The sequence below is a fragment of the Sulfurisphaera sp. genome (assembly GCF_059755235.1).
On record NZ_DBPRYF010000049.1, the window covers coordinates 57,672 to 113,249 of the forward strand.

41 protein-coding genes, 3 pseudogenes and 2 CRISPR repeat arrays (1 of these 46 cut by a window edge) are annotated in these 55,578 nt (G+C 36.7%); of the genes and pseudogenes, 31 read left to right on the forward strand and 13 right to left on the reverse strand.

All coding sequences use genetic code 11. The annotated features are described in order from the left end of the window. Window positions 1-79, reverse strand: the 5' portion of a protein-coding gene (locus AC3OCB_RS10560; RefSeq protein ID WP_498342452.1) for an RNA-guided endonuclease TnpB family protein. The gene continues 1,166 nt to the left of window position 1, outside the view; 79 of the gene's 1,245 nt are visible here — the first part of the coding sequence; it begins with the start codon at window positions 77-79; its stop codon lies off the left edge, out of view. A 45-nt stretch (window positions 80-124) separates the two neighbouring features. Then, a complete protein-coding gene (locus AC3OCB_RS10565) occupies window positions 125-604 on the reverse strand; it encodes a hypothetical protein (protein ID WP_498342453.1) in 480 nt (159 codons plus the stop codon). 209 nt (window positions 605-813) lie between these two features. Here AC3OCB_RS10565 and AC3OCB_RS10570 point away from each other — a divergent pair, with 209 nt between their 5' ends. Continuing rightward, window positions 814-1,743 carry an AAA family ATPase gene (locus AC3OCB_RS10570; protein WP_498342454.1) on the forward strand — a complete coding sequence of 310 codons (930 nt, stop codon included), beginning with the start codon at window positions 814-816 and terminating at the stop codon, window positions 1,741-1,743. 2 nt (window positions 1,744-1,745) lie between these two features. Then, window positions 1,746-2,375: a hypothetical protein gene (locus AC3OCB_RS10575; protein WP_498342455.1), complete on the forward strand. Its 630-nt coding sequence runs from the start codon at window positions 1,746-1,748 to the stop codon at window positions 2,373-2,375. Here AC3OCB_RS10575 and AC3OCB_RS10580 read toward each other — a convergent pair. After that, on the reverse strand, window positions 2,368-2,925 hold the full coding sequence (locus AC3OCB_RS10580; protein ID WP_498342456.1) for an ADP-ribose-binding protein: 558 nt from the start codon (window positions 2,923-2,925) through the stop codon (window positions 2,368-2,370). The genes AC3OCB_RS10575 and AC3OCB_RS10580 overlap by 8 nt on opposite strands. A gap of 467 nt (window positions 2,926-3,392) precedes the next feature. Between AC3OCB_RS10580 and AC3OCB_RS10585 the strand changes: the two genes are divergently transcribed. The 9 genes from AC3OCB_RS10585 (at window position 3,393) to AC3OCB_RS10625 (ending at window position 13,728) form a co-directional block, all read left to right on the forward strand. Then, window positions 3,393-4,319 carry a DUF973 family protein gene (locus tag AC3OCB_RS10585; RefSeq protein ID WP_498342457.1) on the forward strand — a complete coding sequence of 309 codons (927 nt, stop codon included), beginning with the start codon at window positions 3,393-3,395 and terminating at the stop codon, window positions 4,317-4,319. Window positions 4,320-4,695: 376 nt separating this feature from the next. Then, on the forward strand, window positions 4,696-4,866 hold the full coding sequence (locus AC3OCB_RS10590) for a hypothetical protein (RefSeq protein WP_498342458.1): 171 nt from the start codon (window positions 4,696-4,698) through the stop codon (window positions 4,864-4,866). A 692-nt stretch (window positions 4,867-5,558) separates the two neighbouring features. Then, window positions 5,559-6,263 (forward strand): ABC transporter ATP-binding protein, encoded by a 705-nt coding sequence (locus AC3OCB_RS10595; RefSeq protein WP_498342459.1) that lies wholly within the window; start codon window positions 5,559-5,561, stop codon window positions 6,261-6,263. Window position 6,264: 1 nt separating this feature from the next. After that, window positions 6,265-7,620: a hypothetical protein gene (locus AC3OCB_RS10600; RefSeq protein WP_498342460.1), complete on the forward strand. Its 1,356-nt coding sequence runs from the start codon at window positions 6,265-6,267 to the stop codon at window positions 7,618-7,620. Window positions 7,621-7,873: 253 nt separating this feature from the next. After that, on the forward strand, window positions 7,874-9,535 hold the full coding sequence (locus tag AC3OCB_RS10605; RefSeq protein ID WP_498342461.1) for a hypothetical protein: 1,662 nt from the start codon (window positions 7,874-7,876) through the stop codon (window positions 9,533-9,535). A 75-nt stretch (window positions 9,536-9,610) separates the two neighbouring features. Continuing rightward, the gene (locus tag AC3OCB_RS10610) at window positions 9,611-9,838 is read left to right on the forward strand and encodes a hypothetical protein (RefSeq protein ID WP_498342462.1); all 228 of its coding nucleotides are present in this window, start codon (window positions 9,611-9,613) and stop codon (window positions 9,836-9,838) included. Beyond that, window positions 9,819-11,153: a hypothetical protein gene (locus AC3OCB_RS10615; protein ID WP_498342463.1), complete on the forward strand. Its 1,335-nt coding sequence runs from the start codon at window positions 9,819-9,821 to the stop codon at window positions 11,151-11,153. Before AC3OCB_RS10610 ends, AC3OCB_RS10615 begins: the two co-directional genes overlap by 20 nt. Before the next feature lie 226 nt (window positions 11,154-11,379). Then, the gene (locus AC3OCB_RS10620; RefSeq protein ID WP_498342464.1) at window positions 11,380-12,084 is read left to right on the forward strand and encodes a DUF973 family protein; all 705 of its coding nucleotides are present in this window, start codon (window positions 11,380-11,382) and stop codon (window positions 12,082-12,084) included. Window positions 12,085-12,681: 597 nt separating this feature from the next. Continuing rightward, the gene (locus AC3OCB_RS10625) at window positions 12,682-13,728 is read left to right on the forward strand and encodes a hypothetical protein (protein WP_498342465.1); all 1,047 of its coding nucleotides are present in this window, start codon (window positions 12,682-12,684) and stop codon (window positions 13,726-13,728) included. Here the strand turns inward: AC3OCB_RS10625 and AC3OCB_RS10630 are convergent. Continuing rightward, complete coding sequence (locus AC3OCB_RS10630) at window positions 13,725-15,095, reverse strand: RNA-guided endonuclease InsQ/TnpB family protein (protein WP_498342466.1); 1,371 nt, start codon at window positions 15,093-15,095, stop codon at window positions 13,725-13,727. The genes AC3OCB_RS10625 and AC3OCB_RS10630 overlap by 4 nt on opposite strands. Before the next feature lie 143 nt (window positions 15,096-15,238). Between AC3OCB_RS10630 and AC3OCB_RS10635 the strand changes: the two genes are divergently transcribed. The 3 genes from AC3OCB_RS10635 to AC3OCB_RS10645 all read left to right on the forward strand — a co-directional run bounded on the left by AC3OCB_RS10635 (window position 15,239) and on the right by AC3OCB_RS10645 (window position 16,572). Continuing rightward, window positions 15,239-15,799, forward strand: coding sequence for a hypothetical protein (locus AC3OCB_RS10635; protein ID WP_498342467.1), 561 nt, complete (start codon window positions 15,239-15,241; stop codon window positions 15,797-15,799). A 145-nt stretch (window positions 15,800-15,944) separates the two neighbouring features. Continuing rightward, a complete protein-coding gene (locus tag AC3OCB_RS10640) occupies window positions 15,945-16,178 on the forward strand; it encodes an AF_0619 family ribbon-helix-helix protein (protein WP_498342468.1) in 234 nt (77 codons plus the stop codon). Continuing rightward, window positions 16,165-16,572 carry a type II toxin-antitoxin system VapC family toxin gene (locus AC3OCB_RS10645; protein ID WP_498342469.1) on the forward strand — a complete coding sequence of 136 codons (408 nt, stop codon included), beginning with the start codon at window positions 16,165-16,167 and terminating at the stop codon, window positions 16,570-16,572. Before AC3OCB_RS10640 ends, AC3OCB_RS10645 begins: the two co-directional genes overlap by 14 nt. A gap of 369 nt (window positions 16,573-16,941) precedes the next feature. Here AC3OCB_RS10645 and AC3OCB_RS10650 read toward each other — a convergent pair whose 3' ends face one another. Continuing rightward, on the reverse strand, window positions 16,942-21,009 hold the full coding sequence (locus tag AC3OCB_RS10650) for a thermopsin (protein WP_498342470.1): 4,068 nt from the start codon (window positions 21,007-21,009) through the stop codon (window positions 16,942-16,944). Between the two features lie 342 nt (window positions 21,010-21,351). Here AC3OCB_RS10650 and AC3OCB_RS10655 point away from each other — a divergent pair. Continuing rightward, window positions 21,352-22,167 (forward strand): annotated as a pseudogene (locus tag AC3OCB_RS10655) (IS5 family transposase); the annotation flags it as partial. A 50-nt stretch (window positions 22,168-22,217) separates the two neighbouring features. Beyond that, window positions 22,218-22,889 carry an SAM-dependent methyltransferase gene (locus AC3OCB_RS10660; protein WP_498342472.1) on the forward strand — a complete coding sequence of 224 codons (672 nt, stop codon included), beginning with the start codon at window positions 22,218-22,220 and terminating at the stop codon, window positions 22,887-22,889. Window positions 22,890-23,492: 603 nt separating this feature from the next. Here the strand turns inward: AC3OCB_RS10660 and AC3OCB_RS10665 are convergent. Beyond that, window positions 23,493-24,371 (reverse strand): hypothetical protein, encoded by an 879-nt coding sequence (locus AC3OCB_RS10665; protein ID WP_498342473.1) that lies wholly within the window; start codon window positions 24,369-24,371, stop codon window positions 23,493-23,495. Between the two features lie 725 nt (window positions 24,372-25,096). Here AC3OCB_RS10665 and AC3OCB_RS10670 point away from each other — a divergent pair. Continuing rightward, the gene (locus AC3OCB_RS10670) at window positions 25,097-25,570 is read left to right on the forward strand and encodes a hypothetical protein (protein WP_498342474.1); all 474 of its coding nucleotides are present in this window, start codon (window positions 25,097-25,099) and stop codon (window positions 25,568-25,570) included. Here the strand turns inward: AC3OCB_RS10670 and AC3OCB_RS10675 are convergent. Together AC3OCB_RS10675 and tnpA are read right to left on the reverse strand one after the other, a co-directional pair. After that, window positions 25,567-26,832, reverse strand: a complete 1,266-nt coding sequence (locus tag AC3OCB_RS10675; RefSeq protein ID WP_498342475.1) for an RNA-guided endonuclease InsQ/TnpB family protein — start codon at window positions 26,830-26,832, stop codon at window positions 25,567-25,569. The two genes, AC3OCB_RS10670 and AC3OCB_RS10675, sit on opposite strands and share 4 nt — an antisense overlap. Window positions 26,833-26,842: 10 nt before the next feature. Then, the gene (gene tnpA / locus AC3OCB_RS10680; RefSeq protein ID WP_498342491.1) at window positions 26,843-27,229 is read right to left on the reverse strand and encodes an IS200/IS605 family transposase; all 387 of its coding nucleotides are present in this window, start codon (window positions 27,227-27,229) and stop codon (window positions 26,843-26,845) included. A 126-nt stretch (window positions 27,230-27,355) separates the two neighbouring features. Here tnpA and AC3OCB_RS10685 point away from each other — a divergent pair. Beyond that, a pseudogene (locus tag AC3OCB_RS10685) lies at window positions 27,356-28,249 on the forward strand (transposase); the annotation flags it as partial. Here AC3OCB_RS10685 and AC3OCB_RS10690 read toward each other — a convergent pair. Both AC3OCB_RS10690 and AC3OCB_RS10695 read right to left on the reverse strand, forming a co-directional pair. Beyond that, window positions 28,220-28,633, reverse strand: coding sequence for a hypothetical protein (locus AC3OCB_RS10690; protein ID WP_498342476.1), 414 nt, complete (start codon window positions 28,631-28,633; stop codon window positions 28,220-28,222). The pseudogene AC3OCB_RS10685 and the gene AC3OCB_RS10690 overlap by 30 nt on opposite strands. A gap of 125 nt (window positions 28,634-28,758) precedes the next feature. Next, entirely contained in the window at window positions 28,759-30,036 is a 1,278-nt protein-coding gene (locus AC3OCB_RS10695) for a DUF973 family protein (RefSeq protein WP_498342477.1), read from the reverse strand. Window positions 30,037-30,903: 867 nt separating this feature from the next. Here AC3OCB_RS10695 and AC3OCB_RS10700 point away from each other — a divergent pair. After that, a complete protein-coding gene (locus AC3OCB_RS10700) occupies window positions 30,904-31,203 on the forward strand; it encodes a hypothetical protein (RefSeq protein ID WP_498342478.1) in 300 nt (99 codons plus the stop codon). 438 nt (window positions 31,204-31,641) lie between these two features. Here AC3OCB_RS10700 and purE read toward each other — a convergent pair. Both purE and AC3OCB_RS10710 read right to left on the reverse strand, forming a co-directional pair. Next, window positions 31,642-32,088 (reverse strand): annotated as a pseudogene (purE, locus tag AC3OCB_RS10705) (5-(carboxyamino)imidazole ribonucleotide mutase). Between the two features lie 386 nt (window positions 32,089-32,474). Further along, window positions 32,475-33,989 (reverse strand): B12-binding domain-containing radical SAM protein, encoded by a 1,515-nt coding sequence (locus AC3OCB_RS10710; RefSeq protein WP_498342479.1) that lies wholly within the window; start codon window positions 33,987-33,989, stop codon window positions 32,475-32,477. 1,698 nt (window positions 33,990-35,687) lie between these two features. Here AC3OCB_RS10710 and AC3OCB_RS10715 point away from each other — a divergent pair. Genes AC3OCB_RS10715 through AC3OCB_RS10770 form a run of 12 tightly spaced genes read left to right on the forward strand, consistent with a single transcriptional unit; the run spans window position 35,688 to window position 45,689 of the window. After that, a complete protein-coding gene (locus AC3OCB_RS10715) occupies window positions 35,688-36,311 on the forward strand; it encodes a hypothetical protein (protein WP_498342480.1) in 624 nt (207 codons plus the stop codon). A 31-nt stretch (window positions 36,312-36,342) separates the two neighbouring features. Continuing rightward, the gene (locus tag AC3OCB_RS10720) at window positions 36,343-37,062 is read left to right on the forward strand and encodes a CRISPR-associated endoribonuclease Cas6 (RefSeq protein WP_498342481.1); all 720 of its coding nucleotides are present in this window, start codon (window positions 36,343-36,345) and stop codon (window positions 37,060-37,062) included. Beyond that, window positions 37,056-37,688: a hypothetical protein gene (locus AC3OCB_RS10725; RefSeq protein ID WP_498342482.1), complete on the forward strand. Its 633-nt coding sequence runs from the start codon at window positions 37,056-37,058 to the stop codon at window positions 37,686-37,688. The genes AC3OCB_RS10720 and AC3OCB_RS10725 overlap by 7 nt, the downstream gene beginning before the upstream one ends. A gap of 4 nt (window positions 37,689-37,692) precedes the next feature. After that, on the forward strand, window positions 37,693-38,112 hold the full coding sequence (locus AC3OCB_RS10730; protein WP_498342484.1) for a hypothetical protein: 420 nt from the start codon (window positions 37,693-37,695) through the stop codon (window positions 38,110-38,112). A gap of 14 nt (window positions 38,113-38,126) precedes the next feature. Further along, window positions 38,127-38,843 carry a type III CRISPR-associated RAMP protein Csx7 gene (gene csx7 / locus AC3OCB_RS10735; protein ID WP_498342485.1) on the forward strand — a complete coding sequence of 239 codons (717 nt, stop codon included), beginning with the start codon at window positions 38,127-38,129 and terminating at the stop codon, window positions 38,841-38,843. Continuing rightward, on the forward strand, window positions 38,836-39,678 hold the full coding sequence (csx7, locus tag AC3OCB_RS10740; protein ID WP_498342492.1) for a type III CRISPR-associated RAMP protein Csx7: 843 nt from the start codon (window positions 38,836-38,838) through the stop codon (window positions 39,676-39,678). The genes csx7 (AC3OCB_RS10735) and csx7 (AC3OCB_RS10740) overlap by 8 nt, the downstream gene beginning before the upstream one ends. Then, window positions 39,644-40,465 (forward strand): RAMP superfamily CRISPR-associated protein, encoded by an 822-nt coding sequence (locus AC3OCB_RS10745; RefSeq protein WP_498342486.1) that lies wholly within the window; start codon window positions 39,644-39,646, stop codon window positions 40,463-40,465. Before csx7 (AC3OCB_RS10740) ends, AC3OCB_RS10745 begins: the two co-directional genes overlap by 35 nt. 2 nt (window positions 40,466-40,467) lie before the next feature. Continuing rightward, entirely contained in the window at window positions 40,468-40,623 is a 156-nt protein-coding gene (locus tag AC3OCB_RS10750) for a hypothetical protein (RefSeq protein ID WP_498342487.1), read from the forward strand. After that, window positions 40,613-43,381 (forward strand): Cas10/Cmr2 second palm domain-containing protein, encoded by a 2,769-nt coding sequence (locus tag AC3OCB_RS10755; RefSeq protein ID WP_498342494.1) that lies wholly within the window; start codon window positions 40,613-40,615, stop codon window positions 43,379-43,381. Before AC3OCB_RS10750 ends, AC3OCB_RS10755 begins: the two co-directional genes overlap by 11 nt. Window positions 43,382-43,386: 5 nt before the next feature. After that, entirely contained in the window at window positions 43,387-44,016 is a 630-nt protein-coding gene (locus tag AC3OCB_RS10760) for an RAMP superfamily CRISPR-associated protein (RefSeq protein WP_498342495.1), read from the forward strand. Window positions 44,017-44,019: 3 nt separating this feature from the next. Continuing rightward, window positions 44,020-44,940, forward strand: coding sequence for a hypothetical protein (locus AC3OCB_RS10765; RefSeq protein WP_498342488.1), 921 nt, complete (start codon window positions 44,020-44,022; stop codon window positions 44,938-44,940). Further along, the gene (locus AC3OCB_RS10770; RefSeq protein ID WP_498342489.1) at window positions 44,937-45,689 is read left to right on the forward strand and encodes an RAMP superfamily CRISPR-associated protein; all 753 of its coding nucleotides are present in this window, start codon (window positions 44,937-44,939) and stop codon (window positions 45,687-45,689) included. The genes AC3OCB_RS10765 and AC3OCB_RS10770 overlap by 4 nt, the downstream gene beginning before the upstream one ends. Window positions 45,690-46,343: 654 nt before the next feature. Here the strand turns inward: AC3OCB_RS10770 and AC3OCB_RS10775 are convergent. Then, a complete protein-coding gene (locus tag AC3OCB_RS10775) occupies window positions 46,344-47,531 on the reverse strand; it encodes an IS200/IS605 family accessory protein TnpB-related protein (protein WP_498342497.1) in 1,188 nt (395 codons plus the stop codon). Window positions 47,532-48,451: 920 nt separating this feature from the next. Next, a CRISPR array of direct repeats spans window positions 48,452-50,580; the repeat unit is 24 nt; unit sequence GTTAATCTACTATAGAATTGAAAG. Window positions 50,581-52,888: 2,308 nt separating this feature from the next. Then, window positions 52,889-55,462: a CRISPR direct-repeat array (repeat unit 24 nt; unit sequence CTTTCAATTCTATAAGAGATTAAC). The last annotated feature ends 116 nt before the right edge of the window (window positions 55,463-55,578 follow it).

Here is a 55,578-nt window from a genome sequence, read left to right on the forward strand (position 1 = left end):
CATACGCAAGGTGTTTAACCTCGTGACTAGGTGCAACCTTCATCTGAACTGAGACTTGAAATCCAGTTGACCTAGTCATAAGATAAGATCGTCTTGTTCGTATTTAAGCTTTTCATCCCCCGCCCTAAAGAGCGAGGCTTTCAGTTGTAAACGCGTCTAGTGTAGAAGGAGTCTTCTGTATCCCAGCTTTCGTTAATAACGAGTCAGTGTACTTGACTATGTTCTCTAAATAGCTTAAAGAAAGTATTTGCTCTTGCCTTTTGTTAATTCTTAACTCGGGGTAAGGGTCTTTGTCCGTCTTTAAAAGTGTTGATAGCTTTATTGGGTCTATGAAGTACCCAAATTCTAAGTATACCAGCTTAGCTAAACTGTTATCAGAGTAGCTACCGTCTTCCTTAATTCCTCCTAGAAAGAAAGGCAGCAAGTTTGGGTCTTTTACCTTTATTTCAGCCAATGAGAGGCCGACAAGTTTAGACAGATAATCACTAACTGCTAATACAGAGCTGGCATAGTAGTTTAATGGCTTTATACAATCCTCTACGTATTCCTTAACTGTTTGTGTTGTTATTTGAGAAAGCGGTGTAGTGTAATTATCGCAGTTCATATTATCTCTTTATACTGTTTTAGTATAAATGTGTTATAGTTAGAGAAAAGGGTCTTTAATAAGGTCTACTTCGATATATGCCCTAGATTATCGTTCTTTTTCTCTATGCTGATGAAGTTTTGAAGGATGTAAAACTAGAACTTACTCAAGGTCTATCCTTGCATTTAACTCTTGCAAAAACTTAATACCCACGCCGTTAAATATATCTTATGATTACTAAAGTTTCAATTAAGGGCTTTAGGGGATTGAACATTGAAGCTAATTTGAAGAAGATAAATGTTGTTATTGGAAAGAATGGCACCGGTAAGACTTCTTTTCTTGAGGCGATTTTTCTCTCGTCCCTTTTCTATTCTGAGTACACTGAAAATGAAATAAATGAACTCGTGGCTTATACCTTTAATAGTAGAGGTAATACTTTCTCCTCTTACCTAACGATAGAGGATACCGAAATTTTAATGTGGGACGGAAATGAAGAACTAAAACTTATTTTCAAGAGGAAAGACCCTTATACCTTAAACATTCTATACCCAGACTCTAAAAAGCCGGTTGCAAATATAATAGTGGAAAATTTAAAGATTCGATTCCCCGAAGGAGTAAATATACCCGCGAGTTGGCCTTTTGTTAGATTTAAGCAAAAGATTATAAAAAGAAAAGAGTTCCCGGTATACATTTCAACTCATTTTGACTCATATTCCATACCGGAAAAAATAGTGAGTTATGCGAGAAATAAAGGAATTAAATCAAACTTTGAAATATTACAAGATGCCTATGGATTTTATACTTTACATGAAATTAAAGATAATAAAGCAATACCTGCATATGTAATAGGAAGGGGATTATTAAAAGAAGAACTGATCAGAGATAGTCTCTCTTACGCCTCATTACTGTTGGCAGATGAAATTGAAGACTCCCTTCACCCTGATATGTTAATAAGAGTTCTTAAGAGCATAAAAGAGTCTAGTACACAAGTGATTTTTACAACTCATTCAAATGAAGTGATAAAGTTTATGACTGATATCTTTGAAGATAACGAGGTCAACATAATTTCTCTGTTTAAAGGTGGAGAATATAGAATATACCCTCAAATGTCTCTATTTAAAGATCTAGAGAAGCCATTAAGCTGGATAGGGTATTTGTAGCTATGATAGAGTGCACTAAAGTTTTTGCTGAAGGAAATACTGAAGTATTACTGCTAAAAAGAGTCTATAATATACAAGATAGATACAGTTCACCAGAAATAATAGCTTCTCTCAACGGAAAAGATAATGTGATATATCGTTTTAAAAACGAAGTATCTCTAGGATCTCCTATAGAAAAGGGCAATATATGTTATTTAGTTGATGGTAATGATGAAGGTTTCGATGCAATATACGATAAGATAAATAACATTACTAGCGGAATAAAGTTTGAAGTCAAGAAACCTTCCATCAAATTATGTGGAACTATGGGTTGCCACGTTTTAATAGTAATAGGTAAAAAGGATAATGACTACAAAGGTTGTATAGAAACGTTATTGAATGAGGTTTTAAATAGTAAAGTTACAAGTGAAATAGATGAAATAGTCGACAGAATATTGAACTTTAAGGGAAAAAGAAATAAGCTCTCAACTTGCGATGAAGAAAAGATAAAGTTTTATGAAAGAGTTCTTTTATTATCGAACGATCCGTCAGCGTTGTATATAAATAAAAATTTTGTAGATGAGTTCCTAAAACTTGTTGACCCTCAAGATATTAAACAGATTCTTAACATAGAAATAAAACCTCCTACTTAAGTTTAAGAGTTTTATAATTACTCTCAAATGTCCTTTCAAAAACGTTATAGGCTTCATCTCCGTAAAGGCAAACAATTACTTTCTTGACTGACCTCGCTTTTTCCGAGAACTTCATTATTTCATTAAACATTATTGAAGCACATCTATCATAAGGATAACCATATATCCCAGTTGAAATAGCAGGTAAAGCAATTGACTCCGCTCCAAGTTCTTCAGCCTTCTCTAAAGACGATCTTATTGCTGAAGCTAGTTTTTCGTCACCGTTTTCGTCACCATAAATCGGACCTACAGCGTGAATAACATATTTTGCCTTTAACTTGCCAGCTGTAGTTACTGCAACGCTTCCAGTTGGTACTACACCGTGTTCTCTGACATATCTGTCACTCTCCTCTTGTATTATTCTTCCTCCTTTCCTAACTATGGCTCCAGCAACACCTCCTCCATGTTTTAGATAAGAGTTAGCTGCGTTAACAATTGCATCAACCTTAAGCTCCGTTATATCCCCTTGAATCAGAAGAATAGTCAGATTCTTGAACTTATATTCCTTCACAAATTAGAGTAAGTTAAAGGAGAAATAAAATTATTGTGAAAAGTAAGAACCTTTCCTTCTACGTAACCTAAACATAAAACACTATGAAACACATAACCAAATAAAGGATTATGATAGTGGACATGAAGTCTACTGGAATATATATGAGATAAAATATAGTTAAATTAATTACGCTTATACAGAGGTTTAAGGGGTAAATATAGGTTTTGTTAAGGCTAGATAGAAATTAAAGGGAAGAAACTATAGCGGATAGAATAGACAATAGCATTTATTTTACTACGGTGTGTTAATAATTGTGGGGTTAACCCATTTTAAGTGTTGAAAATTACTAAAAATAAAACATATTACAATTTCCCCTTAAGAATTAAAAAGTTATAAAATATAAGCTATAGGTAAATCGACAAATAAACTCATTTTGCGGAGAAAGAGAACAATAAGGTTTTTATCTTAGTTTCTAATTTTCTATTATGCAGAGCGAATTTGAAGGAATTAATAAATTACGTAAAGGAACACTACTACTAATCTTGGTACCACTACTTATCGGATTTATAGCTTTAATACTAGGTGCCTCATTATTCTCAATAGCAACCCCTGGAGCAGTGTCAGCAGCACTAGGAGCTGTTGGAGCTTTAGTGGCAGTGATTGTTATTGGAGCTATACTAGGAATTATAGGATTACTTAACATTAGAGGAGGTTTTAGAATCCTCAATAGTTTAGGTAGAGACGTTGGAATAGGATATACTGGAACAACATTATATCTTGTATCTCTTATCTTGATCCTTATCGGTGCAATATTGACGATTGTCCTTGTTGGTGTATTTATAGTATATCTTGGAGAAGTTCTTTTAATCATAGCAGACATATTAATTGGGGTAGGATTTTACAAGGTTGGAGAAATATACAATGAAAGCACAACAAAGATAGGAGGGATTCTAGCAGCAATACCTATAGGCATTGTTTCATTTATTGGTCTTATTCTAGTTTATGTAGGTCTAGGTAAGATAAGACCTATGGGAACTGTAATCCCTCCAGCTCAACTTGGCTATCCCCCAAGTAACATAAATCCAATGGGTGCACCAATGCCTCAAACTCAACCCAATTACCCTTCTCAGATTTATCAAGTAGGACAAGGGATAATTAGAGGAAACGGTTATGCTCAAGTTTCACTTTATTCCTCTACACAAGCTACAGTCTTGTCAGCTAGAATTGAGGGGACTGGACTCTCTTCAGTTAATGTCAATCCAGTTGTCTTGCAACCTGGACAGAATGAGGTTACTATTTGGTTTAGCAATGTAAGTTTACTGACCCCTGGTTCAAACTATATCGTAACCTTAGTTGTAAGTATAGGGGGAAACATGAGTGAGGTAAAGGCTACAGCTGTTTATCAACCTTGAGGTTTTTTTATGGTTATGTGATGTAAGACTTTTATAGTTTAATAGTAAAACTTGAAGATGTCATACTCTAGCTATGTGAATTTTGGATAGTTTGTTTATATAATATAGATTTTTCTCGTTTAAAATAAGTTTCTTAAAAACTCAAAAACTATTATTTTTAACAAGAAATAGAACTTATTCTACTCTCGTATAAGAAAGGTGTTAGACTGTGCTATTCCTTTGTAAATTTCTATTTGAAAATCATTTCTTGCTTTTTTAAAGCTAACACGATAGAATATCATATGATTAAGATCTTTTATCATAACGAAATAATATCTAAAGTGATTATCATCATATTTTTTTAAGAGCGGAAAAGGTGAAATTATGTCTGAACTAGATGGAATTAGGTAAACTACGCTTAGGAATTATGTTACTTATATTTGAAGAGCTTTTGACAGACCTAGTCGTAGTAGAAGCTGTACTATCACTCTTACCTCCATTAGAAATCTTAATCCACAGTCCTTTATCCAACAATCAGTGTGCAAGAATTAGCAAGGCAACTAATTGAAAGTGATAAAGCTAGTGGTTTTCTTTTCACTTTACTTTTTGCTGGTTCTTTGCATTTATAGCACTTGTAATCCCTTATTGTGGTGCCAATTGAAGCTATAAAAGGATTTGATACCTAGAACAATTACGTTAAATGGTCTTACCTAGGTGTTTATGAGATTGTAATGCTCTTTATATCAGTTGCAGTTAATGTAATGGCAACGAACTCTGCTTTGCCACTTTAAATTTTCCAACTCACATAGCTAATTGTAAGAGCAATAGGTATAATTAACTACACTCTTATTGTTACAGCTCTTTACGATATATGAAAATTTTACAACCAAAGTCTCCTTAAGATAGGAGGTAATACTGATTATAATTCCTTTGAGCTTATAGGCGACTTAATTCCTCTGCTTATATCCTCGATTTCGCTATCTAATGCAGTTTACTCTTCCTTATCATTTACTCTAATTACGTTCATTTTGTCAGTGCTTTGTTATATAGGTTTAGAGTAATAAAGAGGAAGAGCGGGTCATTTGTCAGGTCAAGGATCCCGGAACTAGCTGAAAAGGAGATTGCGTTAAAGATAATAGCATACAATATAAGGAGAACAATAACTCTAAATAATTCTATATTTATTTTTGTTATTTATAGGTTTTCTACAGAGCTCAAACTTTGGAAAAAGTTTTTATCCTTATACTCTTCTCTCTCATTATGGAATGCATTGAAGTTAGAAACTTAGTCAAGCGTTATGGAAACATAGTCGCTCTCAATAATTTATCTTTCTCAGTCCCTTGTTTAGGTAGATACGCTTTGCTTGGTCCCAACGGTGCTGGTAAGTCCACGACTCTTAAGATTTTAGCTGGTTTGCTTAAACCTGATCAAGGCGAAGTCTACATCAAAGGTTTGCCACCTAACTCAAAAGAGGTTAAGAAAGTCCTAGGTTACTTGCCTGAGGATGCCATGCCTTACAGAACGTTGACGGTAAGAGAGAATCTAGAGTACTTTTCCTCATTCAGAGGAGTACCAAGGGAGAGGGTTTATGAGTTGATCAACCTTCTTGAGCTGGAGAGTTACGTGAACGTTGAGGCTGGGAAACTGTCAAGGGGGAATTTACAAAAGCTCTCTATTGCTTTAACAATTCTTCACAATCCAGAGATCGTCTTGTTAGATGAACCGCTAAATTACCTTGATATACCTACACAAGAGAGGGTTATAGGTGTTTTAAGGAGCATGAATTCAACGTTTTTAGTTTCTACCCACATTATGTCAATTGCAACTCGTCTAACAGACCACGTTATTATTATAAACAGAGGTGGAGTTGTATGGAGTGGAACAATTGAAGAGTTAAAAAGGCTAGGGAAAGAGGACGAGCCAATTGAAAGCATTGTTGCTAGGATAATGAGTACCGGCGTTTAAAATGTTATGGGAACTAGTTAAGTTCAAGGTAAGGACAACTTTTAGGAAGTCTGCAATGGCTGTTTATGCATTTGTCTTACTTGTGTTACTCTTAAATTCTTTCTCCCTCTCTCATGTCCATCTCCCTTCACCAGCATTATATGAGCTTACCGTTATAGGAATAGCTATCCTCTCCCTAATATTTTTGACTAACAGCATTTACACTTCTTTCTTTATTCAAAAATCCGACGTAGATTTTCTTTATATGTTACCAGTTAACGAAAGGGAGTTAGAAGTTGCTTACTCTATCTCAGCCTTCCTAATAAACTTAATATCAGCAGTGGTTATAGCCATAATCCTATTTCCAGTTATCTCTTTCCTTTCCGTGCCTGTGGCGTTAATGGTTGCCTTGATGAGTGCTTTTTCCTTCTTTGCCTTTAAGAGTTATAGAAAAATTATATCTCCCTTAATTGCAATTTGGATGCTGTCCTCACTCTTGGAGTTCCCGTTTTCGCCATTCTCAATGTTGTTTGGTTACGTTTACGGCTATTTTATTTTGGCTGTGTTAGACATTATAACCGTGTTTCTTGGCATAAAAAACGCAAGTGTCGAGGATTTAATAGATGAGTTCTATAGGAGGCAAGGACTTCTTACACAACCAGGCAAAATTACAACCTCAATCTCATTATACTCTTCATCACCTTTGGTCGCAATGTTAAAGAGGAACTTTAACTTTATCGAGATCGGAGGAAGGATAAATATGGGTACCGGAATACCATATATAATAAACAAGAGGGTGAAAATGTATAAAATACTGCCTATTACTATTGCAGTTGGAATATTAAATTACATAGGATTTTCATTAATAAAGGGTCATCTCCCTCACATTGCATTTCTTGTATTAGAGCTTAATATAGTTTTGTTAGCAGGGCTTTTCATCATCTTATTTACTACCCAATCAGCATTTGTAAATGAACCTTTATGGCTTAACTTATCAGTTATGACTCCAGTGGAGTTCGCCATGAGATATTTGTTAGCAAAGACTCTCTCAGTGTTTATACTTTTCTTACCAATCTCGATCTCTGTAATTCTCCTTAGCCCCTTAATGGGTGTTGGTAGCTTATTTATCCCACTCACTTATATTTATGGCGCATCTGTTAACGCTAGGTTCTACCCCGTGCTAATGTCACAGACACCTTCTTATGATGCAAGAGTCCTTACTGGAGGTCTATCAGTTGCCGGGGCTTTTATACCTAATATATTTAGATTCTTTCTTACCAATTTTTGGAGTTATACCGACTTTAGCTGGAGTTATAGTAACTTTGGCTTTTACTTTACCGTTCTTGCTCTCAAAGGGCTATTGGGAGAGGACTTTTGAAAAAACAATAACTAGTCTATGATCTCCTCCCTGCTAGTGAAGCTTTTTCATTCGCTTCTTAAAAACAATTCTTTTCTTATTACTATCTCTTTTTGTGTTAACGAGTAAGTAAGTTATTAAAAAGCTTTATCTTAACTCAATAATACCTTTCTCTAGTTATAACCTTGAAGTAAAAAAGACGAGGCAATATGCAATGGAGTCCCTTATCTTTGGGTAAATTATTTAAACTTTTATCATTATATTTTATCTCGACATGAAGAAAAGCCAATTAGCAAAAACATCTATCATCCTATTTTCTCTACTGCTCTTCGTCTCCTCATTGTCTTTATTAACTTTTTCACAAGTGACTGTAATATCTTTCAATGAAACGATAATATCTACAACCCCTCAAAGTATCTCCAACCACGTGTACTACTTGAGTTTAACTGTTAAAGGTTTTACTATTATAAATAAAACTTCAGTAAGTTCCAACATTACTTCAATGACTGGTTATATATCTGCATTAGGATTATTGTCTCCTCTACCTCTAAATGGAGTTCCGCTTACACCACCACAAGCTATTGGAGACAACATCTATTTCGTCTACGTACCTGGCGTTAGTTCAATTTCGAACTTGAATAACATCACAAAGACTTACTTAGCTTATGCGAACTACACCAACGGAAGTTGGCACGTTAAAAATGTAATAACAAGCGGCGTTGTGACTGGAATTTTTGCTTATAATAACTCAATCTATGCATTATGGAAGTCTTCTCATGGTGGAGAAACTTATCTACTTTCAATCTCTCAAAACAACGTAATTAAAAACATTTCAATCAACGTACCAAATGCCTCCTACATTGAAGTAGGTAAGGGTATAGCAGTCATTTCAAACTCTTCATCCTCACTCAACTTGCAGTCGTTATCAACTACTGGGTTAAATATACAATACTATGTCATCAACTTGTCCACGGGCAAAGTCATTTACAAAATACCAGATTATAATGGAAATCCCCCAATTCTGGTTTCAGTTAGCAATGACTTAGGATTAGTGAGCTACACATCTGTTACCGGGTCACCAACTGGGTTATCATACCTTGTCTTATACAACCTATCAACAAATAAAACCATATCAGAAAAGAGTTTTTACGGAACAGCCTTGGGCTACATAAACGGTAAGTTCATTTTAGCTTATGATGAACAAGTATTTGGAACTAGTGCCATTGAGACACTTTCAGTTTATAACTTAACTTGGGGACAGCTTTACAAAGAGAGTGAGACAATCTCTCCAACCTCACTAAATTCTCCTGACGGTCTGTTTGTAAACTCGTCTACAGTCTCTATATTGTTAACTCAAATCTCTCTTCGTCCGAATGTACAAACTGACCAAGTTACAGAAAACTCATCACTTAAAATTATAAATGTATTCCAAATACCTAAACCCTTCACAATTAACGTTTCTGAACAACACTACCCCGGATATACACTACTAAACATCTCATGGAATGAAAATCAGAGCGACACATACCTCGTTTACGTAAATAATACTCTATTTGCTCAAACAAAGAGCGAGTCCATACAATATAATGCAACTGAAAACGGTACGTACTTGGTAAAAGTTATTGCTGAGAACCCACTCGGAGAAATTCAAGAGAATATGACAGTTAGTGTCACGGTTTACCCAGTTCAAGTAACGTCCACCACTACGACCACTTCTACGACAATCAGTACAACAGCTACCACAACCAATACAACAACTAGTACAACAACCACATCCTCAGCTATAACTTCTTCGACATCATCTCCTCCTGCAACAACAAGCTCTACAACAACCTCTCAGAGTGCAACTAGTCTAAGCTTATCTCTCGTCATATCGATTGTTTTGATAGTAGTCATAGTCATAGCATTAACTGTCTTCTTAGCTAGAAGAAAGTGAAATTATTTTTTCTTTCCAAACCGGCTCAAATTAGTGCCAATAAATATTTTTATGTTTCCAATCAAAGGTGAATATATGAATAATGGACAAAAGTCAAGGGGGACAGAAAAAGTTAATTTTGTAGAGCGCTTTATCCCGTTTGGAATGAATCAATTACAGAGAGTTTATAAATCAATTAAATTTCTCGAAACAGAAAGTAACAGAAACGCCAATAAAATCAAGTCATCCATAGAAATAAAAAGTAAGATGAAACAAGTGAAAGCAGAAGGAGTACTGATTAGCAATGCTTTGGGACTTGATTAAGTTCAAAATAAGAACAACATTTAGGAAATCAATTATCTTCTCAGTCATATTAGTTCTTATCGTCTTTTCCTTTGAGTTTCCATCCTCTTCAGATGCTCGCCTCTCTCCATATACGTTATACGGTTATGCAATTGGTGGGATAGCTTATATCTCCTTTTACTTCCTCATGAGCAGTATTTACACCTCTATATTTATCCAGAAGTCTGACATTGATTTCCTCTACACGTTACCCTTTGAGGAGAGAGATATAGTGGTTGCACAGTCGATCTCTTCCTTTTTGCTGAGTTTATTCTCAACAATATTTGCTGCCTATCTTCTTTTCCCACTCCTTTCTTTCCTTTCCATCTTAGTAGTATTGATGGTCTCTATCATAAACACATTCTCTTATTTCGCTTTTAAGAAACACAGAAAGATCATATCTGCAATAATTACTGTTTGGATGCTATCTTCGATTTTGAAGTTCCCGTTCTCTCCATTTTCCATGATTTTTGGCTATGTTTACGGCTATTTCATTTTAGGTGCACTAGATGTTATAGTCTTAGTCCTAGGGATGAGGAATGCAAACATTGAGGATTTAATAAATGGGTTTTATAGGAGGCAAGGAATTCTCTCTCAAGGAGGTAAAGCAACAACTTCAATCTCTCTCTATTCTTCATCACCTTTAGTCGCAATGCTAAAGAGACACTTAAACTTTATTGAGATTGGTGGGAGGGTTAACCTAGGTGGTGTAGTGCAACAAATAAATAGGAGAGTGAAACTCTATAAAATGCTTATTGTCACTTCTGCACTTGCAGCAGTTTACTACGTAATCTTTGCGTTCCTATTTAGAGTTTCTTTCGGGGAGGAATTTGTAGTTGGGTTCACGGGCTTTTACTTTGTCATGTTCACTTCTCAATCTGCTTTCATAAATGAACCTTTATGGCTAAACTTATCAGTTATGACACCCATAGATTACGCTAGAAAATATGTTCTAACTAAGACCCTCTCGTTGTTCATAATTCTCTTACCATTTTCAGTTTCGCTTATCCTACTTAACCCGGTAGCAGGGCTAGGTAGTCTCTTGATCCCGTTTGTCTTCGTATATGTTTCCTCAATTTACGCCAGATTCTACCCAGTCTCACAGTCACAAATACCGCAGTTCAGTTTTAGAAATATGGTTGTAGGTTACTTGTCTTCTGCCTCTCTCATACCTATATTTTTGGACGTTTTCTTCCCAATTGGTGGAGCCATAGCTACCGCAATTTTCACTTTCCCGTTCTTGCTTTCAAAGAGTTATCGGGAGAGGACGTTTGAAAAGACAATAACTAGTCTCTGATTTTTTCACACAAATTTTTTAGCACGTAAGTTTAGTCAAATATAGCCATAAGATCCAAGCTTATCAGAAATCATGGAAGTTAGTGCTTTTGTTATAATCCCTATCATGTTCTAAATGTATTACAAGTTAAATTGAGCGTGGAAGAGAAAAGCGAATAGATATTATCGTAGTCTTAACGCCAAGTTTATAATGTAAAATTTTTATTTCTCCACAACTTACTTTTTATATGCAAAGTGAATTTGACGGACTTAAAAAGATACGTTCGGCACTTTCGTTTTTAGTAGTTTCTCAAGAATTATTGGAAGCTGGAGCTTTTCTTCTCTTACTTTTTGTATTCTTTACCTCCACTGAAGGGGCAACATATCCTTTACTCGGTCTCGTTATCGTATCAATAGGATTTGTCCTTTACGTTTTATCTATAGCGAAATTTAGATCTGGGTTTAAATTATTGAGGAACTTCTACAGACATTTGGGAATTGGTTATTTGGGAGCAAATCTAATTATCATAGGTTATGTCTTAATTCTCCTTATGATATTTTATGATGTACACATAGCTACCAGCTTCACTAGCAAGACCTATGCTGTGAACACTCTAAACCTTCAACCAGTTTTTCCTTTGAGTTTTTACTTAGCTAATGTATTAGTTGCACTAATTCCAGATTTAGGTAATATGTTACTGATGCTGGGGATTTACAGAATAGGCAATATATATGACGAAATTTATGTAAGAGTAGGAGGTTTGTTAGTAATTGTAGGTTTCATTTTATCTATTGCAGAGATATTTATTGAGATGTACGGCAATTTTATAGCCTCTAACATTATATTACCAATTACTATAATAGCTGTTTCACTCTTCGCAATAAATTCTATCCTCTTCTTCATTGGTGCATCTTTTGTATATCAAGGGTTGGGTAAGATATTACGAAAATAGAAGGATGTTTTTTACTAAAAAATTTAGAAAATTTAATTCTTCAATTAGAATAATTACCTCTTAATATTATATTTTCTTAGTAATTCTGATATAATATCTTGTGAGCTAGAAAAAAGACGTAGTTTGCTAAGCAGTAAATTAATTTTATCTTTATATCCGTATGTTACCTTAGATTATGTAGATCTTAACTAAATATAGAAGAGGCTGTAATTCGATCTCTTCAGCAGAGTATTGGTAATCATCTTAACGTTAGAATAATGATAAGCAAAATTTTGTTTATCAATTGCACGTGTTACTAGTCTATCACATGAATGTACTGAAATATGAATGGAAAACTAATATCTCAGACAACTCTTGCATATGTGCCGAGAAAGCATAAGTAAGTCGAAGTAAAGATAAGATTTGTTGAGATCGCTCTGCTTTTCAATATCCTTTGTTTAGACAAGTTTATTATCTGTTAGATATTAGCTATATCATTTCTTCTACTAGTTAAAACAATATAGATTGTAAAATGTAAAGACAGTCAGACAAAAATGAAGTCCGACTGTAACACTACTTTGGATAAAATTTTTTAAATCGTCAGTTTTATTTGCTCTTATGAAGAAGGCTCTCCTTTCGTTTTTCCTTATTCTTCCTTTTTTTCTCTCATCGATAACAACCTTTTCATTAGCTCTTGATTTGTCCTTAAGTGGAACAATAGTCGTTACAACCCCTCAGAGCATTTCTAATCACGTATATTACTTGAGTGAGAGTGTAAAAGGTCAAGTGACAGTAAATGGGGGATCAACTAACATCAACATAACTTCAGTTTCTACTTTTATATCTGGTCTAGGACTTCCTCCTTTACCTCTAAATGGTGTTCCTATTACACCGCCTAAAGCTGTTGGAGACAACATCTATTTTGTTTATGTTCCGGGTGTTTCTTCAATTCCAAACGGCTATTCATTGAATGAAACCTACTTAGCTTATGCTAACTACACAAACGGAAGCTGGCACGTTAAAAATGTGATAACAAACGGAGTAGTTTCTGATATTTTCGCTTATAACAACTCTATCTACGCTCTTTGGAAATCATCTCCAGCAGGGAAAACTTACCTACTTTCACTTTTTCATAACCAAGTGGTAAGAAACGTTTCTATAAACGTTGCAAATGCATCAACAATAGAAGTCAGCAACTGTTTAGGAGTTATTTCAAATGCCTCTTTGAACTTCACCCAAGAGTTAGTAGGTCTTCACACTAACACTGAGTATTTCGTTATAAACCTCTCAACAGGGAAAGTACTTTACCAAATACCAGACTACAATGACGTTAAGCCAAACTCAGTTTCAGTAAGCAACGGCATAGGTCTAGTTACTTATGTTCAGAGCGCTTCTTCCTCTTACCTTGTATTGCTCAATTTATCAACTGGTAAAATTATCTCGGTCAAAAGTTTCAATGAAGTCGCAGTAGGGTTTATCAACGACAAGTTTATCCTTGTGGAAGAGGAGCAAACGAACGGGAACAACGTAATTGAAACGTTTTCAATTTACAATATGAGCTGGGGACTGCTTTACCACGAAACCATGGTAGGTTCTGAGAGCTCACTATATGACGCAGACGGTCTTCTTGTCAATTCAACTGATCTGACCTCCTCCCCGCTCTAAAGAGCAAGGGTTCTCACTCTTGTTAGAGCGGAGAGGTTTAGGGCTACATCCTTACGTTCAGCCCTAGGCTGGGTGTTCCGCCAGTTACCCCTATCCCGTGAGGGACTCAAGGTTATGGATTTTTTCAAGATGTTGAAAGCACCGACTATGTCGGCGTTAAATACTTTGTTTAACTTAAGACACTTGAAGAGCCCTCTTACTATTCTCTTCCCGCAACTGTTTCCGTGAATTGGACATGTTGATGAGGTATAGGCTTCATCAACTTCTTCAACAGTCATCCCATACTCTTCTGCAACTTCTTTGAGTCTGTCTATTACTTGTTTGTAGCTCCAAACGTTGGTGACGTTGAAATTACCTTTCTGTTGTGCAATGTACTTAGGATGACCTACATAGATAATCGAGACTCCTTTCTCATATAACCACTCTACAACTCTCCTAACCTGTGTCTCTATATAATGCCAGACTCTTTTCTTCCACGTTTTGAACATGATATTGAGTTTATGTGTTGTCTTAACTCCATATTTGTTTATCAGACTCTGATACTCGGCAATCCTTTCTCTCCAATAATGAGACTCTGATTTTATTGGTCTTCCGTTCACCAAGACTGAGGAACCGTCTTCCGTGTACACAGCCATCAAATTGTTTACTCCTAGATCTATTCCTGCTCTTAAATTACCTTTAGGTGTTAGAGGGACTTTTCTCCAAACATCTCTAACAGCTTTTTCCGTCACGGTGTAGGTTATATGAGCATACCACGTCTTAGTATCTGGGTCGTAATGGATCTCCATTCTGCGTTGTTTGCCCTTTAAGTGAATCAGCCCCGAATATTCCACTTCTATCCATCCTACAGCACCCGTTCCTTTTATAAGAATTTTATTTTGCTTAACCTCGTATTGGTCATTTCTCAACACGACCCACAGTTCCCTTGATTTACCCCTCTTTTTATAACCTGGCGGGTTTACTTTCTTTATAAAACCAGGCAGACTATCGTCCTTCTTTTCCTTCAACTCTCTAAAGAAAGATCTCCACGCCTCATTATTCTTATTTAGAACTTGCTGTACTGTGGCAGAACCTATTAGTTTCTTGTATTTTTCTTGGAACTCTTTATATGTTGTTTTTAAATCCACTTTTTTCTTTCCGAAAAACTGCATCCTTCTAGCATAAGTGACTTCGTTCCACAACTTCGATGAGATGCTACATAACGACTTTAGTTTTGCTTCAGTACTTTTGTTTGGCAAAAGTTTAACTGTACTTGTTCTAACTATTTCTGGTTCATCTTCTTGGGGAGGGTTAGCCATGGGGAGCATAGAATAAGAGAGAAGAGGTGTGTCGCTTTCAAGGGCAGTCGCTAAAGGGTGGCTCCCCATGACTATCCCTACCAATAAAAACTTTATATTGAAAATTTATAAATTTTTCTTATCTAACATCCCCGCCTTAAAAAACGAGGCTTTCATTTTTAAATTTAACGATCTTGCTGACTCATGTCTCAACACAAGTGAATATATTTGGATTGCAAGTTACGGTAACTTCCTCATTAGAATTTTACAACGCTCTTCAATCACCTAAACCCTTCACTATTTACGTCACTGAACTTCATTATCCGGGATACACGATACTAAACATCTCATGGAATGAAAACCAGCAGGACACGTACCTTGTGTATGTAAATGACTCTCTTCTGGGGCAGACTAAGGGAGAGTCCATGGAGTACAATGTGACCGAAAACGGGACTTACTTGATAAAAATTATTGTAGAGAATCCCCTTGGGAAGCTGGAAGAAAATGCAACTATTAACGTTACAGTTTACCCTGTTCAGAAAACAACAAGTTCTTTATCGGCTACTAATAGCTCGAGTACAATGACAAAAAGCAGTTCAACAGTAACCCCTGTGACTACTATATATACCTTTACTTACTCAAATCAAAGTAGCTCTACTACGAGTTCGAACACGTCGATAACCATGGCGCTTTACACATCTCACACCATCATGAAATCTACATTTCCAATTATTGCGATAATAGTCATCATTATAACAGTAGCGTTACTCCTCTTACTAGTTAGAAGAAAGTAATTTTTCTCTTTAGCTAACTAGTTAATCATGATTATGAATATTTTTATGCGTTCACGTTATTAACCTGTTCACATGTTTTCTTTTTCTGTTGACAAAAGAGTAAACTTTATATCTTCGAAAATCAAATATTGTCATGTGAATAAACATGAGTGAAGTAATTTCCGTTAGGGTTAGTAAAAAGCTAAAACAAGAGCTTGAAGAACTTGGAATTGATTACCCTGAAAAAGTAAGACAATATCTAGAGGAGCTTGTAATGATGGAGAAGAGGAGAAGGGCTTTAAAAGATGCTGAAGAACTAAGGAAGAGATTAAAAAGCTCTAGACCAGGATGGATGGATATAAGAGAAGATAGGGACGCTGAGGATGATGATTATCGTTGATTCTTCTGCCATTATTTCTCTTTATTTCCCTGAAAAATATAGTGAAGAAGTGGTCAAGTTCCTTCAGAAAGAAAGTGACGTTCACACACTTGATTTAGCTTTTTATGAAGTTGCAAGTGCAATCAGAAAGAAAGTAATTAGAAAAGAAATATCAGCTGAAGACGCTAAAAATATATATGAAGAGATTAAGGCGGAGTTCTTCGGGTCTTTAAAAATTCATCGTGTTGATGAAGTTATAGATGATGCTCTTGAATTAGCGTTAAACTACAACATGTCAGTATATGACGCTTCCTTTGTTCAATTAGCAATAAAGTACAACGGGAAATTGTTAACTACTGACGAAAGATTAATGAATGTTCAAGGTTTGAAAAAGTATTTCATAGAGCTAACATAAGGCGTTAGCCCATAGGCAGAAAACGATCAAAGCTTTTAATGTATATCGTATGACTGAAATGAGAAGGGGAAGAGTATTGGATCTAGCTTTTTATTGTAGCGGTAAAAAATTTTCAAATAAGTTGATTCACTCTTTAAAAAGATAACAAGATATTTTAAAATTAACTCTGTGTTTTTCTTTTTAACTGTTTCTTTTAATGCCACAAATTTTATTCATTCTTTCATAACTACTCTAAATAGAGCGTTTAAAACAGTTGTTAAAACCTCAACTTCGTTAATGCGACTTTCAGTGCCCGGGTCATTTATCACTGCTTAAGCAACAATTTCCCAATAACTATTCCCTTAAAAAAGTCGTGCGGTTTAAAACAAATTACTTTCTTCTTCTTATGAAAGCGACTACAACTCCTACTATTACCAATATTATTCCTATGACAGTAGCATAGAAGACATAGTTTGGATGTAGCGCAAGCGTTTCAGTTATTGGCGAGGTGACAGTTATTGTAGTTCCCGGCGTAACATTGTAAGTCCCTACAAACTCTCCAACGTCATAGATTGGGACATTTGCAGTCAGAGTGATTTTCTCTCCCTGAGTAGTCCATTCTTGCTCACCATTTATAGTGACTAGGAACTGCTTTATCGTGCTTATATTTACTATTACTGGTGAATTAACCGTAAATGACTGTGGGGAAATTCCAGTCATAACATACCTTTCGTTATTGTTATAGTAAGTATAGTTGATCACATGAATTTCTGTCCCTTTATTTATCCATGAGGAATTCAAATACGTCTCAGTGCCATTAATTATAGCTTTTACTGGTATTGGTGAATTTATTTGGATGTAGTACTGCTTTATCACACTCACGTTTACTGTAATTGGGGAGGTCAAGTTTATAGTTTCTGATGGTGAAACTAACACAATCACATATCTTATGTCATTTGACATATAATATGATATGTTTTCAATTTTTATCTCTGAACTGACGTTATACCAGCCAGAATCTAAAGTTACGTTCTTTCCATTAACTAAGGCATATAATGGTATTTTAGAGTTTACATTGACGTAGTACTGCTTCACAGCAGTTATATTTATGGTGATTGGAGAATTAACTGTGACCTTTTGCGATGGCATAATACCGAGCATTAAATATCTAACGCCTTTTGTCGGGTAGTATGTTAGATTCTCGATGTACATTGTGGTGTTTGCATTATACCAACCACTCTTTAGAGTTTCGTTTGCGCTGTTTATGACTGCATATACTGGGATCTTGGAGTTGACAGTAACGTAGTACTGCACTGCCACCTTTATCTCTACTGTTATTGGAGAATTAACTGTGAAGTTCATTGATGGCTTAACAGTTAATATGAAAAACCTTACGCCCTCTGCCGGATAATTTGTAACGTTTTCAATGAAAATTGTGGTGTTAGCGTTATACCAACCACTTTTTAGAGTTCCGTTCACACCGTTAATCGAAGCATATACTGAATATGGTGAGACTAAAGTAACGTAAAATTGCTTCTGTACGTTTATCTGAATTGTCATTGGTGAATTAACAGTAACATTAGCAGAAGGCGAAACTGAGGAAATTACGTATCTCACTCCTTGTGCTGGGTAATATGATATGTTCTCGATTTGAATAGTTGCCCCTGCGTTATACCAATTGCTAGTTAGACTTTCATTCTTACCGTTAATCAAAGCATAGACTGGTATGGGTGAATTAACTGTAACGTAGTACTGCTTCACAGCAGTTATGTTTATTGTGATTGGAGAAGTGACCGTGATCCCTTGTGACGGCTTAATTGCAACTATTACATACCTTATATCCTTTGCTGAGTAATAAGTCAAGTTCTCAACTTGGATACTAGTATTAGCGTTATACCAGTTATTTACAAGGGTCTCGTTCTTGCCGTTAATCAGAGCATATACCGGTATTGACGAGTTTACTTGAACGTAAAACTGCTCTGCTGTTTTTATCTCTATTGTTACTGGCGAGTTTACAGTTATCTTCGTTGATGGCTCAACACTAACTATAGTAAACCTTACGTCCTTTGCTGGGTAGTAAGTGAAGTTCTCAACTTGAATAGTAGTACCAGAGTTATACCAACCGCTCTTTAGTGTTTCATTTACTCCGTTTATGATAGCATAGATTGTGGTCTGTGAATTGACTGTCACTGTAACGTAAAACTGCTCAACAGTGCTTATCGTTATTGTTGTTGGTGAATTTACAGTAACAGTTGCAGAGGGAGAGATTGATGTGATGACGTATCTCTCACCAGATGAAGGATAGTATGTTATGTTTTCAATGGAGATTGTAGTACCAGAGTTATACCAACCGCTAGTTAACGAAACATTATTTCCTCCTATTATTGCATACACTGGGATTTGTGAATTAAGCGTGACATAATACTGCAGTGTGTAATCAACTGTGATTGTGTCAGAAGAGGTTACAGTCCCTTTGTAGTTTGTTGCAATGATCCTTTCCCCTCCTACAGTGACGTTTTGATAGCAGTAAGCAGAGTTATAGTTTACCCATGCTTGTGCGGGTAAACTTACCGATGTTTTACTTGTAAAGTTGTAGTAAGTAACTGTTGGTGGTGTTGATGTCCACTGTCCGTTAGTTACTTGATATTCAAAGTTTACTAGTACTTGCTCATAGTATGTTGCTCTAACTGTGGTATCATTCGCTTTAATGACGCCAGTAACTAAAGTTTGTGTTGCCCACCTTGTGTTGCTTCCTTGGCTTATTATTTGCTGGAATATGTAAACAGTGCCCGCTGGAACAGTTATAGTCTCACCGTTGTAAGTTCTGATCGTATTTGTAGTCCCATTGGGGAATGTTAAAGTCACTTGTGGCTGTTGAGGCAACTGCTGACCAACAACGTTGTATTCGAAAGTTACACGGTAAATTGGTATTTTTACGATAATCGTGAGTTGTTGCGTTACGTAAAAGCCAGGGAAGATCGATGCGTTTACAGTCACAGTGTAAGTGCCAGCTTGAGTTGGGGAAATAGTTAAGTCTATAGTGTCTTTCCCGTTTACGTTCACTGTCTCTTGAGTAAATGAAGTCTTAACGCTTGAGGGTGAAACAGCGTTTACCGTTACAGTCCCATAAGCGTTTATCGTTATGCTCACTGTGCCATTCTCGTCGAGGTATAGAGTGGCTTGTGTTTCATTAAGAGAGATTGAGAACTGAGTAGTATCTGTTGAGACGCTCTGCCCTGCCCCTGCATAGATGTTTGCTTCTGCGACTGCTTGACCATTTTGATAAACTAAAAATGCATATTTCATGGGGTATAAAGTCAGTGTTGCTTGTCCACCAACAAATGGGACTTTATATGCTACTTGTGTCGCTTGCGGATATATCAAGTTGTAGTTGTAAATGTAGATATAACCTTGATTCACGGGAGAATAGATAGTTAGTTGTACAACATTGCATGGGCTCCACAGTTCTTGAAGGCTTGGTGTCTGACCAACTACTAGTTTTGCATATAATTCCCCATTTGATGAGTTAACATAAAGCTGAGTGTTAGCATTAGTTACAGTCTCTGCAGTATCATATCCAACTGTGTATGCATATAACGGTTCTTCAAAGTTGTGCCCATTCCAGTAGAACAACTGGAAGTAGACAGTCCCGCTCTGTATGTTTGCATATGCCCCATTGTAAGGCCCGCCTATAATTAATGCAGCATCATAATAGATACCACTAGAGTCAGAAGTAAGCCCGGGTTGAACCAAGAAGTAAACATTAGATGCACCAGTAGCGTTTGTTACTGTTACAACGTCGTAGTTAACCCAGCCGTGACCATAGCTGTACCAGAAGTAAATCACTGGCTGACCTTGACTGTTAGTAGTTACGTTTACAAGAAGGTAAATAGTTGCTGGCAGACTTAAGGTTGTGTATGAAGCACTGTCTGTGTAAGCATAATAAGTAACAGTGTAACCATTCAGTGTCGTTTCATATATTCCTCCATTTCCGCGTACACCAGCTATATTTGCATATGGAGTGGTTGCATTCCAAATATTATTTCCAACATATACTTCGTCGTTTTGTGTGTTGAAAAACGCAACATCTTGAACCCATAGGGCATATGTATTCCCGTTATATTCATAGTTCAGCACTACGTTCAATTGAAAACTGACTGAGTTAGGAGCGCTTGTACAGTTAGATGTTGCTGAAAGAGAATCAACAGTTACTATGCCAAGCCACTGCGTGGTCTCTATTGTGTATGACGCACCAGAGAAACCTGTTGGATTGCTTCCATAGGTTGCAATTCCTACTGGTTCACCGCTTCCAGACTGAAGAGTTATTGAGGGTGGCGATATATAATGCTGTGGTATTAGGGGCTTTGCTGTTGCTGATTGTATGTACTGTACTGTTATTATTGGTGAAATTATTTGTAATAGGAAGAGGAGGTAGATTATTAAGGGAAGCGCTTTCATTACAATAAAATTTTTTGTTTAGTATATAAGTATTACGGTTCTAGGTATTCCGATGCTTTTCAATAGACTTGAAAATACAAACTTACCTACTATGATTTTCCGTTGAGCAGCAATTAGATTTTTCTTAACTTTTTTCTTATACATTAGCTCTGTAGAAATCCCTAATAAAGCATTTATTTATTGAAGGTATTACCGTATTATGACTTACCGTATTATTGCAAGATTACCTAAATTCGTGAAAAATCACTAGAATACAAGTTGGTAAAACAAGCAATAATTACATCAAAAAGAGTTCTCCCTCCTTATTCCTCCAAGTTCTCAAAGAGATAGTATAAACAGTACCAGCTCTTTGTCATATTGCTGTATAAAGCCTGGGCAAACAAAAGTTATAGAGACGTCATCGAGATATTATCTTCTAACCCCTCCTTCGTCACCCTCTTGTCCCTCTCTGATATACCCCACTTTACAACAATCCAGAAGTTCTGCAAGAGGATAAATGAAAAACTCATTCCTTCTGTCTTCAACAAGGTTGCGAAGTCTTTCCTAGGTCTGCTGGGAAGTATAATCATTATTGACAGCACCGGCTTCTCCTTGAACTACCACTCTTTTTATTACGACAAGAGGCTTAACGACTTTGGTAGGAAAGTGAGGAAGAAGTACGTTAAAGCAACAATAATTGTTGATGAAAAATTGCAGATAGTAGTTGCATTTGACGTCCATTTTGGTGAGATCCACGATTCAAAGGAGTTTAAGAAGACGTTGGAAAACATGGACAAGGAACTAGTTGGTAAGTTCAGACTCATCATTGGTGATAAGGGGTATGACTCAGAGGAAAACCACGTTATTGCCAAAAAGCACGACCTTCAAGCAATAATACCAGTTAGAAACGAGGATGTCCCAATACACCGAACAAAAGGGGAAAACAGAAAGAGGATGAAAAGGCATTTGCCAGAAGATTACAATAGAAGGCCAATAGTTGAGACAGTGCATTCAGTAATAAAGAGGAAGAGCGGTTCTTTTGTTAGGTCAAAGATCCCAGAGTTGACTGAAAAGGAGATTGCGTTAAAGATAATAACGTATAATATAAGGAGAACAGTAATCATAAATAATTCTATATTTATTTTCATTGTTTTTAGGTTTTCTACAGAGCTATTTTAAGGGAAAAATTTTATAATAAGAGAAAACGCATAATATAGTTAGGGTTTACAATGTTTTATATAGTTGGTGTTGGCCCCGGAGATCCAGAGCTAATAACTGTAAAAGGCCTTGAAACAATAAAGAAATGTCAAGTTATCGCAGGCTGGGAAAGTATCATAGACTTATTCTCTCCCTATTTAGAAGGTAAGAAAGTGATTAAAATACCAAAAGAAGAGATGGACTATAAGTTCGAAGAGTTATTTAATTATGCAAAGACTACAGATGTGGGGTTTTTACATCGAGGCGATATTTTTGTTTCTGCTCGTCATCTTTTAGAAAAGATCAAGAAGGGATGTGAGAAATATAATATACCTCTTGAAATAATTCCAGGCGTTTCCTCTGTTATTAAGGCTTTACACGTGATTGGGAAAGATCTATCAGAAGTAATATTCTTAACTTTTCAAGGCGGAGGAAACAAGAACTATGACGACATAGCGAAGTTTCTAAGTACTGGCAGAGGTTTGCTAATCATGCCAAGTCGTCCCCCAGAGGGAGTAAAGAATATTGCTTTAAAGTTGAAAGAGATTGGCTGTAATAGTGTTACATTAACAATTATGGAAAAACTCACATATCCGGATGAAGCTATCCATTATTATACTGTAAATGATGCAATTATTAAGGATCTAAAACTTAACCTCCCTATAATAGTTTATGTTCCTCCCTGTCCTTCTGATATCCACTAGTAAATTGTTTTATAAGGTAGAGAATATAAATTTAAAATACATGAAGTTGAGCGGCCTTTATATCTTTTCATTGATTCTCAAACTCCTATCGTAGAACGTCCTACTTTTACAGACTGCGTATGTTTAATCTAAGCTCTTCTCTTACTCCTTTTATTCATCTACCTTTATTCTTGGGTCCAATATTCCATTAAAGAATAGTCATTGATGCAATTAAAACAGAAAAATAGATATGTTTTAAAAAAAGTATTTTCCGAAACTCACCTTACCTTACTTTCTTCTTTTAAGTAATGCCACTGCTGCTATTATGATTATTAATATTACCACATGATTTTTTTATTATTTTTAAGTTTTCTATGTAGCCGATTTTAAAAATTCTTCACTTAGCTTTTCTCCTAAGGGATAATGATACAGAAAGAATAATCAGCCATAACTATCGAGCGAGGGATAATAAACTAAAATCAATGGTTTGGACTCATTAAAGATAAAAAGTCACTGTAACATCTTGTGCTGATGCAACTACAATATGCTACTTATTAGATATCATTAACCCTGGAACTAGCGTAAGCATAAACAATGTTAAAATAACATGAACTAGAATCCTATTCATTTTCTCACCCTCCTTAAAACGAAATATGCTACTAAGACAATCACAACTATAGCTATAATGATATAGATCATTGACTGATTATTACGAGAAGTTATTGTAGATATTAAGCTTACAGTTTCGCTGTGTTGAGTTAGCGTTGTTGTAGTGTTTGGCACTGGGATACTAACAACCGTGGTAGATGGCAAAGTCGTTGTGGTCGTGGTACTAGTTGTCATTGTAGTAATTATCGTGGTAGTAGTGCTATTCGTTGTCATAGTATTTACTGCCGGAGTCGCAACTAGTATCACTGGCGTTGAGTTATTGATGGTGTATTGATAGTAATAGTCATTAAAAAACAGACCGGCAAGAGTTTCGTTAACACAGAATTCCTTGCCATAATAGATCTCAACTGTTGAGTTGATGGGGGCTACAAATGTTGCTGAGCTATTGTCAATGTTAAAGCCTGTAAAGATAACTGTGTCGTTAAAGATTGCGATACTTAAATTAAGGTTTCCCTCGTTCAGTATTGTGACCCTTGCGTATTCTGATGATGGATATACAACGTTTGAGACATTGAAGTAAACGTTTAATGTAGTGTTCTGTGTTATACGATACATCAAGAATATTTTTGTTACAACTGTCCCTTTGCCAGGCCAGAATGATTTGTTAGAGAGTATGAGGGCTGGATCACCAGCAGGGACTTTGAAAGTGGTACTCTCGTTTATTACGGTGGAGTTATTTGGTATTATAACTGTTAAATTTCCATTGCCAGTGATGTTAATTGTTAGTGTTACATACCGTGTTGTAGCTTTTGCTACTATTGTTTTATCATGGAGAGTTATTGTTGTAGCTATTGCTATCATGAGCACTAACATTATAACTAAAGCTCTCTTCATTAATAAACAATAATTTCGTGGAAGTAATATGCTTTTCGGTGCTATATAAAGAAAACATTTTAGTTACTACCTCTCATGTAAATCTTCTTTTATGAAAAGGAAGGGAAAAACGAACCTATTAAGCTAATAAGTGGCTAAGACATGAAAAACTTCTTCTCTTAGGCTTTGCAGATATTTCTCTCTAACAATCATAAGTTAAACTTATTGCTAGACAACCAAATTATCAGTTTCCATGTTCATTGCCACTCCCCATCTTATTCAAACAGAAACTTTACAAACTTTTCAAACTTGACAACTATCTTTTTACCAACTGCTTTTCCTCCAACCGAATGCGCTACTTCTTCTACAGTCATTTTTTTTGTGTAAACTTTTATTCACAGCTCTAACGAAACCTTGGGTGAGTATTACTTTTTCACCTCTCACTACAGCCCGCTGGAGCAGATCCGCTTTCAGAACGAGCCTTGTGTAGACATAAAAATCAACAACCCTCATGTAGATTGGCAAAATATAGTCCGGTTTTCTAATGTTATTTCACCTAACTCCTTATCATAGCTCAGCAGATTATCGAGAGATAAGTTTACCTTTAAGTCCCCTGCTTTATCAATCATCTCATCAATCATCTCCTTGTACTTATATTTTCCGTCACAATAATTAAGGAAGCCTCGCTTTTCAAAGCGGGGAGGAGACTTGAAAGTTTATAAATTTGTCTTCTTTAATAATACAATGTGGGTACAGTGGGCAACTCTCAAACACCTCTTCTTAAAAGCGACTCTCTCCTCTCTTCATCTTCTACGCCCACTGCACCCAAGAAAAAACAAGATGGATTGGTTAGAACAAGTGAAGTAAAGCTGAAACCTGGCAAAAAACAAGAGGAGCAGTTAAAACTCTTATGTTCAATCTCATCAAAGTTGTGGAACGAAGTAACTTATGTTAGAAGACAACAGTTTTTCACTAACAAAGTTGTTGATTTGAAGGGAACTTACAAAGAGTTTTACGAAAAGTACAGCGAACTAATAGGTTCTGACACGACACAAGCAATCCTCAACAAGAATAACGAAACGTGGAGTGATTTCTTCAAAGAACTGAAGAAAAAGAAAGACAAGGAACTACCTGGTTTTATTAAGAGAGTTAACCCTCCTGGTTATAAGAAGAAAAGTAAAATTAGAGAGTTGTGGACTCTGACCTCCTCCCCGCACTAAAGTGCGACGATTCCTTTAGTGCGTTTCATAGGTTTGGTGGTACATCCTACGTTCACCACCAGGCTGGGTCTCCAGCCAGTTACCCCTATCCCCTTCCGAGGACTTGGGGTTATGGATTTTCTCAAAATGTTAAAAGCACCAACTACATCTGCGTTGAATACTTTGTTTAACTTGAAGCATTTAAAGAGTCCTCTGACAATCCTCTTCCCACAACTGTCACCGTGAATAGGACATGTTGTTGAGGTGTATGCCTCATTAACTTCTTCAACTTTTATTCCATACTCTTCTGCAACCTCTGTCAGCCTTTTTATCACATAGCCATAACTCCATACGTTGGTGACGTTAAAATTACCTTTCTGTTTGGCAATATACTTAGGATAACCTACATAGATTGTTGAAACTCCGATGTTATATAGCCACTCTATGACTCTTCTAACTTGAGTGTCTATATAGCTCTTAGCCTGTCTTCTTCCCCTCTCATGGGTTAGTCTGAGCTTACGCGTTGTCTTAACACCTAATTTGTTTATTTCACTCTGATACTCAGAGACTTTCTCCCTAACATAGTGTACAATTGACTTTAGAGGTCTACCATTCACTAACGCTGATGTTCCGTCTTCAACATAAATAGCCATTAAGTTATTTACTCCTAAGTCGATACCAGCCCTCAGGCTACCTTTAGGTGTTAAAGGAATTTCTCTCCAAATACCTCTAACAGCCTTCTCTTCGACTTCAAAAGAGATGTGTGCATACCACGTTTTTGTATCTGAGTCATAATGGATCTCTAATATTCCTTGTTTTCCCTTCAGATGCACTAAACCAGAATATTCTACTTCTATCCTGCCAATTGCTCCTAACCATTTGATAACGATTTTATTTCCCATGATCTCGTACTGATCATTCCTTATCACAACCCACAGTTTCCTAGTTTTTTCTCTCTTTTTGTAACTTGGTGGATTAACTCTTTTTATAAAACCAGGCAAACCTCCTTCTTTCTTTTCCTTTAACTCTCTGAAGAAATTGTTCCAAGCTCGGTTGTTCTTATTTAGAACTTGTTGGGCTGTGACAATACCTATTAGTTTCTTGTATTTTTCTTGGAACTCTTTATACGTTGTTTTTAGATCCACTTTTTGTTTTCCGAAAAACTGCATTCTCCTCGAATAATTAACCTCATTCCACAACTTTGACGCTAAACTACACAGAGCTTTTAACTTAGCTTCAGCATCTTTATCTGGTATTAATGAAACAACGCTAGTCCTCTTCATTTTTCAACCACTACTCCTCAACATACTTTTTAATAATATCAGCAGTAACATTGCCTTCTGTTGCTACAAAATAGTCTCTAGTCCATAACTTGCCATGCTTAACTCTAACTTTAAGTTCAGGGAACTTTTGTAGAATTTTCCTAGCACTCTTACCTTTAAGATACTTTACTACATAGGCTGGGGCTAGTCGTGGAGGACATAGAACAAAGACATGAACGTGGTCTGGCATAACGTTTAGAGCTAGATTTTCACAGCCTAGTTCATTGATGATCTTATTTATGACCTCTTTAGTATATTCGGCAACCTCACCTACGAGTATATTCCTACGATACTTTGGAATCCACACTAAGTGATAGGCACACCAGTACTTAGCATGTCTTGTACTTCTAAACCTCATCCACGCTTGAGAGTTGTCCTCCACAGTTAGTCCCTAGAATATATTAAATGACTCGGGGTTTATAAGTTTTCATCCCCGCCTTGAAAGGCGAGGCTTTCATTTTTTGTAGTAAAGAACAGACAATACAAAATCACGGAAAATAAAATCGTTATTAAAGGGTTGGGTGCTGTAGGTCGGATAGAAGTTGAATATTCGGGACTAGTACATCTGAAGGGAAAGCAAGGACAATTAGAAATTCATTATGACTCAGACACTAAGACGTGGTATGCTCATATAACCTACACGGCGACTGAGAAAGCTGTTAGGGGTGTTTGGAGAAAAGTTCCTCAAAAGCCTAAGGGAAATCTAAGGGCTGGAATTGACTTAGGTGTTAACAATCTGATGGCTATTTATGTTGAAGACGGGACATCAGCTCTAGTTAATGGAAGACCAATAAAGTCAGAGTCTCATTATTGGAGAGAAAGGATTGCTAAGTATCAAAGTAAGATAAACAAATATGGAGTTAAGATAGCACACAGATTCAACATCATGTTCAAAACTTGGAGGAAAAGGGTCTGGCACTACATAGACACTCAAGTTAGAAGAGTTGTTGAATGGCTCTATGAGAAAGGAGTCTCGATTATCTATGTCGGTCATCCCAAATACATAGCTCAACGGAAAGGTAATTTCAATGTGACAAATGTATGGAGCTACAAACAAGTCATAGACAGAATCAAAGAAGTTGCCGAAGAGTATGGAATAACTGTAGAGGAAGTCAATGAAGCCTATACATCATCGACTTGTCCAGTTCACGGTGACTCATGTGGGAAGAGGATAGTCAGAGGATTATTTAAGTGCTTCAAGTTAAACAAAGTGTTTAATGCTGATATAGTAGGTGCATTCAACATTTTAAGAAAACATATAACCCCGAGCCCCTCACGGGATAGGGGTAACCGGCTGAACACCCAGCCTGGGGTTGAACAAAAGGATGTAACCCCGAACCTGTCCGCTCTAACAAGAGTGGGAACCCTCGCTCTTTAGAGCGGGGAGGAGGTCAGTGTCCTTGAAGTTCTCCAAGAACTTTATTAGCCTTGTTGGGTAATCTTTTGGGAGGCTGTATAGAGGCAAAAGGTTTTTCACATTTACTCTTGATTCGAGTGGATCTTCACTTTTCTCAACAACTTCCACGCTGTCTATTGCGAACCCTTCTCTCTCCCATCTCCCAACAAAGTATATTACATCCCCAGCGGAAAATGAGGTGTCTGTGTTCAAAGTTGCTATCAAGAGATATAACTTTTTATCATCTAAAACCTCTGGTAATGGAAGTATCCCTACTCTTTTCCCATCAACAAATACCACACACGCAGTTACTCTGAATGTCTTCTTTAATGCCTCTTCTATGTACTCTGGGTTGGGCTCTGTCATCAGTACAATGTCTTTTGGTATCGCTAAGCGGAACTTACCTATTAAGGGGTTAATTGCACTAAGGAGAGTGTAAAGCCTATAGTTAGCTATCCTAACAAAAACTAAAAGTTAAAAGAAAAATTATCTTATTCAACAAGTACAACCACTTCAACCGTTATTCCATCACTCAATGTTAATGATATAGTATATACTGTCCCAGGCTGTAAATATTGATCTACAGAAGAACCGAAGTTAATAGTTACTGTGTTAATTCCAGCAGTTAGCTGATAATTAGTGATTGAGGACGTGTTGGCAGTATATGTTGTGCCAACTATTGAAGCACTAACTATTTCAACGCTTTCAGTGCTATGTAACGTTACAACAGCAGTACCGTTCTTATATATCACTCCAGTCCCAACTTGCGTTACTGGCGGTTGCGGTAGTGGTGTTGTGCTTGTATTAGTCACCGTGAAGCTAACATTAACTAACGGGGCATTGCCTAGTTCAACTATCGTACCTCTAAAGCTCATTGATGTTACACTGTCATTGAGATTATAGTATATAGACACGTTCATCTTGTAAACGCCAGGGGATAAATACACTGTATTGTTGTAAATCAAAGTTGGTGGTAGGAAGTACGAGAACCCTACTGGAACTGATATGCTCTCTGTCGAATTAGATAATGTTATCCATAAATAGAACGCTTTGAAGTCTTTTTCTAACTTCGTTGTATTAAGCATTTTTAGTAAGTACTCTCCCCCACTGGTTATTGTTATCGTTGATAAATTTGAAAAGGGTCCACCAGACACGTTGCTCAATTCACCTATGTTGATGAAGATTGGCTTAACATAAGAGGATAGATTTTGGAAAGTAGTTGGTTGAGTTTGTATTTTGAAGTTTACAGTAATCAAGGAGCTGTTCCCCATCTTGACAGAAATGTTACCAAAATCAACTGGGGTGACAGTCTGTTTAACATAATATGACACTCCTAAAGTCAAATTGTAAACTCCGGGAGATAGAAATAGATGGGCACTGGTATTAATTGGTATGAAGAATGTTGAACCCCATCCAATAAAAACTGTCTTATTCATTGTTGAGTTAGAAAATATCATTAGTACGGTAAACAGACTAAAGTCTTTCTCTATTCCTTGGTAGTTTGTCAAGTTAAGCGTGTAATTTCCTCCTTTACTTACTGTAATATCTTTAGAAGTTCCAATTGATGCCAGGTCATTAGGGTATAGAATACCTAAGTTGAGGTTATTAACTGAGCTTGGCTGAATAGAGGAACGTGTAAGAGTCGTGGGCTGTGAGGAAGTGTATGTTGAAGTCTGACTCACGGGACTTGGTTTACTTACTATATACCATGCTACTACTGCAAGAACTACTGCAACTATTGCTATTGTAGCAATAATAATTTTATTCATAGAGAGAAAATCATCGATCCGGTATTTATTTTTTACTCAAGGTAAAAGTGCTAGTTTCCTTATCACTTTCATTTTGTGAGGTAAGTAAACATTGTGTTCATGATAGAAAGTTATTACTCTAATTGAAAAAAGTTGACCGTATTATTGTCAGCAGTAGTGATTTATTATGACAGCTCTACTCTATGCCGACCTTTCTCCTCTTTCCTTAAAATATAAAGTGTTTGAAACTAAAGCGTTAACAAATTAAAAGTAGTTATCTTTTTTACTAGAGCTCGATGTATAACTGATAATCTTCAAGCTTGACGAAAAGAGAAATGAAAAACCATTTCCATGTTATTTTAAACATTAAAAAGTCGAGAGAGAATTTAGAAATACTTCATTAAAAATTGGAAAAGAGCTCAAATGTAAAGAATAATAACTAGTTTGGACTTAAATTATCTTGTCATATTTAACCAGGCTCTCGTGCAACTGCATTAACTTATTTCCATGAGGTCTTCAAACATTTTTTCGTATCAATGAAAATTTTAGGTGGATAGCACCTCTCCTAGTCAAATTTGACCGTGTGTTGCTTTTCGTCACTATGAAAATCAACAGTAAAATTTTATAAAGAAAATGAAAAGTCTACTAGCAACAAAGAATCAAGTGCGTTTTTCTTATTTGTTATACTAATTCTTAAGGAAACTCACTACTTTTCAGTTAGCTCACATTCCTCAATAAATTCAAATCGTGGAAGAATAAAATATGAGTGTTGTTTCACCTTGCAGTGTTAAAATATTTAACTACTCCCCTAAAAATGATCAGCTTAGAGCCAAATTGTCTCTCAACTGGCAGATGTAAACACAATTTATTCGTAACTACGAAAAAGAAATGAGCAAAAGAGCTTTGGAAGGGCTTGTCTTTTTTCTTAACGCTGAAAATAGAAAATTGGTAGGCAAAGAAAAAGATATATACTTGAAGAATTACTATATAACAATGCCGTCTAAAACAGTTCACTCTGGGCTTCTAAAAACTGCCCTATCTGAGGGAACTTGGAATCACGTAAGCAAAATTAAGAATTATTTAGTAGATCACATAGGAGATCCAGATAGGGATGGAATGAAAGACACCATATATAGTCTTGTGTTGGAGGTCTTTTGCGGAAAAAGTCATAACAAGTTGGGTATTTAATTTGTTTAAATTCTAGCTTTAAATTTTTGATTCTGCATAGATTTATTGAAAACTTTTAATCTTGATATTTCTCTTTTATGATTTTTCTCTTAATGTTAATTGATTTCTACATATGTATTTAACTAAAATTTAATTCCTAAAAATAATCCCTTTTCATAAGGATAACTGTATTTTAAGACAATAAGTACGACTTCTGTCTTCTCATTTAGAGAATTAACCAAGTGATAGTATGATCATTAACCTTAGAACAAGGATTTAGGAGCATGTATATCTAGTCTTAAAGTCTGTGCACTATCATCAACAGCTTAGATCCCAATCTGAAATAGCACTCGTTAACTTACCTTAAAGTAAGATCTCGTAACTTACTATTCATTTCTAATTTAGTACCTTATGCAACGGTTAAATTCCTTGAGTTTATAAAGCCTAGAGGTAAGACTTTTACCTATTCTTCATGTCCTCCATGAATTTCTTAACTTTTTCAGCAATATAAGGATATTTTATTCCCAAAATCCTTAATGCTAGAAGGGCTGCTTTTTTGCATTTCCAGTAGCTACTGTAGCAAATGGAACCCCATAAGGCATTTGAACAATGGAAAGGAGGGAATCTAAACCATTAAGATGCTTAGAAGGTATTGGAACTCCTATTACTGGCAAAAATGAGGCTGTCATACCGGGCAAATGTGCGGCTCCACCAGCTCCAGCAATAATAACTTCAATCCTCCCTTTGCTCTGCAGTCTTTGCAGACTCAACCATAAACTCTGGAGTTCTATGAGCTGAAACAACTCTAGTTTCAACTTCAATACCAAATTGCTTTAGCAATTCTACAGCCTCTTTCATGTATTCCCAATCAGATTTACTACCCATTATTACAGCTACTTTAGGCATGTGGTATATGAAAAAAAGGAATATTTAGAGTTATTTTTGTTTGTATGTTATTTCGGGATAAAATTCTTCATTGCTCAGTATTTACTAAGGTACAACACATTTATACAAATTTTTTAGTTTTACAATTATATTTTGTCTCTTAGCAGATATATTTGGCTTCGGCTTTTAGGAGTCAGAATTGTAGTACCATTAACGCTAACAGAAGAAAGGTTGTGTTTTAGTTCTGAGCCTGAACAGAAAATTTTCTTTGTAATTCCTAACAACTTTGAGACAGCTAATGTTATAATGCCCTATCAAGACAGAGTCGTATTTAGTTGCTTACACTAAAAGAAAAATCTAGTTTCAAAGCCACTATAACAGAAAAGGAAGAAGCTTTCTAATTTAACTTATTCAGTCCTTGAAAACGCTAATCTAACTAACATGAATATAGCCCAGACTATTCCATAGAAGTTATTGAGGTTTATGTCTTTATAATCAAGGGCCGATTTACCCTTGGTTTCTTTAAGCTTTTCAAAATACCACTCAATACTTCCAAAGACCTTATCTATCATATAACTCACTATCCTCCCAATTATTGGATTTCCACTATAGTTAGCTATACCATCTTTTAGTTTTCTAGTAATGTATAAATCATACTTCCACGTAATGTATAACAAATCCCAATATTTGCTTGGCATCCTCTCCATAGCTGGCAATGGGTTATCCCTTATCTTACTCGTCCCCATTGGAATTACTGGCAGAGGGAATATCCATGCTGTTGGCTTGTGGTCTAAAATATACTCTACTAGATCTATTGACTGTTGAACATCTTCGTCAGTCTCCTCTGGATAGCCAATTGTCATTGTGTAACAAGGGAATATGTAATTGTCATTCATTATTGCTGTGGCATCTACGATTAAATCCTTCCAGTCCCTGTATCCCCAGGGATGTGCTTTCATCTTCATGTATTTATTAAAAATCTTCTCACTACCAGTCTCTAACCCCACTACTGGGGTTACTGCTTTATCTTCGCTCCACTCAGCTATCTCGGCCATAGCCTTAACAGTTCTAGGGCTTAATTTCACTGGGGCAGCTGAAATATGGGCAAAATTTATATAACCAGCACCCAAGTTCTTCAATTCCCTAAATAGCTTAACTATTGCGTCATGATTTACCTCCCTTAGATTTCTAGCGTCATACAACATCATATCATCTGTTATTAATGTCACATCCTTAATTCCAGCGCTCATATTCACCTTAACTTCTTTAATAATATAGTCTAAGGGGAAGGAAATGAATGTGTCTGGGGTTACAGGGCAGAACCAACAACCTCTTGGGCAACCTCTAGTGATCTGAACTTCCCCACCTCTTGCAGAGTTAATTATTGGCGGAATATCTTCAATCTTCTTAGGATATCTCGCCTTTACAACTCTAGGCAAATTCCCACTTTTATCTTCAATCTTCTTAACAATTTCTGGGAAATCGATCTCTGCATGTCCAATGAAAACAATATCAACCCAGTCTGGGGTTTCTCTCTCTAATTGCCATGCCCCAGGGCCACCTACTACTACCTTAAATTCGTAGCTGGTTTTTAACCTCTTAAGCTTCTCCCCTAGCTCTTCAAAGTATTTAGCAGTCCATGATTTCCCACCACCTAAAATCATGCTTAAATGAGCGGTTACAGGCTCGATTCCAAGAGGGTCATGTGTGGTTATTCCAACAACCTTAGGGTTATGTTTTTTAATAAGCATCTCAATTTTCTCTGGGGGTACAACCGCAACCTTAAAGCCCTTACTGGCTACAACTGCCTCTACTTTCCTAAGAGAATATGGTGCGATAATTGCTTTTCCTTCTTTATCTGAAGGTATTGGGGGTGTAAATATTTTGCCCATGAACATTCTAGGCACCAATCTATAAGGCATACAAGCAACATAGCCTAGTGGTGAAATTCCACCATAATCAGTAAAGGTGCTCCTATCAGCAGTTAAAACTACATCATAGCTTATTTATATCACCAAGAGTAATTATTTGCATGCATATTTTTAAGTATTTAGCAGTCTTAGGAGTAAATAGTATAGATTAAACATAAAAACTAGCTGAGAATTACTCTATAAATAGTTAATAATTAGCTGGTTCCTGAAATAACATTTAATCTTTGAAATTTACAAAAATTTATAAATAAAAGATTAAAAACTATTTATGATTAAGGATTTGAGTAAATAGCTTAGTTAGTGAGCAACTTAAGCATCTTGATAGCTCTGTAGAAATCCCTAATAAAGCATTTATTTAAAGAAACTTTGATGAATTTATGATTTATCTTATTATGATAAGATCCCCTAAATTTATTGAAAATCACTAGAATATAAATTTATTAAACTATCTATAATTATATCCAAATAGTCTTCTACTTATTCCTTCAATTTTCAAAGAGGAAGTACAAGCAGTATCAGCTTTTTGTCATTCTTACCAAAAAGGAAGTTTTGGTCTTGGTTGAAAAGCTGAAGAACGCACTTAACAGTGAAGAAAGTGGAGTCCCCCAAAAGAAGTGTTGGAAGTCGTAGATTCTATTAATGGATTGTATTAAAAACAGCTAATTAATAGGGAAGAGGTCTATCAGGAGAAAATATTCCTTAAGTTAAAAGAAAAACGTTTCGGATCTACTCGGCCTTTTTTAACTTAATTTGTTTCTTTACACAAATTACTAACAGTGATATATACAAACCTTATTGTCGAAAAAGTATAACCACATAATGAGATAATATTTGATATATAGATGCGAATAATTCATAGAAAGAATCATTTCCTTCATAAAAATGAACTTAGTCTTTTCTATAGGTAAGGTTGCTTTATCGTAGCTTAATCTCTTAGCCTTCATTCATTGTAATACCCCATCTTACCTTTTCTGCTACTTTAATTTTCGGACACTTTAACCTCTTTATGCGTCAACATTAGAGCATAGATATTCTCATTAACACTAACACCTAATGTTTTCGTCCCGATAATGGAGACATGAGTAAAAGGCTTTGAATCGAGTCATAAAATAAAAAATGACTGTATTTTTCTCTGTTGTCTTTCAGATTGTCGCTTTCTACTATCTCTGTAAAGTCCACGAAGAACTTTTTATCAAGTCTCTAACCATAATATTAACGTTCAAGTTATCGATAATATAAACTCATTTGTTGTTAGTGTCATGACGCCAAACACCTAGATGGTTTCTCTTTGGAAAATTAATCTGTACAAAAAAGTTCACTTTAATTAGTACAACTCGATAAACACCTTCTCTGATATTTAGTTTAAAAATATAGAAACTATGGTAGGGTCTGATTATGTTAACCATCAGACATCGTTATCAAAACTTTTATATACATGGTAATTGAAAATAAGAGTAGAAGAAATGATTAATTTCCTAAGATGAATTGATAGAAACGCAATAAATATGCCTAGTATTGACATATTATAGGGTTATTTTACCTATAATGAGAAATTTTTAATTCTGATTTTTTATAGATCCTCAACATGATATCATATCCGCCATAATATCTATATGGTGATTTAATCGTAAAAATAAGGATAGATAACTTTAAATATGAGAAGATATATAATTATAGGTGTGATATAATTTGCCACTACTAAGCATATTAAGAGAGAGATACAACTATAAGAATTTTTTAAAAGTAAGTGTAGTTTTTTCAAATCCAATTAAAGTAAATAAGACAGCTAATTTTGAATATGTGCCACTAAGGCCTATTGTATCCAATAAAGCTACTGTTGCTAACCTAGTGAATGGGGCAGCTAGAGTTTCCCCTCAAGAACTTACATTATCGAGAACGTTAGAAGACGGTATTAAAGAACTTCTAGAGGTAGATCCCGCTGATGGAAAATGCAAGAGAGGTATTTGCGGAAAGCCCGACTTTCTTAAAGACGGATTCCCTGGAGAGATAAAGAGCTTTAATAGAAGGATAAAGCAACACGTTCTAGAGACAGCAATTTACCAAGCAGCACTTTACGCATGGCTATATGACACAAGGTATGCATATCTAATTTTAGCAATATATGAACCAATTAACGACACAGAAGCAGAGATAAAGGAAATAATAGAAATCAAGCTACATTTAGAATACATTGATGAAAAGAAATTAATGTTAGAAAAAGAAGAGGCTATTAGCAAACTGTTAGAAAAAGAGACATCAGAACCAAAAGAAGTCAACAACGGAGAGCCAACTTCTACCCAGATAGCTCACTAATTTACTAGACAGTGTGCCATAGGGCGAGAGTATGTTAGCAGCCGAGGTTTATGTAACCCCAGACTCTAACACAATAATACCTCCCTTTAGCAGCAAGGTCGGAAAGACTCTACTCTCAAACCCCAAGGACGTTTCTATATCACCCCTAAAGTACAAGGACAGATATATGGTAAAGTACTTTAACTCACCAGTTTGCCTAGAGGTTATTGGTGGCGAGACTTACTCTTTTGAAATTGGTGGAGACAATGAACGTGTTTTAACCGCACTTTCCAGACTTGAAGAGAGAAAGGTTTTCAACACTGTATGGAGGGTGACGGACATTAAAATAGGTGAAGTAAGGATCGACTCCCTACCGCGATTTTTCGAAGTCGAGGTTTTGACCCCAGCTTTAATAGTCTCTCCATATTATAAGTCAAAGAGAAAGGTCTTTACGAATAAGGCGGAATACGTCTTTTTTACTAACTTGATAGATGTAACTGGTTTAAGGAGGGGTGATGAGAAGTTGATCGATTATCTCTCTGTTTTGAGTTCTGCTCTCTGGGAGGAACCATCTGTGATGCGTTATGCGAAGGTCGTATATGCAGGGAAGACAGTAATAGGTCTCACGGGCAAACTGAGGTACTCTGTAGTAGCAGAAGACAACCTAGTGAAGAGGGTTCTTGAGAGCGTTATTGCTAGGGGGATTGGGAGTTCAAGAAGGAACGGTTTTGGTAAGGTCAACGTGATTGCTGGAGATGGTACTACATGGTAATACTAATTGCACCATTTGACCTATCTCTTCCTCACCTTATAAAGAGAGAGCTGAAGTGTAAGAAATTCTCAAGGATTGACATAGTAACTTACCCAGACGAAGACTTAACCGCTCTTAAGGACTCCTTTAACGGAAAACTTAGGCAGGTTGTAGTTGAAGGGAGCTTTGAAGACATCGTAATGAGGATAGCGGAGCATATAAGTAACTCCAAGAATAGTTATCAAGTACTACTCACACAATACTCGCCAAATGAGCTGATAATGGCCTTAATGGTCTCTTTCGCCGTTGTTAAAAAAGAGGTAAATTTCGTGATGTACATAAAGAACGACAGACTTCTCATCGACGGTAACTTGTTTAAGCCATCAACTTTAGAGGACAAAGATCTGCTTATACTCAAGGCTATAGATAAAGGCATGTACAAAGTTGAAGACATAGCCGAGTTTTCAAAAACCAGCATAGCTACAGTATCAAGGAAAAGAAGGAAGCTTGAAGAAGAAGGCTATATCACGGAGGCTGAAGATAAGTATGAAGTGACTCTAAAGGGAAAAATAGCCTTAACGACTTCAAGGTTTGCGAGTCGAAGTTTCTCTAAACAAAGTTTTCAAAAAGTTGAAAAGTTAAGGTGATTCCATGAATGTAAACGTTTATATATTAGAGAGAGAAAATAAGGATATGTCATCTCCGGATTTATTGGACACCGCAACTAAGATAGCGATTTCTGCAGTTAAGCCGAATCCAAGGGACAGAGAAGGTAGGAAACCATCAGTAGATCAATCAACTATCAACAACTTGCTTACCTTCCTTCAAAGTAGGAGGAACGTAAGTGAATTGTTGGTCTACATTATGCGTCAGATGGGAAGAGGAGAAATTGATGAGCAGACGGGAAAGTTGCTCTTGAGTAATCTAAAGGACAAAAATGTTGAAGAGGCCCTAACACTACTAGGTTACGTTAAATGGATTTATGAAACTTTAACTGGTTTAGAGAAGGACTACTACTCAGTTAAGACTGTCGAGAAATTCAAGGATCTTGTTAATGTCTTGAGCAAGTGAGGTGTAATAAAGACATGAGTTGTGCCGACCTTGACGTAATATCAACTGTTGTAAGGATTGAAGGTAAATTACGAAACGAAACTCCTTTAAGAGTTGGCTCTGGTAAAACTCAGAGCTTTAACGAGGCTACTGATAATCCAGTAATTAAGAGAGGAGATACACCCATAATACCCGGTTCGACCTTAAAGGGAGCTTTCAGAAGTCTAGCTGAGTCTTACATTAAGTCCTTAAACGACAGCAAGTATTATGTCTGTGAAATGAAGGATGACAAATGCGAGAGCTGTAACAAGGAAAAGTACTGTATCCCTTGTATATTATTTGGTTTTAAAGACTTGGCATCAAGGGTTTACATACTTGATTCTGTAGCACAGAGTTTTACCATTTCCCAGAGAACAATGGTTACTATAAGCAGGGTCTTCGGCGGGCAGATGCCTGGGCATTTATACACGCTGGACTATGTTGAGCCAAATGCGGAGTTCACTTTCTCTATGTTAATTTACAACCTAGATATTGTCAACGGAGAAAAGGAAGAGTGGAAGGCTAAGAGCGTTGAGACATTAAAGTATTTGCTAAAGCTCTTTACGAAGGAAGGGATTTTCATTGGAGCTAGAAAGAGCGTAGGATTAGGTTTAACAAGACTGGTTGAGGCAACAGTCTCTCTGTATAAGGCTCCCGACCTAGTTTCTCCCGTGACGAGTAAAAAGCTTGAGGAGGTAATACGTGATGCCTAACTATTCTTTCATCGACAAAAGTGTGATAAGAAGGACTACAATTATTGAAGGAGAAATAATAGCAGAATCTCCTTTGAGAGTTGGGGCTGGGAAAGAGAACTTTGACCCAGCCAGTTTAGCTAGGGACTCTGTGCTTAAAGATGCTGAAGGAAGACCGTATATCCCAGGCTCCTCGTGGAAGGGAGTCTTCAGAGCTACAGGGGAGAGGATTTTACGCTTTAAGAAGAACATTGAAGTTTGTAGCGGGATAGGGAAGGACTACTGCTTAAACAAATATAGAAAATTTAGGGACTTCGAATCAGCATTAAAAACTGAAAATATCGGAGAAGCACTGGAGATTTTTTGGGAGTACACTTGCTTAAACTGTAAACTGTTTGGTACGATGAGTGTAATGGGTAATGTCAAGTTCTTAGACTCTTTGCCTATTACATACTCTCTTAACTCGAGGTCAATGGTTGCAATAAGTAGGACTGAGGGCGCAGCTGTAAGAGGGGCTCTAGTAAGTGTAGAGTATGTTGAGCCTGGTTCAAGGTTCACCTTCAAGTTGATTGGGAACAACTTACCAAATTACTCTATTGGATATCTGTTAGTCGTAATGAAGAGCATTCAAGACGGTCTAGTCCAGATCGGTGGATATAAGAGCAGAGGTTTCGGCTTTGTTAAGTTCGGTAAACTAAAGTTTACAGACACGGGTAAGGAAAGGAAGATCGGAGACGAGGACTTGCCAGTAAACGTAGGAGAGAGCGTGGAAGATGAAGGTAACAAGTTCTTTGAGAAGATGAAACCATTCATGGAGGCTTTTGAAATTGTCAAGATCCCCTATCCAAAGAAGTGAGTATACCCCTAGGAACTACAACGGTTTAGAGGGGGTTATAGAACTAGAGATGACTGTTGAGTCTGACTACCTTCACGTAGGTCAAGGAAAGCGTGGAGTTGAGCTTGTGAAGAGTGTGGATGACGTTGAAAAGCTTGTTGAACAAGCACTTCAAGGTAAGTTGCCTAATGTCGAAGGGTACTTCTCTAAGGAAGCCTTTCTGCTCAACAAACAAGGAGATAAGGTGGTTATACCGGGATCAACAATAAAGGGGTTAGTAAGAAGCAGACTTGAGCTATCAATCCCAGGTTCATGTTACATAGTGTCGAGACCCTCCAACTCCTCTTCAAGTGTTTACAAGAGGATTTTCAATCCTCTTCCTAAGCCCAGCGACAGGTTTGACATTAGAGAATATAGAGAGGTATGCCCGGTCTGTGACTTGCTAGGAAACTCTGGGTTAGCCAGCAGGGTGTCCTTCAGTGATTTCGTTATGACTTCGGGTAAAACAAGTTTTGTTAGTAAAGCTAATGCAAACTATGAGGTAGTAACAAAGGGGTCAAAGTTCATTGGTAAGGTAGTTTATAGGTCGATAAAGTCGGTTGAGGAGTTAGGCATGTTGCTATACGGCTTTGGCTTAAGGCAGGACGGGAGCTCCAAGGTGATGCTTTTGGGGAGGTTCAAGTTCTCTGACAGACAGTTCGGAAGAGTAAAGTTTTCCGTAAAAAACATGGACATTAACGCAGTAAAGAAATATCTAACTCAGTTCCAGAACCGCTTCAAACCAAGGGACTTCAAGGAGGAGTGGTGAAAATGAGACTCTGTATAAGGTATGATCTATACGTGGAGGAGTGCATAGAAGGGAAAGATTATATAGCTGCTTTCGAAATCGACGAAAGTAAAGATAAGATTAGTTGGAACGGAAAAGAATATATTAAGATGATGGTGAAGTACAGTGATGAGAGGTAAGCTTCTATTACCGGATTTTGAAGTAAAGAAAGTAGATGAGAGCGATTTACCAGGTTTAAAGGCTGAGTTCATCAGAGCTTTAACAGCACTAGCTAACTATTCCTGCGATCTTGTTGGCAATAACGAAACAAAGGCTACCAACTTGTATGCCGATCTAATATCAATAATATACAAACTCCCCACAGTCTTATCCTATGCTCCTGCATTTCCCCTTAAGCCTTCATCTAACACAGGTCTCCCGACGCCATTTGAGTACTTCTTCACCTATGTTATTGTCAGGCATTTGGACGTAGATATAGACTACAATAACATTGAGGGTTTGCTAAAGACCTTAGATTCACAAAAGAGAGAGAAGATTGACGAGGTCATAAAGTTTACCTCAACTCTAGGGAATTTGTATGAGAAACTGCTTTACACCCCTGCAGACACAAGACCTGGCTTCAACTTTACCTCTTTGGTCTCTCACCTCCAATTAACCTCCATCCTAGTTTGGTTGCTCCAGCCATCCTCCTTAGATCTTAATTACTTGAGAATAGCAGCTTTACTTCACGATCTAGGCAAGCTCTTCAACCCTACCAACCACGTGACAGCATCTGTGGAGATCCTTGACCAGGTTATTGAGGGGTCAGGTTGCCTTAAGGGCACACTGAGCAGGGTCAGAGAGCTGGTTGAAAAGCATCACAGCAACGAGTATATCGGGATAGTAGAGAAGGCTGATATGCTTGCCTCAGCCACCGACAGGCTGAGCGATATAGTGAACAAGGTGTTGGAGAGCGAGGACGTAGCAGGGATTAACAAGTGCAAAGACGTCTGCTACTCTCTCTCAGCTAAAACCAAGGAGTGTATGGAGTGTTTAGAAAAGCTTGGTGAGCAAAGCTACGAGAGGGCAAGCCAGATACTTTACAAGAGTATTTTGGAGAGCTTCGGCCTTGAGATTGAACAGTTGGATGAGGTCATAGAGGTTTGGAAATCAACACCTTCAAAGAAAGTGGAAGTCACTAAGAGGGAAGCTGTAGGCGAAAGCCTAGGCTACCTAGTTTATATAGACTTCCCCGGGGTGCAGAGGTTTATAACAAGCTTTCCCAAGTTAAGGGACATGAGCTTTGCCAGCTTTCTGGTAGACTTCATCACCTCAGTCTACCCGTTCATTGTTTTAGACCAAGTGTATTACGAGAGGACTAAGCATAAATCAAGGATTCCAGCTGAGGCTTTGCTGAGCGGTTACGGAGGTCACTCATACATAGTCGTTAGGAGAGACATTGTAGAGAACGAGAGCGACCCTGAGAAGAAAAAAGAGGAGGTAAAGCGTTTGTTAATGAATTCATCACCAGAGTACTTAGACATAAGGCTAGATGTCAAGGTCGTGGACTTAGCTTACGAGAACTACGTTAAGGACTACAAAACCATTAGGGACGAAATTGCCTCTATGGGTTATGAGAGGTACAAAGTAGACTATAAGGAGAAAGTATACTCCCTTGGCTTACATAGGGTGTGTGATAACTGCGGAATAAGACCAGCAGTCAAGCGGTTAGAGAAAAACGGGGAAGAAGAGTACTTGTGTGAGGTATGCTCGTTAGTTAGGGAACTTTCTTCGAATAGGGGTTTCATGGCAAAGCTCAACTCTACTTACTTAATAGAAGGAGAAAGTGTGAGTCCAAGAGACGATATAGACATAAATGTTGATAAAAATGACCTAGAGGCACTTGGTGAGGTTGCAATGGAAATTATTGCAGGTTACAAGACGATAAATGACACCAAGTATGTAGCCCTTGTTAAAGCTGACGGTAATGACGGTGGCAAAATCTTCGGTAATACAGCAACTTTCTCAGAGTACATAGACAAGAGCTTCAGGCTGGACTACGGTGTCAAAAAGTCCTTCTACAAGACTCTGAGTGAATTACTGAGGGCTGAAAAGGAGGTAAATAACGGCAGTAGTAATAACTTCAAGGATTTGACTTCAAGGACATTGGCAGGAGTCCTCTACCTTGGAGGAGACGACATAATGTTAATGATGCCTTCAGTAATTGCAGTACCATTTGCTGTAAAGATGTTTGAAAGTGTTAATAAGGAAACTGGCTTCACTTTCAAGGTTGGAGTAATTTCAGTCAAACCAGATCACCCTGTGCAATTCGCTTATAAGGCTGTGAACGAGCTAATGGAAAGCAGCAAGTTGAAAAAGAAATCTTCGTTGAGTTGTTTAGTCTTTTCTTCAACTTTGGCAACTGAAGGAGTTATTGAGGCAGAACTAGAGAAATATAAAGGCAAACAAGATAGTAAACATAATAAGGATACTGGATCAAAGGAGAATAAACAAGAGCAGGACAGTTACTTAGTTGTTTCAAACGACATTGAAAACGTCAAAGAACTTTTACAAAAAGTTAAACTATGGCCAGAGCCGGAAGGAAGCATGTTTAAGGAAGAGAATGTATTTAAGGAATTGGTAGAGATTTATTATAAAGGTGATAAAAAGAGAATTAGAGATATAATAAGGCCTTTAGAAGACCTCACTAACTATGCAGACACTCACAAGTTCTATGATACTTTAGCTTACATACTTAGATATAGAGCTAGGAGTAAGAGAAGTGAGGAAGAAGATAAAAGGAATAAAGGATTCAGCGATTATGACTTAGTTTCATTCTTGCTGAGTAGCAGACTTAAAGAGAAGGATAAAGAGGAGAAGGAGGAGGGTGAAAAACCAATAAAGATACCCCTCTACGACTATTACTTCATATTAAAGTCAATTAGGGTGGGGGTGTGAGAAGAATGGTAGCTGTAGCAATTAAAGCCACCTTAAAGAACTTGTCTTCTCTCACTATAGCTGGAGGAAGCACGATAAACACAATAGACATTCCTTTAAACCCCTTTATCCTACCAGCCTCGAGTATCAAGGGAACTATGAGGACTGCAGTTCATAATGCAATTCAAGTTCTCAAACTGCTGCCTGAAGGCAAGTACACGTCATGTGGAGAAGTAGAGCCAGAGAAGATAAAACCATGTGATGTGTGCAACTTGTTCGGATACCCTAACTCTAAAAGCTCAGGGTGTTTCACGATTGAGGTAGAAAATATGAAAGAAGTAAGAAGTACTTACATAACAAGAGTTTCAATAGACGATAAGAAGCAAATTGTCAACGAGGGCTCTCTGTTCAACCAAGAGATAATTCCGCCAAGTAACGAATTTTCTTTCTCGATTTACTATAGGTGTGACATGAGGCTCTTTAAGCTGCTTTTGTATTCACTTCTGGCTTTGAGGTACTGGAGGTTAGGTAGAAATAGCATGATTGACGTAAGAGTGAACAACGTGGACGAGATATGTAAGTCAGTTCAGTGTGACGACGAGATAAAAGAGATCTTGTCCCAGCTTTCAAACTACATGTGGGAAGGAGGGGGTTAACCCATGATTCTCATAAAACTAAAAGTGAATGGGTATATAACCACGCAGATGAGAAAGGTAAAGAACTACTACTTCTCGATAACAGACTACATACCAGCAACCACACTGAGGGGGGCAATCCTAAACGAATATTACCAGCAGAAAGGCAAGATTGATGAGGACTTCTACGTGTCCCCCGCTTACCCATTAAAGACAGCCCCAGCACACTACTTTAGCCCCGCAACGCAGAGGAAGGGGGCTGAGTTCAGAGAGGAGAAAGAGATTCTTAAAAAGAAAGATGAAGAGTTTGCCCAAGGTAAGGACATTAAAGAAATACTCAAGCTTGACGTCAAGGCTAAGCCCAAAATAGGCACACTTATAACCTTTTCGGAGGAAAAAGAAGGACAGAACTTGTACACGGGTAAGGGCAGTGAGTCAGTCGTGTTAATGCACGTAGCAATAGACAAGAACTCTGGGGCTTCACGCAAGGGGATGTTATTCGCCTATGAGTATAAGCACTTTGAAGTGCTGTGGGCTTTGGCTTCAGACTCTTCAGATGTCATAGACGTAGTTAAAAGGGTGAGGGTAGGGAGGAGCAGGAATAGGGTGAGTAAGTACGTGGAAGTAGAGAAAGTCAGAGAGGTCTCTCTCGAAGAACCTAAAGACGGTCTCTCTTACTGTCTCTCACCATGTGTGCCGTCATTATTTGGGAAGGAGTTCTTTAAGGCTAAACTGGTAATTGGGGATACGTCCACGTATTCGGGCTGGTTTACTAACGACAAGTTCGGGGGACAGAAACCTGTCTTTACCACGTTGAAGGAAGGTTCATTGGTCTATCTGGAGGGAGGAAATAACAACATGAACGACAAAATAAAGCGGGCTGGTCTTAACTTCATGTTCAAGATAACTGACTTAAAATCACTCCTCGATAGGGTGAGCCCATGATCCAGCTATACAGTTTAAAGTTTAGTGTGCCTAACGGGTTTAGAATAGGAAGTAAAGTAGATGGGAACTTAGTGACACAGCTGAGGATAGACAGTGACATAGTGCTTATCCCCTCTAGCAGCTGGAAAGGGATGTTTAGGAGGGTGAGCGAGAGTGTGCTGAACAGCAGGGAGCACTCCAATGGACACAGTGTAAGTGATAAAGCTATTCAAGAAGAAGTAGCGAAAAAGGCTGAAGATCTGGCTAAAGTTGACCAGAGATTTAGAAAGATAGCTGAGAGCAACAACCTAATTACGATAAAGGGGTTACAAGGAGAGATCCAAGTTAACGATAATGAAAAGCTCGCAGAACTCTACGGAGAGTACAGCTGTCCCATAGAGAGGCTCTACGGCGGGAAATACTTTGCTGGGGGTATAACAGTCTCAGATACAGTTATTAAAAGCCCCGAAATTGAGCAGAGAACCCACGTATCTATTGACAGAAAAACGAGGAAAGGAATGGAGGGGCACTTATATCAAGAGGAAATTGTCCATGTGAACTTCCTCGAGGTCAAGGTCATAGTTAGGGGAGAGTTTGAGCTCTGGAAGAACACGCTTAAGTTCTTGAGGGACATTGGGTACTTCATAGGCGGTGGAAAGTCTAGAGGGATAGGATATATTAAGCTTAACGACAAGGAGAGCATGTATGCTGAGGTAAAGGGGCTAGGCGAAAGACCTAAGTTCGACGTTTTAAGCAAATACCTTTCCTAATTTTTTATTTTACCAGGCAGTGAGTCTTAGGCTTCTTTAGCAAATAACAGTTAAATTGTTTGCCCTTAGCTCTAGTCTTACAATTATCTTGAATGAGTTTTTTAATTATAAACTAACGAAACTCATACTTGTAGTTGTTTTCCTTGTCCCTTATCACTAATTTGCTCTTTAAAAGCTCTGTAGAAAACCTTAAACGATTAAGATAAACCTAGGATTATCTAGATCGTTATCCACTTATGTTATATGCTATTATCTTTGGCACAACGTATTTTCAGCCATCTTTGAGGTAATTCACTGTTCCATATTATTCCTCTATTTTTACTCTCTTTCAGTAAGCATAGGACATTCTCGTCTTCGTTTAGAACGTCTTAATGTCCATCTGGGAATCCCTTAAGCGTAGAGTATAAAAACTAACTGCTGAGCTTTCAGTGTTAAGCGATTAACCGCTTTACGGAAAACCATTCTCGCTTTCAATCCCATATTAGGTTAGCCGGGGGGTTCAGCTTTCATAGGCATTTATAGACCTATGAAAGCCTTGGGGTTCATCAAGCTCAGCCACCATCGTGAGTTCATCGGTGGCATATCATGACCCTTGCCCCCTTTCGTGGCAACCCCTCCCAGAACCCTCATCCACACCTTCACCCGAGGGATCATCTATTTGATCACCGCACGGAAGAAGGTGCTCGGGCTCTGGTGAAAGCCACACATTTTGAGGTCAATATTTATTGCACCACAGGGCTGTCTGTCTAATTCTAGACCACCCTTTGAACCCCTGACCACCTGCCCCTCTTGGAGCTTTACCATCCATCCTCCGCATCTAGGACAGGTGGATGAGGTGTATCTAGGGTCAACTAATTTTACCTCGGTTTTATAGCTCATGATACTAACTATCTGTTTCCAGTTTTGTTTAGCAATATCTCTGTTGTGGTTTTTCGAGTCGTTAAACATCCCCTCTTTGTTTAAGTCCTCAAAGCCGTGAATTGCATTTGGGAACAACTTTGCGAGTGCGGTAGTGAGTTTATGCACAAAATCCTTAGCTCTATTTTTCTCCCTCTCACCGTGCCTGGCTACTTTCTCCTTTACTGAGTTCTTCGTACTAGCTACACTCTGTACTCTCTTCCTCTTTATTTCGTGGACTCTGTGGATGTGGTACAGTTCACTCAAATCAATTTTTATCCATCCGTATTTCGGTGAAAAGCCATCAAGACTGAACAAGTTTGAGTCCCAACCAATATATTCAGCGTGATTTTTCTCCTCTTTTGGTCTTCTGAAAGTGATTATTAATTCGTTCCTTGTCAGTATCAGCTCACCCAGATCTAGCCCTTGAACCCTGTTCTTAAACCAGGCTTTTGCTAAGTCAAACTCGAGGTATAGTTTCCTAGGTACTATTGTGACTCTAATCTTCCCATTCTTGTAGGTGTAGAGCGTTTCTTTGACTCTAACAAACAGCTTCTTGACAGTAGGTTTTGCTCTCCTCCTTTCTCCCTTAAGATAGTTCTTCTTCCAAGACTTCAAAATAGAATAAGCTACTTTTATTGCAGAATCAACATAGTGGGAAGCATAAGACCAACCATTCTCCAGATCTTTTCTAAGCGAGTTTCTGAACTCCCTAGTCTTTGGAAGCAGTGGAACGAGACGTTTAATTTGATAGCATCTCTTCTTTCTCTTCCTCCCGCTTTCAACCTCATAGCATTTCTCCTCCCATTTTTCAACCCACGTGATGTTGTCCCAGATTATGTCTACTGCTTTCTGCAACAGAGAGCGGTAGTTGATTAAGAAACCGACAATGTTGTAGCTGTGCTTGACCTTGTAGCTGACAACCTTGTAGGAGTCGTCTTGTATTTTTAATCACCTTATTATTTATTTTAGTTTTTTCATCTTTATCTATCAAAATATATCTGTGTCTATCAAATATTTAACTGTTTCGGAAGGCTAAACAAAATCTTATTTTTACTAATTATTATTTAGGTATTATAGAAGGAGCAAAGGTTTTTAAACCAGAAGACGACAATTAATCGGGGGCGGGGGACATGTTGAACGACTTGGAAGCTTAACTGTGAAGAGACAGGCTAGTTCTGAATCCCCCGCCCCTTCGAGTTATAATTTGTAAACCCATGTTAATAAGCGTTTCTGTCCGTGGTTTGACAATTAGACGCACTGAGGGTGGTTTAGAAGAACGCCACAGTTTTGCAGCTGTGCATAATCCTTATAGGAGGACTTTCTGCCCCTCCTAACTGTGTATAGTGGTAATAATGGGAAATACTAACCGGACGAAGGGATATGGAGGGAAGTCTGGTACCAGTTCATCAAAAAGCGTCAAGTCCTAAGTATAGCCAATTTTCTCACTTTTTTATATAATTTGAGGGAGTCCATGTGTACTCATTTCTATTAGAAGTTAGTGGAGGTTGTCTTCGTAACTGAGCAAAAACTTAACTGTTTATTGACGGGAAAAGTTGTAGGGCAATCCAGCAAAGTTTTATAATTTATTAAAAGATAAAAATAAATAAATTACGAATTTTTTAAGTGGTCTATGATCTTTTTGAATTTTTTGTCCCGTCTTTGCAAGTGAAAGACGTTAGACCTAGAGGCGTTAGGGGGTAGGACGTCAGCCTAAATTAATTACCTCTTTAGAGAATGCGTTAAAATCCCGTGTTTTGAAATGATACAAAGTTAACTGAAATAAATTCTAGGGCCGACTTAAAGAAAAGCTTATAATAGAGAGAGAAAAAATATAAGATAGAGGAAGGGTATAAAAGCCTTCAGTTAATCTACTATAGAATTGAAAGTATACTCCGTAATCTATTAAAGTACCTAGGTCAATCATTTGTTAATCTACTATAGAATTGAAAGTCCAAATGGATATTTGGATCAATGAAAATTAAAGAATTGTTAATCTACTATAGAATTGAAAGCTGTATCCATACAGTTGCACTGCTTGAGCTGCAGAAGGTGTTAATCTACTATAGAATTGAAAGTAACTTTTCTATTTGATAAATGCCTCCAGTGTCTCGTTATGTTAATCTACTATAGAATTGAAAGAGTTAAAAAACTTAAAAACATTTAGGTCATTTTTGACTGTTAATCTACTATAGAATTGAAAGAGGAGAATTTGTTAGAGAGGCAATTATAGAGAAATTACAAAAGTTAATCTACTATAGAATTGAAAGACACATAAATGATAAATCGTAATCCTTAATATCTTATAAAGTTAATCTACTATAGAATTGAAAGGGTAACATGCTCCCCGCGATTGAGGGAACAACTACTTTTGCGTTAATCTACTATAGAATTGAAAGTACACCAATGGAATCCTGTCCTACCCTCTCAAACGTATAGTTAATCTACTATAGAATTGAAAGTCTTCATAATCATAGTCTTCTTCATAGACCATTATCTCACGTTAATCTACTATAGAATTGAAAGTCTCTAACTCGGGGTTGTTAGGGGCGGAGCCCCTAATTGGTTAATCTACTATAGAATTGAAAGCAATCCCTCTCTTCTTTAGAAATATCTCTAGCAAGAACTGTTAATCTACTATAGAATTGAAAGATATTAGAGAAAACATTTCCAACCTGTTGAAGATTTTGAGTTAATCTACTATAGAATTGAAAGAAAATTTAATAGATAATCTTATATATGACGGTTTACTAAGTTAATCTACTATAGAATTGAAAGTTATGACCTCTAAGTTCTGTTAATGTAGCATTAGGATAAGTTAATCTACTATAGAATTGAAAGTAGGCATATAGATTTTTGAGGAAATATGTCTGAGATCAGTTAATCTACTATAGAATTGAAAGTAAGGCGATGGTAAGAATAACGTAATCGGGATCATTATACTGTTAATCTACTATAGAATTGAAAGTCCGTCACTAATTGATAAAGATACACTGTAACGTTCGCTGTTAATCTACTATAGAATTGAAAGATTATTTGTAGTAATATGCTACAGTTCTTTACCATCCAGCTGTTAATCTACTATAGAATTGAAAGAATTTATCGAAAATTTTTCTCACTTCTTCCGAGTCATCTGTTAATCTACTATAGAATTGAAAGTTATCAGTCTTCAGCAACACAAAGTTTTCGCATTCTGAAACGTTAATCTACTATAGAATTGAAAGATCGAATACTTCCTAAGGAATGTTTATGACTTCTTTAAGGTTAATCTACTATAGAATTGAAAGTGGAACAAAAGCTAGTGGATCCACATGGATTTTACAAGTAGTTAATCTACTATAGAATTGAAAGGTGCCTATTATCGCTACCGCCGAAACCGCAACTGCGGTGTTAATCTACTATAGAATTGAAAGAGAAAACCAATGACTTTCTACGAGCTTCGAGATGCACTAGGTTAATCTACTATAGAATTGAAAGTTTCTCTTCTTCCATTCTTATCCCTCCGAGATAATTTTCTTGTTAATCTACTATAGAATTGAAAGACAGTGAGCTACGGCGTGAAGTTAGCTAAGCTGTCTGTCGGTTAATCTACTATAGAATTGAAAGTTCAATAACTTCTACTTTGTCTGATAGTCTTCTGAGGTATGTTAATCTACTATAGAATTGAAAGTGAGCTCCATCTTTTTTGTTTTTAAAGCGATTTCACCAGTGTTAATCTACTATAGAATTGAAAGCGATAGTATTAAAATGAAAATACGGGCACTCGGTACTATCTAGTTAATCTACTATAGAATTGAAAGCAATCGAGTACTTTGGCATAATACTTTTTTCTCTCAAGGGTTTGTTAATCTACTATAGAATTGAAGGCCAGAATTGATTTCTTGTGCAGCTGCCTTCAAAATAGAGTTAATCTACTATAGAATTGAAAGCTCCTCCACATATTAAAGTACAAGGTTCATCGTTATCTGAGGTTAATCTCCTATACAATTGAAACTAATTAACTAATCACAATCTATTAGCTAATATCTAGATTTTTATTTAGGTTGACTAAAGTTGATGTCTCTTACTCTAGTTCCTTCGATTCTCAAGGTTAATCAGTACCATTTAACGCGACAGACCTAAAAGCACTCACTGTCTACATAGATATACTACAAAGATTTTTTGCTAACTATAAGTGAAATAGGCAAAGAGCAAAAGGAATTATCACTTCTATAACTGATAAAACTACAAATTTAGCTACGACAATAAATATTAATGTTGTTAATAAGAGGAGACACCGTCATTGTTATTTAAGTTAGTATAGTTGTTTGTATTTATGATCTGCGAATGTGTTAGTATGAGTCATATTTTGCGGAGGGAAACACAAAATAATGTATCCAACAGATGTGTTTGAAGAAGGCTGTTTCCAATATAGCGATAAATCTATATACTTTTAGTTACTACTAATTACCTTGAGGCAAAGCTGGATGAAGCTCCTTCTGATGATGCGCAATGCGTGGAGGGAAAGAGTTTACAGCAGAAGTCTCAGATGGAAGGCTTATGGCGTTAGCCTCGACTGAGCCCCATGCGGCGTAGTTGATGCTGATGATACTACGCCTAGAGCCAACTCAGACCACGGATCAAAAGTATCAAGAAGTATCTAGAAATGACATGGTCTGGGAAACGCTTAGGAAAATAACTGTTTAATGGGTCCGGTTTTGACAACACAAACTTATAGAAGTAATGATGATTTTTCTAGCCTGTTGGCATAAGCTACAGGTTCCCCGTTTACTTCGATATTGTGACGTTGAAATCACTGTTATGTTAGGGGTGAAATTAGTTGTACCAAATTGGTTAATTGTTGTCCAGTGTTGCAAAACTAATCCTTAATATGCTTGTACTTTCATCCAAATTTAAGTACACAGTACTCAAAGCGATATCTGATTGCTTCTCTTAATTCCCATCTTTCATCCAAAGTTAAATACACAGAGACAAATTATGGAGCATCATTAAGTTGGGCACACAACATCTTTATCCTCTAAACGCTAAGAAGAGTAAAACAGAAAAGCAAGTACCTAGGTTATTCCAATCACCTTCTCCTCAACATTTGACATCATGTCACGATGATTATGAAAATAATCATTGTTTTTGGTAAAAGTAGATAGAGGTACCAGTTAGAGCTCTTCCGAGGATCTGTTGTCATACTCGTTGAGTGCTTAAAGTACTGTTAATTGTTGATGAATTAGTTGAGAGAAAAGATGTTGCCATAACTATTGGAGCGGAAATAGCAAGATATCTGAATGTTAATATATTATCAATGTTAAACTGCTTCATATTCAAGTAGGGAAAACTGTCGAGTTCACTGGAATCTCAAGAGTCGTTAATTTATCGTCAGTATAGAGCATATAGGTACATAAGTTACGTTTCCCTACTCATGTTACTTTTCGTTATTTTTCAACACTTTCAATTCCATGAGTAAGGTTAGCCCTAGCTGTGGTTGAAGCTGATGATACCACACGGCAGGGGGCTCGGTCTAGCCCAACGCCATGGGGCTCCCATGTTTGTTCAAATACCTTAAACCCATGTTTATTGCTCCTATTACATCTCTGTCGAGTCCATTTTCAGCCTATTTCTACAATTAAACTTCCCCCGGATTGGGAGTTTAACATTTTGCACGTCAAAATTAACTGTTAATGTGGAGCTGTCTATAATATTCTGCAAATACACCTCGGTCGTTTATAACAAATGTCTGATTATATTTGAGGATAACAATTATGCATTTAGGCACTGAAAATGTAGTTTGGCGATCTATTGTAAAGCGGTACTATATACATGTGCTTATAGTTAACTAACATGACCGTTAGATCCCCATTGCCAATTATATTAACTGCCTCCTTGTTGCAGTTAGCACTGCGATAGGCAGAGTTAATAAAAACAAGATTAGTGAGACAAAACCAGTTTTCATTTCTACTAGTCCATGCAAAGATTGTGTTGATAATTATTTCTGTGCTTGACTCATTGTTGTTCTTTTCAAGAATTGAAAGATTTGGAATGAGAGGCGAAGTAGATATGGTTAGCGCAAAGTCGGAGTGGCACTAATGATATAGGCAAAGCTTCCGTTTACTATAGCTCGAGTCGATACGGGCCAGGGTCATATAGCAGTTATTAAGATTTAGTGGAAGCTGTGATAGTAAACGAAAAACATTTGTCTCGTTAAATGCGATGAACCATCATCAAGCTGTGACAAGGAGGAGCTTAAAGGAAATTGTTCTACACGAGAACTACTAGATGCTTCCGAGATGACAAACGAAAAAGAGATACTTCTTTCAATTCTATAGCGGATTAACGTAGAGACAGTACCTAAGGCATTAGCTAACTTATTCACACCCTTTCAATTCTATAGTAGATTTACCTTATCGTGTTGATTATGAACATTATGTTGATAGATACTTTCAATTCTATAAGAGATTAACTCGTATTTTCTCATAATACCGTTAAAAATTGTAAATGTAATCTTTCAATTCTATAAGAGATTAACTATTAGCTTCCACGTAGATTTGCCTGTTGTGATTACGTACTTTCAATTCTATAAGAGATTAACACGGTTTGTGGATTAATCCGCACCCAGAAGACGATTTAACTTTCAATTCTATAAGAGATTAACTTCTTTACTTTGACTAAAGCGTCAATGGGTTTAAGATATCTTTCAATTCTATAAGAGATTAACAGTTTCGGGGTATAAACTTTTGATCTCTTTTCCACATATCTTTCAATTCTATAAGAGATTAACCATATATGATAAGGTAGCCGTACCAAGCCAATATTGTAAACTTTCAATTCTATAAGAGATTAACTAGTATTTTTTATAAGCTTATTGCAACTTATAGATAAAAATCTTTCAATTCTATAAGAGATTAACAGCTTTATCTGAATGTCTTCTGCTGACGGCGTTCCTAGCTTTCAATTCTATAAGAGATTAACATATACAACAGACTTGGCATTGATTATGGCATAGCTTACGATGTTCTTTCAATTCTATAAGAGATTAACAGAGACATTTAGTAAAACAGTGCTACACTTTAATCTCTACGCTTTCAATTCTATAAGAGATTAACAAAGCAAACTGCAAGAAATGAGAAAGAATAAGCTTAAAGAACTTTCAATTCTATAAGAGATTAACATTTAGAAATAACGTATGATGAAGGAGCAGGATACGTAAACTTTCAATTCTATAAGAGATTAACAGTACAACAATTAACTTCTACATCAGCATACCTAAATGCTTACTTTCAATTCTATAAGAGATTAACGAGGTGTGGACGCAAATATGTCGTGACTCACAGGGTCATCTTTCAATTCTATAAGAGATTAACTGAAAAAGAGCTAAACGACGAGGAGTGGAAGAAGAAAATACTCTTTCAATTCTATAAGAGATTAACATAAACTTCAGAGCTTCTTCATCCACAGCCCCTTCTCTGACTTTCAATTCTATAAGAGATTAACTGAAGGCTTTGCGGGGGGGGTATATAGTTTAATTTGTGAAAGCTTTCAATTCTATAAGAGATTAACCAGCAGAACTAGCAAAAGGAACAGCGCATGGAGAAGAACTTTCAATTCTATAAGAGATTAACGTAGATAAGGATAACGGCAAGTGGTATTTAACTAAACACTTTCAATTCTATAAGAGATTAACGGAGCATACGCTTCGCTCGATAAAAAAAGGATAAATTTCTTTCAATTCTATAAGAGATTAACTATCTTCTACTTTAGGCGTCTCTATCTCTTTTCCACATCTCTTTCAATTCTATAAGAGATTAACCTTTGTGCCGTGCTTTTGCACTATAGACTTTGGTATGTACCTTTCAATTCTATAAGAGATTAACTATAAGAATAACACCAATAACACCGCAACAGCTAAGAGATTCTTTCAATTCTATAAGAGATTAACTCGACCTGCTGGCAGAAAAGATAGATTACTGCCTTTCACTTTCAATTCTATAAGAGATTAACATCTATGGAGGTTCTTTGCTAGGGCAATGGCTGGAATGTTGCTTTCAATTCTATAAGAGATTAACGAGGACGTCAAACAAGCCGTATTTTTGCATCACGTCGAACTTTCAATTCTATAAGAGATTAACAAGACAAAAACGGGAAATTGATATTGAAGAGCAAACAAGCTTTCAATTCTATAAGAGATTAACAGGGATGCAATTATTCTTTGGCTGAAAGAGGTAAATAACTTTCAATTCTATAAGAGATTAACGCTGAAGATCACAGACAAAGACTGAAAGAGAAATTCGCATCTTTCAATTCTATAAGAGATTAACTTGAATAAAGAAATTTTTATTTACATAAATGGATATTGGATCTTTCAATTCTATAAGAGATTAACGATAAAGTACCAGACACTGAGGATATGGCTTATAACGATCTTTCAATTCTATAAGAGATTAACGTGAAAAACATTGTTCCATCAAAATCAACAAGTAGCAGTCTTTCAATTCTATAAGAGATTAACCTTATTTCACCGTCAATAGGGCTGTCATAAACAACGACTTCTTTCAATTCTATAAGAGATTAACGACTCTATGGATAAAGAAGAGAAATAAGTCTTTTTTACTTTCAATTCTATAAGAGATTAACATTAGGAAGTAAACGCTAATATAAACGAGAAATTCTAGAAACTTTCAATTCTATAAGAGATTAACAAATTGTTTTTTTGATTTATCATTTGTTAGAATTATCTCCTTTCAATTCTATAAGAGATTAACTGCTTGGGGAAAATACTTCATGCTCTCATATATCCAGTTCTTTCAATTCTATAAGAGATTAACAGAAGAACAGAGCTACTATTTTGTAGTACCAGGAAAACCCTTTCAATTCTATAAGAGATTAACTGAAACTTTTTATACCCTTTTACTATCTTATATTTCTTCTTTTCCTATTATAAGCTTTTCTCATATCATTTCTTAGAATTTATTTCAACTAAGTTTATATCATTTCAAAAGCCGGG

Coding starts and splice junctions, on each gene's coding strand:
- AC3OCB_RS10620 (WP_498342464.1), top strand. CDS start 11,380: ATGCAAAGTGAATTTGACGGACTTAAAAAGATACGTTCGGCACTTTCG.
- tnpA (WP_498342491.1), bottom strand. CDS start 27,229: ATGAGGTTTAGAAGTACAAGACATGCTAAGTACTGGTGTGCCTATCAC.
- AC3OCB_RS10590 (WP_498342458.1), top strand. CDS start 4,696: ATGGAATTAGGTAAACTACGCTTAGGAATTATGTTACTTATATTTGAA.
- AC3OCB_RS10710 (WP_498342479.1), bottom strand. CDS start 33,989: ATGCCTTATAGATTGGTGCCTAGAATGTTCATGGGCAAAATATTTACA.
- AC3OCB_RS10695 (WP_498342477.1), bottom strand. CDS start 30,036: ATGAATAAAATTATTATTGCTACAATAGCAATAGTTGCAGTAGTTCTT.
- AC3OCB_RS10630 (WP_498342466.1), bottom strand. CDS start 15,095: ATGGGGAGCCACCCTTTAGCGACTGCCCTTGAAAGCGACACACCTCTT.
- AC3OCB_RS10610 (WP_498342462.1), top strand. CDS start 9,611: ATGAATAATGGACAAAAGTCAAGGGGGACAGAAAAAGTTAATTTTGTA.
- AC3OCB_RS10720 (WP_498342481.1), top strand. CDS start 36,343: ATGTTAGCAGCCGAGGTTTATGTAACCCCAGACTCTAACACAATAATA.
- AC3OCB_RS10605 (WP_498342461.1), top strand. CDS start 7,874: ATGAAGAAAAGCCAATTAGCAAAAACATCTATCATCCTATTTTCTCTA.
- AC3OCB_RS10750 (WP_498342487.1), top strand. CDS start 40,468: ATGAGACTCTGTATAAGGTATGATCTATACGTGGAGGAGTGCATAGAA.
- csx7 (WP_498342492.1), top strand. CDS start 38,836: ATGCCTAACTATTCTTTCATCGACAAAAGTGTGATAAGAAGGACTACA.
- AC3OCB_RS10760 (WP_498342495.1), top strand. CDS start 43,387: ATGGTAGCTGTAGCAATTAAAGCCACCTTAAAGAACTTGTCTTCTCTC.
- AC3OCB_RS10765 (WP_498342488.1), top strand. CDS start 44,020: ATGATTCTCATAAAACTAAAAGTGAATGGGTATATAACCACGCAGATG.
- AC3OCB_RS10625 (WP_498342465.1), top strand. CDS start 12,682: ATGAAGAAGGCTCTCCTTTCGTTTTTCCTTATTCTTCCTTTTTTTCTC.
- AC3OCB_RS10585 (WP_498342457.1), top strand. CDS start 3,393: ATGCAGAGCGAATTTGAAGGAATTAATAAATTACGTAAAGGAACACTA.
- AC3OCB_RS10730 (WP_498342484.1), top strand. CDS start 37,693: ATGAATGTAAACGTTTATATATTAGAGAGAGAAAATAAGGATATGTCA.
- AC3OCB_RS10640 (WP_498342468.1), top strand. CDS start 15,945: ATGAGTGAAGTAATTTCCGTTAGGGTTAGTAAAAAGCTAAAACAAGAG.
- AC3OCB_RS10595 (WP_498342459.1), top strand. CDS start 5,559: ATGGAATGCATTGAAGTTAGAAACTTAGTCAAGCGTTATGGAAACATA.
- AC3OCB_RS10565 (WP_498342453.1), bottom strand. CDS start 604: ATGAACTGCGATAATTACACTACACCGCTTTCTCAAATAACAACACAA.
- csx7 (WP_498342485.1), top strand. CDS start 38,127: ATGAGTTGTGCCGACCTTGACGTAATATCAACTGTTGTAAGGATTGAA.
- AC3OCB_RS10570 (WP_498342454.1), top strand. CDS start 814: ATGATTACTAAAGTTTCAATTAAGGGCTTTAGGGGATTGAACATTGAA.
- AC3OCB_RS10675 (WP_498342475.1), bottom strand. CDS start 26,832: ATGAAGAGGACTAGCGTTGTTTCATTAATACCAGATAAAGATGCTGAA.
- AC3OCB_RS10660 (WP_498342472.1), top strand. CDS start 22,218: ATGTTTTATATAGTTGGTGTTGGCCCCGGAGATCCAGAGCTAATAACT.
- AC3OCB_RS10690 (WP_498342476.1), bottom strand. CDS start 28,633: ATGACAGAGCCCAACCCAGAGTACATAGAAGAGGCATTAAAGAAGACA.
- AC3OCB_RS10645 (WP_498342469.1), top strand. CDS start 16,165: ATGATTATCGTTGATTCTTCTGCCATTATTTCTCTTTATTTCCCTGAA.
- AC3OCB_RS10575 (WP_498342455.1), top strand. CDS start 1,746: ATGATAGAGTGCACTAAAGTTTTTGCTGAAGGAAATACTGAAGTATTA.
- AC3OCB_RS10615 (WP_498342463.1), top strand. CDS start 9,819: ATGCTTTGGGACTTGATTAAGTTCAAAATAAGAACAACATTTAGGAAA.
- AC3OCB_RS10725 (WP_498342482.1), top strand. CDS start 37,056: ATGGTAATACTAATTGCACCATTTGACCTATCTCTTCCTCACCTTATA.
- AC3OCB_RS10700 (WP_498342478.1), top strand. CDS start 30,904: ATGAGCAAAAGAGCTTTGGAAGGGCTTGTCTTTTTTCTTAACGCTGAA.
- AC3OCB_RS10755 (WP_498342494.1), top strand. CDS start 40,613: ATGAGAGGTAAGCTTCTATTACCGGATTTTGAAGTAAAGAAAGTAGAT.
- AC3OCB_RS10770 (WP_498342489.1), top strand. CDS start 44,937: ATGATCCAGCTATACAGTTTAAAGTTTAGTGTGCCTAACGGGTTTAGA.
- AC3OCB_RS10650 (WP_498342470.1), bottom strand. CDS start 21,009: ATGAAAGCGCTTCCCTTAATAATCTACCTCCTCTTCCTATTACAAATA.
- AC3OCB_RS10665 (WP_498342473.1), bottom strand. CDS start 24,371: ATGAAGAGAGCTTTAGTTATAATGTTAGTGCTCATGATAGCAATAGCT.
- AC3OCB_RS10600 (WP_498342460.1), top strand. CDS start 6,265: ATGTTATGGGAACTAGTTAAGTTCAAGGTAAGGACAACTTTTAGGAAG.